Annotated in this window: 49 protein-coding genes (1 of these 49 cut by a window edge); 23 read left to right on the plus strand and 26 right to left on the minus strand. The window is 70.7% G+C overall.

What is annotated here, in order from left to right:
• Positions 1-4: 4 nt before the first annotated feature.
• Complete coding sequence (locus tag ACQEUU_RS01075; RefSeq protein WP_433058959.1) at positions 5-1441, minus strand: amidohydrolase family protein; 1437 nt, start codon at positions 1439-1441, stop codon at positions 5-7.
• A 186-nt stretch (positions 1442-1627) separates the two neighbouring features.
• Here ACQEUU_RS01075 and ACQEUU_RS01080 point away from each other — a divergent pair, with 186 nt between their 5' ends.
• The 6 genes from ACQEUU_RS01080 to ACQEUU_RS01105 are packed head-to-tail and all read left to right on the plus strand — an operon-like array spanning position 1628 to position 6609.
• Complete coding sequence (locus ACQEUU_RS01080) at positions 1628-2782, plus strand: CaiB/BaiF CoA transferase family protein (protein WP_433058962.1); 1155 nt, start codon at positions 1628-1630, stop codon at positions 2780-2782.
• Entirely contained in the window at positions 2775-3581 is an 807-nt protein-coding gene (locus tag ACQEUU_RS01085) for a citryl-CoA lyase (protein WP_433058965.1), read from the plus strand. The genes ACQEUU_RS01080 and ACQEUU_RS01085 overlap by 8 nt, the downstream gene beginning before the upstream one ends.
• Positions 3574-4437 (plus strand): extradiol ring-cleavage dioxygenase, encoded by an 864-nt coding sequence (locus ACQEUU_RS01090; RefSeq protein ID WP_433058968.1) that lies wholly within the window; start codon positions 3574-3576, stop codon positions 4435-4437. The genes ACQEUU_RS01085 and ACQEUU_RS01090 overlap by 8 nt, the downstream gene beginning before the upstream one ends.
• Entirely contained in the window at positions 4434-4793 is a 360-nt protein-coding gene (locus tag ACQEUU_RS01095) for a hypothetical protein (protein ID WP_433058971.1), read from the plus strand. The genes ACQEUU_RS01090 and ACQEUU_RS01095 overlap by 4 nt, the downstream gene beginning before the upstream one ends.
• A gap of 2 nt (positions 4794-4795) precedes the next feature.
• Entirely contained in the window at positions 4796-5752 is a 957-nt protein-coding gene (locus tag ACQEUU_RS01100) for a quinone oxidoreductase family protein (protein WP_433058974.1), read from the plus strand.
• Positions 5753-5799: 47 nt separating this feature from the next.
• Positions 5800-6609, plus strand: a complete 810-nt coding sequence (locus tag ACQEUU_RS01105; protein ID WP_433058977.1) for an SAM-dependent methyltransferase — start codon at positions 5800-5802, stop codon at positions 6607-6609.
• 28 nt (positions 6610-6637) lie between these two features.
• On the opposite strand, the gene ACQEUU_RS01110 is transcribed toward ACQEUU_RS01105, so the two are convergent.
• Both ACQEUU_RS01110 and ACQEUU_RS01115 read right to left on the minus strand, forming a co-directional pair.
• The gene (locus ACQEUU_RS01110) at positions 6638-7306 is read right to left on the minus strand and encodes a hypothetical protein (protein ID WP_433058980.1); all 669 of its coding nucleotides are present in this window, start codon (positions 7304-7306) and stop codon (positions 6638-6640) included.
• Entirely contained in the window at positions 7296-8498 is a 1203-nt protein-coding gene (locus ACQEUU_RS01115; protein ID WP_433058983.1) for a hypothetical protein, read from the minus strand. The genes ACQEUU_RS01110 and ACQEUU_RS01115 overlap by 11 nt, the downstream gene beginning before the upstream one ends.
• Positions 8499-8768: 270 nt before the next feature.
• Here ACQEUU_RS01115 and ACQEUU_RS01120 point away from each other — a divergent pair, with 270 nt between their 5' ends.
• Positions 8769-9347, plus strand: coding sequence for a hemerythrin domain-containing protein (locus ACQEUU_RS01120; RefSeq protein ID WP_433058987.1), 579 nt, complete (start codon positions 8769-8771; stop codon positions 9345-9347).
• 47 nt (positions 9348-9394) lie between these two features.
• On the opposite strand, the gene ACQEUU_RS01125 is transcribed toward ACQEUU_RS01120, so the two are convergent.
• The 7 genes from ACQEUU_RS01125 to ACQEUU_RS01155 all read right to left on the minus strand — a co-directional run bounded on the left by ACQEUU_RS01125 (position 9395) and on the right by ACQEUU_RS01155 (position 18369).
• Positions 9395-9970 (minus strand): HPP family protein, encoded by a 576-nt coding sequence (locus tag ACQEUU_RS01125; protein ID WP_433058990.1) that lies wholly within the window; start codon positions 9968-9970, stop codon positions 9395-9397.
• Positions 9967-10701: a respiratory nitrate reductase subunit gamma gene (narI, locus tag ACQEUU_RS01130; RefSeq protein WP_433058992.1), complete on the minus strand. Its 735-nt coding sequence runs from the start codon at positions 10699-10701 to the stop codon at positions 9967-9969. The genes ACQEUU_RS01125 and narI overlap by 4 nt, the downstream gene beginning before the upstream one ends.
• Positions 10702-10761: 60 nt before the next feature.
• Complete coding sequence (gene narJ, locus ACQEUU_RS01135) at positions 10762-11436, minus strand: nitrate reductase molybdenum cofactor assembly chaperone (protein WP_433058994.1); 675 nt, start codon at positions 11434-11436, stop codon at positions 10762-10764.
• Complete coding sequence (narH, locus tag ACQEUU_RS01140; protein ID WP_433058997.1) at positions 11436-13199, minus strand: nitrate reductase subunit beta; 1764 nt, start codon at positions 13197-13199, stop codon at positions 11436-11438. Before narH ends, narJ begins: the two co-directional genes overlap by 1 nt.
• Positions 13199-16906: a nitrate reductase subunit alpha gene (locus ACQEUU_RS01145; RefSeq protein WP_433059000.1), complete on the minus strand. Its 3708-nt coding sequence runs from the start codon at positions 16904-16906 to the stop codon at positions 13199-13201. The genes narH and ACQEUU_RS01145 overlap by 1 nt, the downstream gene beginning before the upstream one ends.
• A gap of 90 nt (positions 16907-16996) precedes the next feature.
• Positions 16997-17731 carry an SDR family NAD(P)-dependent oxidoreductase gene (locus tag ACQEUU_RS01150; protein WP_433059003.1) on the minus strand — a complete coding sequence of 245 codons (735 nt, stop codon included), beginning with the start codon at positions 17729-17731 and terminating at the stop codon, positions 16997-16999.
• A 59-nt stretch (positions 17732-17790) separates the two neighbouring features.
• The gene (locus ACQEUU_RS01155) at positions 17791-18369 is read right to left on the minus strand and encodes a TetR/AcrR family transcriptional regulator (protein ID WP_433059005.1); all 579 of its coding nucleotides are present in this window, start codon (positions 18367-18369) and stop codon (positions 17791-17793) included.
• A gap of 98 nt (positions 18370-18467) precedes the next feature.
• Between ACQEUU_RS01155 and ACQEUU_RS01160 the strand changes: the two genes are divergently transcribed.
• Complete coding sequence (locus ACQEUU_RS01160) at positions 18468-18911, plus strand: DUF4383 domain-containing protein (protein WP_433059008.1); 444 nt, start codon at positions 18468-18470, stop codon at positions 18909-18911.
• 66 nt (positions 18912-18977) lie between these two features.
• Here the strand turns inward: ACQEUU_RS01160 and ACQEUU_RS01165 are convergent, their stop codons facing one another.
• On the minus strand, positions 18978-19442 hold the full coding sequence (locus ACQEUU_RS01165) for a hypothetical protein (RefSeq protein ID WP_433059011.1): 465 nt from the start codon (positions 19440-19442) through the stop codon (positions 18978-18980).
• Positions 19443-19634: 192 nt separating this feature from the next.
• Here ACQEUU_RS01165 and ACQEUU_RS01170 point away from each other — a divergent pair, with 192 nt between their 5' ends.
• A complete protein-coding gene (locus tag ACQEUU_RS01170) occupies positions 19635-21020 on the plus strand; it encodes a S41 family peptidase (RefSeq protein WP_433059014.1) in 1386 nt (461 codons plus the stop codon).
• Here ACQEUU_RS01170 and ACQEUU_RS01175 read toward each other — a convergent pair.
• The 3 genes from ACQEUU_RS01175 to ACQEUU_RS01185 are packed head-to-tail and all read right to left on the minus strand — an operon-like array spanning position 21017 to position 22907.
• On the minus strand, positions 21017-21499 hold the full coding sequence (locus ACQEUU_RS01175; protein ID WP_433059016.1) for a hypothetical protein: 483 nt from the start codon (positions 21497-21499) through the stop codon (positions 21017-21019). The genes ACQEUU_RS01170 and ACQEUU_RS01175 overlap by 4 nt on opposite strands.
• Positions 21500-21553: 54 nt before the next feature.
• Positions 21554-22216, minus strand: coding sequence for an AIM24 family protein (locus ACQEUU_RS01180; RefSeq protein ID WP_433059018.1), 663 nt, complete (start codon positions 22214-22216; stop codon positions 21554-21556).
• A gap of 16 nt (positions 22217-22232) precedes the next feature.
• Positions 22233-22907, minus strand: a complete 675-nt coding sequence (locus ACQEUU_RS01185) for a sensor domain-containing protein (RefSeq protein WP_433059021.1) — start codon at positions 22905-22907, stop codon at positions 22233-22235.
• Positions 22908-23128: 221 nt separating this feature from the next.
• Between ACQEUU_RS01185 and ACQEUU_RS01190 the strand changes: the two genes are divergently transcribed.
• From ACQEUU_RS01190 to ACQEUU_RS01215, 6 genes are all read left to right on the plus strand, one after another.
• Positions 23129-24199: an endonuclease domain-containing protein gene (locus ACQEUU_RS01190; RefSeq protein ID WP_433059024.1), complete on the plus strand. Its 1071-nt coding sequence runs from the start codon at positions 23129-23131 to the stop codon at positions 24197-24199.
• 3 nt (positions 24200-24202) lie between these two features.
• Positions 24203-24886 (plus strand): hypothetical protein, encoded by a 684-nt coding sequence (locus ACQEUU_RS01195; protein WP_433059027.1) that lies wholly within the window; start codon positions 24203-24205, stop codon positions 24884-24886.
• A complete protein-coding gene (locus ACQEUU_RS01200; protein WP_433059030.1) occupies positions 24883-28032 on the plus strand; it encodes an ATP-binding protein in 3150 nt (1049 codons plus the stop codon). The genes ACQEUU_RS01195 and ACQEUU_RS01200 overlap by 4 nt, the downstream gene beginning before the upstream one ends.
• 119 nt (positions 28033-28151) lie before the next feature.
• Positions 28152-29276 carry a class I SAM-dependent methyltransferase gene (locus tag ACQEUU_RS01205; RefSeq protein WP_433059032.1) on the plus strand — a complete coding sequence of 375 codons (1125 nt, stop codon included), beginning with the start codon at positions 28152-28154 and terminating at the stop codon, positions 29274-29276.
• Positions 29277-29312: 36 nt separating this feature from the next.
• Positions 29313-29918, plus strand: coding sequence for a VOC family protein (locus tag ACQEUU_RS01210; protein WP_433059034.1), 606 nt, complete (start codon positions 29313-29315; stop codon positions 29916-29918).
• Between the two features lie 126 nt (positions 29919-30044).
• Positions 30045-32303 carry a catalase gene (locus ACQEUU_RS01215; protein ID WP_433059037.1) on the plus strand — a complete coding sequence of 753 codons (2259 nt, stop codon included), beginning with the start codon at positions 30045-30047 and terminating at the stop codon, positions 32301-32303.
• A 66-nt stretch (positions 32304-32369) separates the two neighbouring features.
• Here the strand turns inward: ACQEUU_RS01215 and ACQEUU_RS01220 are convergent, their stop codons facing one another.
• Positions 32370-32702, minus strand: a complete 333-nt coding sequence (locus tag ACQEUU_RS01220; RefSeq protein WP_433059039.1) for a hypothetical protein — start codon at positions 32700-32702, stop codon at positions 32370-32372.
• 520 nt (positions 32703-33222) lie between these two features.
• Positions 33223-33654, minus strand: a complete 432-nt coding sequence (locus tag ACQEUU_RS01225; RefSeq protein WP_433059042.1) for an ATP-binding protein — start codon at positions 33652-33654, stop codon at positions 33223-33225.
• A gap of 267 nt (positions 33655-33921) precedes the next feature.
• Here ACQEUU_RS01225 and ACQEUU_RS01230 point away from each other — a divergent pair, with 267 nt between their 5' ends.
• The gene (locus ACQEUU_RS01230; protein WP_433059045.1) at positions 33922-35403 is read left to right on the plus strand and encodes an alpha-N-arabinofuranosidase; all 1482 of its coding nucleotides are present in this window, start codon (positions 33922-33924) and stop codon (positions 35401-35403) included.
• On the opposite strand, the gene ACQEUU_RS01235 is transcribed toward ACQEUU_RS01230, so the two are convergent.
• Positions 35387-38407, minus strand: coding sequence for a BTAD domain-containing putative transcriptional regulator (locus ACQEUU_RS01235; protein WP_433059048.1), 3021 nt, complete (start codon positions 38405-38407; stop codon positions 35387-35389). The genes ACQEUU_RS01230 and ACQEUU_RS01235 overlap by 17 nt on opposite strands.
• Before the next feature lie 433 nt (positions 38408-38840).
• Between ACQEUU_RS01235 and ACQEUU_RS01240 the strand changes: the two genes are divergently transcribed.
• Together ACQEUU_RS01240 and ACQEUU_RS01245 are read left to right on the plus strand one after the other, a co-directional pair.
• Entirely contained in the window at positions 38841-39941 is a 1101-nt protein-coding gene (locus ACQEUU_RS01240) for a TOMM precursor leader peptide-binding protein (RefSeq protein ID WP_433059051.1), read from the plus strand.
• The gene (locus ACQEUU_RS01245) at positions 39938-41194 is read left to right on the plus strand and encodes a hypothetical protein (protein WP_433059054.1); all 1257 of its coding nucleotides are present in this window, start codon (positions 39938-39940) and stop codon (positions 41192-41194) included. The genes ACQEUU_RS01240 and ACQEUU_RS01245 overlap by 4 nt, the downstream gene beginning before the upstream one ends.
• Before the next feature lie 4 nt (positions 41195-41198).
• On the opposite strand, the gene ACQEUU_RS01250 is transcribed toward ACQEUU_RS01245, so the two are convergent.
• A complete protein-coding gene (locus ACQEUU_RS01250; RefSeq protein ID WP_433059057.1) occupies positions 41199-42230 on the minus strand; it encodes a LacI family DNA-binding transcriptional regulator in 1032 nt (343 codons plus the stop codon).
• Between the two features lie 112 nt (positions 42231-42342).
• On the opposite strand from ACQEUU_RS01250, the gene ACQEUU_RS01255 reads away from it, so the two are divergent.
• On the plus strand, positions 42343-43758 hold the full coding sequence (locus ACQEUU_RS01255) for a pyridoxal phosphate-dependent decarboxylase family protein (RefSeq protein WP_433059060.1): 1416 nt from the start codon (positions 42343-42345) through the stop codon (positions 43756-43758).
• 190 nt (positions 43759-43948) lie between these two features.
• Here ACQEUU_RS01255 and ACQEUU_RS01260 read toward each other — a convergent pair whose 3' ends face one another.
• Positions 43949-44203: a hypothetical protein gene (locus ACQEUU_RS01260; RefSeq protein ID WP_433059063.1), complete on the minus strand. Its 255-nt coding sequence runs from the start codon at positions 44201-44203 to the stop codon at positions 43949-43951.
• 17 nt (positions 44204-44220) lie between these two features.
• On the opposite strand from ACQEUU_RS01260, the gene ACQEUU_RS01265 reads away from it, so the two are divergent.
• On the plus strand, positions 44221-44754 hold the full coding sequence (locus tag ACQEUU_RS01265; protein WP_433059065.1) for an RDD family protein: 534 nt from the start codon (positions 44221-44223) through the stop codon (positions 44752-44754).
• Positions 44755-44959: 205 nt separating this feature from the next.
• Positions 44960-45430 carry a hypothetical protein gene (locus ACQEUU_RS01270; RefSeq protein WP_433059068.1) on the plus strand — a complete coding sequence of 157 codons (471 nt, stop codon included), beginning with the start codon at positions 44960-44962 and terminating at the stop codon, positions 45428-45430.
• Between the two features lie 457 nt (positions 45431-45887).
• On the opposite strand, the gene ACQEUU_RS01275 is transcribed toward ACQEUU_RS01270, so the two are convergent.
• From ACQEUU_RS01275 to ACQEUU_RS01285, 3 genes are read right to left on the minus strand one after another with little or no spacing between them, the layout of a single operon-like run.
• Entirely contained in the window at positions 45888-46169 is a 282-nt protein-coding gene (locus ACQEUU_RS01275) for a hypothetical protein (RefSeq protein ID WP_433059070.1), read from the minus strand.
• The gene (locus ACQEUU_RS01280) at positions 46166-46615 is read right to left on the minus strand and encodes an ATP-binding protein (protein WP_433059073.1); all 450 of its coding nucleotides are present in this window, start codon (positions 46613-46615) and stop codon (positions 46166-46168) included. Before ACQEUU_RS01280 ends, ACQEUU_RS01275 begins: the two co-directional genes overlap by 4 nt.
• Positions 46612-46791 (minus strand): hypothetical protein, encoded by a 180-nt coding sequence (locus tag ACQEUU_RS01285; protein WP_433059076.1) that lies wholly within the window; start codon positions 46789-46791, stop codon positions 46612-46614. The genes ACQEUU_RS01280 and ACQEUU_RS01285 overlap by 4 nt, the downstream gene beginning before the upstream one ends.
• A gap of 337 nt (positions 46792-47128) precedes the next feature.
• Here ACQEUU_RS01285 and ACQEUU_RS01290 point away from each other — a divergent pair, with 337 nt between their 5' ends.
• Together ACQEUU_RS01290 and ACQEUU_RS01295 are read left to right on the plus strand one after the other, a co-directional pair.
• Positions 47129-47974 (plus strand): helix-turn-helix domain-containing protein, encoded by an 846-nt coding sequence (locus ACQEUU_RS01290; RefSeq protein ID WP_433059079.1) that lies wholly within the window; start codon positions 47129-47131, stop codon positions 47972-47974.
• Between the two features lie 17 nt (positions 47975-47991).
• Positions 47992-48201 (plus strand): DUF397 domain-containing protein, encoded by a 210-nt coding sequence (locus ACQEUU_RS01295; RefSeq protein ID WP_433059082.1) that lies wholly within the window; start codon positions 47992-47994, stop codon positions 48199-48201.
• A 68-nt stretch (positions 48202-48269) separates the two neighbouring features.
• Here ACQEUU_RS01295 and ACQEUU_RS01300 read toward each other — a convergent pair whose 3' ends face one another.
• The 4 genes from ACQEUU_RS01300 to ACQEUU_RS01315 all read right to left on the minus strand — a co-directional run.
• Positions 48270-51464 (minus strand): type I restriction endonuclease subunit R, encoded by a 3195-nt coding sequence (locus ACQEUU_RS01300; RefSeq protein ID WP_433059085.1) that lies wholly within the window; start codon positions 51462-51464, stop codon positions 48270-48272.
• Positions 51464-52690, minus strand: a complete 1227-nt coding sequence (locus ACQEUU_RS01305) for a hypothetical protein (protein WP_433059087.1) — start codon at positions 52688-52690, stop codon at positions 51464-51466. The genes ACQEUU_RS01300 and ACQEUU_RS01305 overlap by 1 nt, the downstream gene beginning before the upstream one ends.
• Positions 52687-54432: an N-6 DNA methylase gene (locus ACQEUU_RS01310; protein ID WP_433059090.1), complete on the minus strand. Its 1746-nt coding sequence runs from the start codon at positions 54430-54432 to the stop codon at positions 52687-52689. The genes ACQEUU_RS01305 and ACQEUU_RS01310 overlap by 4 nt, the downstream gene beginning before the upstream one ends.
• A 238-nt stretch (positions 54433-54670) precedes the next feature.
• Positions 54671-56784, minus strand: the 3' portion of a protein-coding gene (locus ACQEUU_RS01315) for a glycoside hydrolase family 2 protein (RefSeq protein ID WP_433059093.1). Its footprint extends 241 nt past the window's final position; the window shows 2114 of its 2355 coding nt (coding positions 242-2355); the start codon falls outside the window, past its right edge; it ends in the stop codon at positions 54671-54673.

A 56784-nucleotide genomic window follows, 5' to 3' on the forward strand; every position in this document is an offset into this window, starting at 1 on the left:
GACTTTAACGGTCGCGCGTGGCGGAGCTTCGGTAGTCGGTGTACGTATACGGGTTGTCGAGGATCTTGGTCTCCGGGATGTCGGGGTTCATGCCCTTCAGCCAGGTTTCCTCTCCCATGGTGGAGCGCAGGTACTCGACGGTCGACTCCACCTGGCGGCGGGCGGCGGCCAGGTCCACGCCGACCAGCTCGTGCTCGTGCTTGACCACCCGGCCGTTGACGATCACCGTGTGCACGTCGCCGCGCTGCGCCTGGAACGCGACGTGCCCGTACGGGTTGAGCAGCGGGAACGACACCGGCGACCGGTCGTTCTTGATCAGTACCAGGTCGGCCTTCTTGCCGGGCTCCAGGCTGCCGAGGTCGTCGCGGCCGAGCGCGTGCGCGCCGCCCCTGGTGGCCCACTCGACGACCTGGTCGGCGCGGAGCGCGCAGTGCGTGACGGTCTCGCCCTTGGCGTGCGCCTCCAGGTGGGCGCGGGAGCGGTCGGCGCCGAGCGTGGCGCGCATGGCGGAGAACAGGTCGCCGCTCCACCAGACGCTGGTGTCCATGGAGAGCGAGACCGGGATGCCGTGCAGGCGGATCGCCCAGGTGGGCGGGTAGCCCTGGCCGGCGCTCTGCTCGCTCTCGGTGGAGACCGAGATGGAGCCGCCGGTGGCGGCGATGCGGTGGTAGGAGTCGGCCTCCAGGGTGGCGGCGTGCACGTAGACGGTGCCGGGGGTCATGAACCCGTGCTCGTACATGAGCCGGATGCCCTCGTCGCTGGTGGCGCCCCACACGCCGGCGTGGGTGGTGACCGCGACGCCGAGGTCGCGGGCCGCCTCGAAGGCGGGCTTCTCGGGGAAGGACGGGTCGCCGAGCACGTCGAAGGCGAGCTGGAAGCCGAGCATGTCGTCGCCGGTGATGCGCCGGGTGACGAAGTCACGGAACTCCGGCGCGGCGGTCCACTCGGCGGGCGGGGCCTGGATGTTGCCGTACGCGAGCACGAACCGGCCGGGCACGGCCTGGAGCGCGTCCACGGCGGCGTCGGCGTGGTCGACGGTCCGCAGGCCGTGCGACCAGTCGACGACCGTGGTGACCCCGGCGTCGATCGCCTCGATGGCGGCCAGCGTGTTGCCCGCGTGCACGTCCTCGGGGCGGAACAGCTTGCCGTGCTCCAGGTAGTACCAGACGAAGTACTGGGTCAGCGTCCAGTCGGCGCCGTAGCCGCGCATCGCGGTCTGCCACATGTGCCGGTGGGTGTCGATCATGCCGGGCATGACGATGCCATCGGCGGCGTCGATCTCGATCGTGCCGTCGGGCACCGCGAGCTCCGGCCCGACGGCGGCGATCCGGTCGCCGTCGACGAGCACGTCGGCGCCGGGGAGCACGCTCCGGCTGTCGTCCATCGGCAGCACCGTGCCGCCCCGCAGCACCACGGGGCGTCCGGTCTCGAATTCCGTCATGGTGGACTCCCTCACTCCCTCACCCCGAATCAGCGTACGACTGTCCGTCATACGGTCACCTGCTGGTTAAGGACACTCTGATGACGCTCCAGCGCCCTGTCAATGGTTGACGCTCCTCCAGATCGATGGTGAGAATGAGCGTCACGGACAAGTGTCCGTTAAACGGATATGGAGGGCGGAGCCGGTATGACAGCAGGACCTCTGTCCGGTGTGCTGGTGGCCGACTTCTCCCGCGTGCTGGCGGGCCCTTACGCCACGATGCTCCTGGCCGACCTCGGGGCCCAGGTGGTCAAGGTCGAAGGGCCCCAGGGGGACGACACCCGGTCGTGGACACCGCCGGCCCGTGGCGAGACGTCCACCTACTACCTGGGCGTCAACCGGGGGAAGCGGTCGATCGCGCTGGACCTGCGCGACGAGGAGGACGCCGGGCTGGCCAGGGAGCTGGCGCGGCGGGCCGACGTGCTGATCGAGAACTTCAAGCCCGGCGGGCTGGACAAGTACGGACTCGGCTTCGACGCCGTGCGGGCCGCCAACCCCGGCATCGTGTACGCGTCCATCAGCGGGTTCGGCTCCGGCCCCGGCGCCAAGGTGCCCGGCTACGACCTGATGGTGCAGGCCATGTCCGGCCTGATGAGCCTCACCGGCGACCCCGAGGGCCCGCCCTACCGCGCCGGGATCTCCGTGTTCGACGTGATGGCCGGCAACCACGCCGTCATCGGCATCCTCGCCGCGCTGCGCCACCGGGACGCCACCGGCCAGGGGCAGCACGTCGAGATCAACCTGCTGTCGTCGGCGCTGACCGCGATGGTCAACCAGAGCTCCGCCTACGTGGCGGGTGACGTGGTGCCGTTCCGGATGGGCAACGCGCATCCGAGCGTGTTCCCGTACGAGCCGCTGCCGGCCGCCGACACCGAGCTGATCGTCGCGACCGGGAACGACGGCCAGTTCCGCAAGCTGTGCGAGGTGCTCGGCATCCCCGATGTGGCCGACGACCCGCGCTTCACCCGCAACGCGGGCCGCACCGCCAACCGCGAGGAGCTGCGGCCGATCCTGGTCGACCGGCTGCGCACCAGGACCGCCCTGGAATGGTTCGACCTGCTGGTCGAGGCCGGGGTGCCGAGCGGGCCGATCAACACCGTCGACGGCGGGTTCGCCATGGCCGAGCGGTTCGGGCTCGACCCGGTCGTGGCGGTCGGCGAGGGCGAGCGGGCGGTGCCGACGACGCGGCACCCGATCCGGTTCTCCGAGAGCGCGCTCACGTACGAGCTGCCGCCGCCCGAGCTGGACGAGCACGGCGCCGAGCTGCGCGCCTGGCTGGCCAAGGAGGACGACCGTGCCTGAGTACCCCACGGCGCTCGGCGCCTCCACGGCTGACAAGATCACCCTGCTCGGCCACGACCTCGCCGAGGACGTGATGGGGCAGGTGGGCTTCGGCGAGCTGGCGTTCTGGCTGGCCACCCAGCGCAGGCCGACGGCCGGCGAGACGCGGGTGTTCGAGGCCGTGCTCGCCGCGCTCGCCGACCACGGGTTCACGCCCACGGCGATCGTCACCCGGCTCACCTACCTGTCGGCGCCCGACTCGGTCCAGGGCGCGCTGGCGGCGGGCCTGCTCGGCGGCGGGTCCCGGTTCCTCGGCGTGACCGAAGACTGCGGCCGGTTCCTGCACGCCGTGCTGGAGTCGGCCGGCGCGCCGCCCGAGGACGACGCCGGCTGGGACGCGCTCGCCCTGGAGACCGTGCGCGCCCGGCGCGAGCAGCGCGCCTTCATCCCCGGGCTGGGCCACCACGTGCACAAGGACGGCGACCCGCGCACCCCCCGGCTGATGCGCATCGCCGCCGAGGAAGGGCTCTACGGGCCCCACCTGTCCCTGTTCGCCGCGATCGGCCGCGTCCACCCCGAGGTGCTGGGCAGGACGCTGCCGCTGAACGGGGCCGGCGCCTGCGGGGCCGCGCTGGCCGACCTGGGGCTGCCGCTCGAACTGCTGCGCGGCTTCGCCCTGCTCGCCAGGACCGCCGGACTGATCGGACAGCTCGCCGAGGAGCTGCGCCGCCCGGTGGCCAACGACGTCTTCCTGTCGGTCGATCTCAACAACCGGTCCGTCGCCCCCGACCCGTACCCCCCTGGAGGCACGCATGGCTGAACTCGTCGCCGTGATCGCGTCCACCCACCACCCGTTCTACCACCGCGCCAGCACGGCCACCGGCGAGGACCGGCCGCCGTTCGCCGACGAATGGGTGCGCAAGGTGGAGGCGTTCCGCGAGACCCTCACCCGGGCCAGGCCCGACGTGCTGGTGATGGTCGGGTCGGACCACTTCCACCAGCTCTGGCTGGACAACATGCCGCAGTTCCTGGTCGGCAAGGCGCCCTACTACGACGCGAACTGGTACAACGAGGAGCGCGAGTTCGGGCTGCCCCGGATGCTCTTCACCGGCCAGGAGGACCTCTCCTCCCACGTGCTGCGCGAGGGCCTCGACGCGGGCTTCGACCTGGCCTTCTCCAACGAGCTGCGGATCGACCACTCCATCACCTGCCCGATCATCACCCTGCGCCCGCAGAACGACCTGCCGATCGTGCCCGTCTACACCAACATCTTCGCGCCGCCGCTGCCCCGGCCGAAACGGTTCGTCGAGCTGGGCCGGACGATCCGGCAGCTCGTCGAGTCGTGGCCGTCGGACCAGCGGGTCGCCGTCATCGGCACCGGCCACCTGTCGCTGGAGCTGGGCGGGCCGCGCCAGTTCGGGCCGCACGGGCCGGACCCGGAGTTCGACGCCAAGGCCGTCGAGTGGATCGCGAGCGGCGACATCGAGGGCTGCCTGGCCGAGGTCACGCTCGACAGCCTGCACGCGCCGGGCAACGCCACCCACGGGTTCATGGACTTCATGCTCATGATGGGCGTGGCGGGCGAGGGCCGGAAGGCCGACTACGTCGACACCTATGACCTGTTCCACACCATGGAGGCGTACTTCACCTGGTACCCGCGCGGAGGCCGGTCGTGAGCAAGTATCTGCTGAACAAGTTCCTGTTCACCGTCGACCGCGACCCCGAGCTGGTCGAGCGCTACCGCGAGGACCCGCGCGGCACGGTCGAGTGGTGGGAGTCCACCCAGGCCAACCTGGTGCTCAACTGCCACGGCGGCGAGGCGTCCACCTGGCTGCGCTTCGACGACGTCGAACGGGAGGCGCTGGCCTCGCACGACCACGTGCGGCTGTTCGAGCTGGGCGCGCACCCGTTCCTCACGCTCACGCTCTTCATCGCCATGTTCGAGCGCGACTACGAGCCTCTCGGGTTCCAGAAGGAGTACGCCCGTAAGCTGGCCCACATGAGCCTGCCCTACCCGGACATCGCGACCTGACCATGCGCGCCGCCCAGATCCACGCCTGCGGCGAGCCCCCGGTGGTGGCCGAGCGCCCGGCCCCCGTGCCCGGCCCCGGTGAGGTGCTCGTGGAGGTGCTCGCCGCCCCGATCACCCCGCTCGACCTGCTCTGCGCGACCGGCACGTCCTACTTCGGCACCCCGCCCACCCCGTACGTGCCGGGCGTCCAGGGCGTGGGCACCACGGGGGGCCGGACCGTCTGGTTCCCCACCACGGCCGGGATGGCGCCCGGCGACGGCAGCATGGCGGAGCTGGCCGCGGTGCGCGAGAGCGAGCTGGTGGAGCTGCCGCCGGGCGCCGACCCGGTGGCGGTGGCGGCGCTGGGGCTGTCGGCCGTGGCCGCCCACCAGGCGCTCGGCCGGCGCGGCGGGCTGGAGGCGGGCGAGCAGGTGATCGTGCTGGGCGCCGGCGGGACCGTCGGTCAGGCGGCCGTCCAGCTCGCCCGGCTGGCCGGCGCCCGGCGGGTGGTGGCCGCCGCCCGTTCCGCCACCGCCAGGGAGCGGGCCGCGCGGGCCGGGGCCGACGCGGTGGTGCCGCTCGACACCGACGACGTCGGCGAGCTGGCCGCCCGGTTCTCCGCCGTCCTCGACGGGCCGGCCGACCTGGTGCTCGATCCGCTCTTCGGCGTGCCCGCCGCGGCCGCGGCCCGGGTGCTGCGCCCTGGGGGCCGCCTGGTCAACCTCGGCGGCTCGGCCTCCGAGACCAGCCCGATCGACTCCTCGACGCTGCGCGGCAGGTCGCTGAGCCTGCTCGGCTACACCAACAACGAACTGACGCCCGGCCGGCGCGCCGCCGCCATCACCGAGATCGCGGAGCACTCGGCCCACGGCAGGCTGTCGGTCGTTCATGAGACGATTGCCCTCGACGATGCCGGGAGCGCGTGGCGACGTCAGGCGGTGGGCGCTCCTTCGGGGCGGATCGTCCTTTCCGTCCGTTGAGAAGCCGCTACCGTAGTCAGTAGCGCTCCGCGAACAGGAGATCACTCATGAGCGATGCCACTCCGCCGGTCCCGGGCGTGTCGGCCAGCACGCCGAGCGTCGCTCGCATCAACAACTATTTCGCGGGCGGCAAGGACAACTTCGCCATCGACCGCGAGATCGCCGAGAAGGTGCTCGCCCTGGCCCCCGAGGCGAAGGACATCGGCACCCACGTCCAGGAGTTCCGCCAGCGGGTCGTGGCCCATCTGGTGAAGGCGGGCGTGCGGCAGTTCCTCCAGGTCGGCGCGTGGCTTCCGGTCCAGCGCAACGTCCACCAGATCGCGCAGGAGCTCGCGCCCGAGTCGCGGGCCGTCTACGTCGCCGACGACCCCGTCGCGCTCAACCACGCCCGCGCCCTGCTGGCCACCAACGAACGGGTGGGCGTGGCAGAAGGCATGATCCTCCATCCCGACAAGATCGTCGAGCATCCGGTGACGCGGCAGCTCATCGACTTCTCCCAGCCGGTGATGGTGCTGCTCTTCGGCATGCTGCAGTACATCCCCGACGACTTCGGCGCCTACGAGAGCGTGGCGGCCCTGTGCGACCACCTGGCGCCGGGCAGCTACGTCGCGATCACCCACGCGGTCTTCGACACCCGGCCCGACATCGCCGAGGCGGTCGCCGACATCTACCGCGACGCGCTCAAGCGGCCCACGGGCGGGCCGCGCACCATGGCCGAGGCCAAACGCTTCTTCGACGGCCTGGAGCTGATCGAGCCGGGCTTCGTCTACGTCCGGCAGTGGCGCCCCGAGACCCCGGTCTCCGACGCCGAGGCGGCCAAGCACTGGGTCGCCGCCGGCGTCGGCCGCAAGCCCTGACCTTCCCGGCCCTGCCGGCCCTGCCGGTTCACGGCGGGGCGCCGGGGCCGTCGAGTCCGGCGCCGCGTCCCGTGCGCGAGCCCCGGTAGGCGTCGCGCCGCAGCCGGGCGAGGGTTCCCTCCAGGCGCAGCGACCGGTGCCCGTGCCGCACCGGGTCGAAGGACAGGTCCGCGTCCGGCGGCAGCGCCGCGCGCAGGCGCAGCGTCGCCAGCGGGCTGGCGCGCTCCCTCCGCCGCGCGGCCAGCAGGCGGAACAGCAGGGGGCCGCGGCCGAGCGCCTCCGGCAGCAGCGCCGGATCGGCCGGCACGGCCTCCCTTTCGGGGACGGCCACCAGCCAGACCGGTCCCGTGTCGCTCGCGTACGGCACGAGGCTTGAGTACGGGCCGGCGGTGAAGCCGGCCCTGGGCCGCAGCAGCCACGGCGCCGCCCCGCAGGTCGACAGCAGCAGGTCGATCGGGCCGGGCAGGCGGACCGCCAGGCCGAGCACGTCAGGGAGGCGGCCGGGCAGCGAGCCGCCCTTCGACAGCCGGGCGATCACCTCGTACCGGGCGGGCTCGTCCAGGACGGGCACGCCGAGGCCGCCCGCCCCGGTCACCTCCAGCGTGCCGGCCAGCAGGCGGCCCCGCGGGTGCAGGGCCCGGCCGCCGCGCAGCCGGGCCCCGAACGCGGCGAGCGTCCCGGTGAGGTCAGCGGCCAAGCTGGAGACTGCGCACCGGATGGGGACCTTCGGTCTCCAGCCGGTACTCCTCGCCGGACTTGTGCACGTTCTCCTCCATGACCAGCTCGGACGGCGGCCGCTCGCCGCCCATGATCCCCTCCTGCAGCTTCTCGAACCGCTCGTGGGCCTCCTGGACGTAGCCGGTGCCCAGCGTGGTGTAGTCGATCTGGGTGGCGAGCAGCTCGCGGACGTACGCCTTGTTCGGCTCGAACGTGACCGGGGCCGGCAGCTCCGGCGCCAGCACCTGCTCGGGGTCGCGGCCGTCGTGCTTCTTGAACAGCTCGGCGGCCAGCCGCAGGTGCTCCAGCTCCATGTTGAGGTGGAGCTCCCAGATGTTCTTCACCCGGGGGTCGGACTCGGTCTCCATGAACGAGTGGTACAGGTAGCACTCGTTGTACTCGTGGTTGAGCAGCATCTCCCACCAGCTCTCGCCGGGGTCGACGAGTGACTCGTAGTGGGTGACGTGCTCTTCCTCGATCAGCCCGATCTCCTGGTAGAGCTGGCGGGCGATCGGCTCCATGTAGGTCGGGCCGACGTTCATGTAGAAGTTCATGGTCTGCTGCTCGGCCGCCATGATGGTCAGCGCGTGCAGCTTGGAGATCGGCGCGGCGGCGCTCTTGTCGTACGGCTCGCGGACGTTGTCCATCGGGTCGCGGTGGTGCAGGTAGGTCGGCCGGCCGGGCATGATCTCGGTCAGGTTGTCGACGATCTTCTCGGCCTTGCGGTGCTCGATCATCTCGTACAGGTTGGAGTACCGGTAGAGGTGGTCGAAGTCCTCCAGGACGCCGAACTGGTAGGCCTGCTTGAGGTACGGGTCGGGCTCCATGCGGGCGACCCAGGCCGTCAGGTCGACCGCGACCTGCTCGTAGGCGATGGTGGTCTCCAGCACCGAGGCGACGCCGGGAAGCAGCCAGTTGACCGCCTTCTGCTGCTGCGCCTCGATGTAGCGGACGCGGGCGAGCTGCTGCTTGAGCTCGATGTCCGGGCAGTGGCGCGCGAGGTGGTGGCTGAAGAAGATCGCCTCGGTCTCGATGCCGTTCATGGCGATGATCCGGCAGCGGGTGTACGGGTCGGCGTGGTCGGGATCGATCGGCATGACGTTCAGCTCACGCCAGTTGCGCAGCTGCTTGTCCAGCGGGATGCCCCGCTCCTGCAAAGGATTGAAGGTCATGTGTCTGTGCGCTCCTTCGAGCTGCTCGATGCGGCGGGGCTCGCGCCCCGCGCCTGGCTCGGCCGCCCTGACACGCCCGCGGTTCCCCCTCCTCAACCGTGGTGTGCCGGGGGTGGGCGACGTCCGTTACCGGGCCTACCCGAGGGCTTACGGAGCAATCTCCTCAGGTCGCCGCCGAACCGCACGGAAACAGTAAGCAGATGCGTGACCAGGCGGAGCAGGGGTAGGCACCGGCGAGAATCCGAGAGAACCGACGAGGGGAGATGGACCGTGACGAAGACGGCTCCGGAGAAAATGCAGGAGACGGACGTCATCGAACTGCTGATCGCGCAGCACGGCATGATCAGGAATCTGTTCGACGAGGTCGAACAGGCTCCACCCGAGCGACGCGGCGAGGCCTTCACCCGGTTGGTGCGGCTGCTGGCCGTGCACGAGACGGCCGAGGAGGAGATCGTCCACCCCTACGCGCGCGTCAAGCTCGACGGCGGCTCGGGCGTCGTCGACGACCGGCTGGAGGAGGAGCGCGAGGCCAAGGAGCTCCTCCAGGAGATGGACCAGGCCGGCCCGGACGCGCCGGACTTCATCGACAACCTGCTGATGCTGCGCGCCGCCGTGGAGGCGCACGCCCGCGCCGAGGAGCGGTACGAGTTCGCCAAGATCGTCCAGCACACCACCGAGGCGGAGCGGCGCGCCATGGGCCTCGGCGTCAAGGCCGCTGAGGCCATGGCCCCCACCCACCCCCACCCCGGCACCGAGTCGGCGACCAAGAACGTGCTCATGGGCACTCCGGTCGCCATGATGGACCGTGCCAGGGACGTCATCCGCCAGGCCATGGGCAAGAAGGACTGACGCGGGACTCCGGGGCGGTGACCGACGTGCCGCCCCGGACCGTCCTTTCAGTCGTCCGACGGCGCGTTCCCCCCGGGTTTCCGCCACAGCGGATAGGGCAGACCGGCGGCCCGGTTGATGACGAAGCCCTGGATGACGATGACGAGCACCGCCGCCATCATGATCAGCAGATGTTCCGGGGTCCGGATCAGGCCGAGCGAGACGATCAGGGTGGTGGCGCCGGCCGGCGGGTGCGCCGCCTGGAAGATCGGCATCAGCCCGCAGGTCAGCCCGAGCGCGATGGCGCAGGCCAGGATCCGCTGCCAGTCGATCTTCTCCAGGTCGGGCGGCACGGCGAGCAGCCCGGTGACCGCCAGCGAGAACCATCCGGCCAGGATGCCTATCAGGTGCCCGATCAGGCTGTTGTGCGGCGAGGACGAGGCCGCCAGCGGCGTGTAGAACAGCAGGAAGGCCGTGGGGCCCAGGGACGGGAAGACGAACGGGGCGTCGGTGTTGTAGGCGATGATCGCCATCAGGAAGATCGAGACGAAGCTGTTGACGCCCGTGTAGACCGAACGCACCGCCCACCGGGGATACCGGTCCTCCAGCGACTCCAGATAGTACGGCCTGGTCCCGCGGGTCACACGTCGCTCCGCTTCCACCCTGGCCGGAGCGCCGCGGTGCCGAGGTTCCTCGGGTCGCGGGCACGATAGACGATGTACGGCCTGAACAGGTAGTGCACGGGCGCGGCGAACGCGTGGACCAGCCGGGTGAACGGCACGATCGCGAACAGCACCAGCCCGGTGATCGCGTGGATGCGGTACTCGATCGGCGTGCGCGCCATGAGCGCCACCTCGGGCTGGAACACGAAGAGGCTGCGCACCCACGGCGAGAGGTCGATGCGGTAGTTGTAGTGCAGCGTCGAGGCGTTGATCAGCGTGGTGGCCAGTCCCGCCGTCAGCGCCGCGACCAGGAAGATGTACATGATCTTGTCGTTGACGGTCGTGGCCAGGAAGACCGGCCCGGTGGTGCGCCGCCGCCAGACGAGCAGGGCGATGCCGGCGTAGGTGAGCACGCCTGCGGCGATGCCGAGCGTGATCGCCAGGAAGCTGTAGACGGTCTCGCTGATCCCGGCCGCCGCCGTCCAGCTGTCCGGGATGAACAGGCCGAGTATGTGCCCCAAGAGCACGATGAGCAGCCCGAAGTGGAACATCGGGCTGCCCCACCGCAGCAGCCGCGACTCGTACAGCTCGGACGAGCGGGTCGTCCAGCCGAACTTGTCGTAGCGGTAGCGCCAGATGAGGCCGGTGATCAGGATGGCCACGGCGATGTAGGGGAAAGCGCCCCACAGGAAGATGTCAACGGGCGAGGGCATCGGGCACCTTCCCGATCGGAGAGGGCGGGAGCTTCCGGCTCCGGCCCGGCGCGGACGAGATCACTTGAGACCCCCGGTGGTGGCGATGGGATGCGACGAGGGGAGTCCGATGGCGTCCAGCCCGACCAGCTCAGGACCGCCGCCGACCGGGCGGCGGGCCATCCGGGCGGCCTCCTCCGGGGTGCCGGGCGAGGCCCCGGGCAGTGTGCCGCACACCGCTTCGAGCAGCCGGGCGTACGGCGTGGCGGCCTTGATCAGGGCGAACTTCAGCAGTTCGAGCCCGGCCCGGTGCTCCTGGAGCAGCGCCGTCCCGTCGGCGCGCTCCAGGGTCGCGTACTCCAGGATCACCGGCAGGTAGTCGGGCAGCTCGTCGCTGCCCGGCGGCGTCAGGCCGTGCGCCCGGTAGCGCTCCTTGATCGCGGCCAGGGAGAGCCCGCGGCGGCGGGTGTCGCCGTCGATCCACCAGGTCAGGTGCAGCGAGCGGCGGTTGCGCAGGTCGAAGACCGACACGTAGTGCTCCTCGGCCCGCAGCGGCTCCTGGCCCGCCAGGTGCTCGGCGAACGCGGCGACGGCGGCCACCGGCGGATGCGCGCCGGTCTCGGCGAGCGCGGCCCTGATCAGCGGCAGCCGGTCGAACAGCTCCCGGTCGGGGTAGCGCAGGCACAGCCCGGCCGCCCGGCGCACCACGGCCACGCCGTCGGCGGACAGCCGGGATCGCCGCGAAGGCCGTCTCATCACGACTCACCGCGCTCGTGCCGCCCGCTGATCTCGCCCGGCCCGGCGCCCGGCTCCTCGCTCTTGTCCACGCGACCGCCCCGATGGCCGTCGCCGTCTTTCCGCCGCTTCGGGAACAGCCCCGCGGGGAGGCCGCGGCCGTCCCAGTTGAGCAGGTTGATCCGGCCCCGGTGGCCGGAGGTCTCGGCGGCCGACTCCGAGGTCTGGCGTTCGCGCAGACCGTGGAAGGTCTCCACGGACAGCGGCGCCGGCCGGCCGGACGCCTCGCCGAACGGCCCCGACGACTCGGTGCCGCCCATCCCCGGGCCGCCCTCGTAGTCGAGGCTGCACCCGCTCAGCTCCGTCTCCTCCAGCCTGCGCACGTCTCCGGCGGCGGCCGTCGGGATGACGTAGCGCTCCTCGTACTTCGCCAGGGAGAGCAGCCGGAACATGCGGTCCAGCTTGTCGACGTCGAAGCCGACCGAGGCGGCGATCGCCGGGTCGACCGGCTCGCCCAGGTTGATCCGCCGCCGGTGCGAACGCATGGCGGCCAGCCTCCGCAGCGCCAGCTCGACGGGGGCCGGGTCGCCCGCCGTGAACAGCTCGGCCAGGTACGAGACCGGGATGCGGAGCGTGTCGATGGCGCCGAACAGGTTCCGGTAGTCCTCGCCGTCGTGGCCCGAGGCGGTGATGGCCTCCACCACCGGCGACAGCGGCGGCACGTACCAGACCATCGGCAGCGTGCGGTACTCCGGATGCAGCGGCAGCGCCACGCCGTAGGTGGCGATCAGGTCGTAGACGGGCGAGCGGCGGGCCGCCTGGACCCAGTCGTGCGGGATGCCCGCCAGCTCGGCGGCCCGCCGCACCTCCGGGTCGTGCGGGTCGAGGAACAGGCCGAGCTGCGCCGGATAGAGGTCCTGCTCGCGCGGGGTGGCCGCGGCCTCCGGCGCCCGGTCGGCGTCGTACAGCAGCACGCCGATGTAGCGCAGCCGGCCGACGCAGGTCTCGGAGCACACGGTGGGCTGGCCGACCTCGATGCGCGGGAAGCAGAACGTGCACTTCTCGGCCTTGCCGGTGCGGTGGTTGAAGTACATCTTCTTGTACGGACAGCCCGTGACGCACATCCGCCAACCGCGGCAGCGGTCCTGGTCGACCAGCACGATCCCGTCCTCGACGCGCTTGTAGAGCGCGCCGGACGGGCAGGACGCCACGCACGACGGGTTGATGCAGTGCTCGCAGATGCGCGGCAGGTAGAACATGAAGGTCTGTTCGAGCTCCATCCGCACCTTGTCCTGGATCCGCTGCAGGACGACGTCGTCGCTCTCGTGCTCCGGCATGCCGCCCAGGTTGTCGTCCCAGTTGGCCGACCAGGTGATGGTGTTCATCCGTTCGCCGCTGATGAGCGAGCGGGGCGCCGCCACCGGGAAGTCGTCACCGGCCGGGGTGTCGAACAGGGCGTTGTAGTCGTAGGTCCACGGCTCGTAGTAGTCGCGGATGTTGGGCAGCAGCGGGTTGGCGAAGATGCTCGCCAGCCGCCGCGCCCGGCCGCCCGCCCTGGGCACCAGCCGGCCCCGCGAGGTCAGCTTCCAGCCTCCCCGCCAGCGTTCCTGGTCCTCGTAGCGGCGCGGGTAGCCCTGCCCTGGGCGCGTCTCCACGTTGTTGAACCACACGTACTCGACGCCGGGCCGGCTCGTCCACGTCTGCTTGCAGGTGACCGAGCAGGTGTGGCACCCGATGCACTTGTCGAGGTTCATCACCATGCAGATCTGGGCCATGACGCGCATCAGTACTCGACCTTCTGGGTCCGCCGGCGGATCACCGTGATCTCGTCACGCTGGGTGCCGACCGGGCCCATGTAGTTGGGGAAGAACGAGAGCTGGGCGTAACCGCCGATGAAATGGGTGGGTTTGACGAGCACGCGGGTCAGCGAGTTGTGGATGCCGCCCCGCTTTCCCGTGGCCTCGCTCTTCGGGACGGCGATGACGCGGTCCTGGGCGTGATGCATGTAGACCGTCCCGGCCGGCATCCGGTAGGACACGATGGCCCGCGCCACCACCACGCCGTTGCGGTTGACCGCCTCGATCCAGTCGTTGTCGGCGACGCCGATGGCCTCGGCGTCCTGCGGGCTGATCCAGATGACCTGACCGCCGCGCGACAGCGACAGCATGATCAGGTTGTCCTGGTACTCCGAGTGGATGGACCACTTGTTGTGCGGGGTGAGGTAGCGCACGGTCACCTCCCGCGCGCCGTCCGCGCCGAGGACGGGCTCGCCGAACAGCCGGTGCATGTTCAGCGGCGGCCGGTACGTCGGCAGGTTCTCGCCGAGCTCGGTGATCCAGTCGTGGTCGAGGAAGAAGTGCATGCGCCCGGTCAGGGTGTGCCAGGGCTTGTCGTGCTCGGTGTTGATGGTGAAGGCGCTGTACTGGCGTTCCGGGGTCTCGATGCCCGCCCATTCGGGGCTGGTGATGGTGGTCTGCGGATGCGCCTGGGTGGCCGCGTAGGTGATGCGGCGGTCGGCGTCCGAGCGGGCGAGGCCGGCCAGCCCGTCGCCGCCCACCTTCCTGGCCAGGGTGCGGAAACCCTGGTCGGCCAGGCGCCCGTTGGTCGAGCCGGACAGCGCCAGGATCGCCTCGCACGCCTTCTTGCCGGTGTCGATCAACGGCAGGCCGTCGGCGGGGCCGCCGCGCGCGAGGCCGTTGGCCTGGCCCAGCAGCCTGATCTCGTGATCCACCTGGTAGGTGATGCCCTTGCAGGGCACGCCCTTGGACGCGGCGAGCGGGCCGAGGGTGCGCAGCTGGGCGGAGATCGCCGTGTAGTCGCGCTCGACGACGGTCAGGCTCGGCATGGTCCGGCCGGGGACCGGGGTCGACCCGTCGGCCCGCCAGTCCTGCGCCAGGCCCGTGGGGTTGCCCAGTTCGCCGGGCGAGTCGTGCTGGAAGGGCGTGGCCACCAGGTCGTACCGGGTGCCCAGGTGCTCGCCGGCCAGCTCGGACACGCCGTCGGCGATGTCGTTGAAGATCTCGAAGTCGGTGCGGGCCTGCCAGGGCGGCTCCACCGCCGGGTTGAACGAGTGCACGTACGGGTGCATGTCGGTCGAGTTCAGGTCGTGTTTCTCGTACCAGGTCGCGGCCGGCAGCACGATGTCGGACAGCAGGGTCGTGGACGTCATCCGGAAGTCCAGCGAGAGCAGCAGGTCGAGCTTGCCCTCGGGCGCGGGGTCGCGCCAGCGCACGTCGCGCGGCCGGAGGTCCTCGGGCGTCTCGGTGGCCCGCAGGTTGCTGAGTGTGCCCAGCAGGTGGCGCTGGAAGTACTCGGCTCCCTTGGCGGACGAGCCCAGCAGGTTGGCCCGCCACGCGATGAGGACGCGCGGCCAGTTGTCCGGGTGGTCCGGGTCCTCGGCGCAGAACCTCAGCCGGCCCGCCGCCAGTTCCTCCGCCACGTGCTCGCCCGGGTCCCGGCCGGCGGCGCGGGCCTCGTCGGCCAGGTCCAGCGGGTTGCGGTCGAAGGTGGGATAGGAGGGCATCCAGCCCAACCGGGCCGACTGGGCCAGGATGTCGACCGCCGTCATCCCGGCGAAGTGCCCCTTGCCGAGTGGCGAGCTCAGGGCGTCGGCGTGGAAGTGGTCGTAGCGCCACTGGTCGGTGTTGAGGAAGAAGAAGCCGGTGCCGATCATCTGCCGGCTCGGCCGCTTCCAGTCGTTCGCGGTGGCCAGCGTGGTCCAGCCGGTGAGCGGGCGGCACTTCTCCTGGCCGACGTAGTGGGCCCAGCCACCGCCGTTGCGCCCTACGCAGCCGGTGATCAGCAGCAGCGTGATGAAGTTGCGGTACGTGGTCTCCGAATGGAACCAGTGGTTGGTGCCGGCGCCCATGAGGATCATGCAGCGGCCGTCGGTGCTCTCGGCGGTCATGGCGAACTCGCGGGCGATCCGGACGGCCGCCGCCGCCGGCACCGAGGTGATCGTCTCCTGCCAGGCCGGCGTGCCGGGCGAGTCCGCGTCGTCGTACCCGCTCGGCCACTCGCCCGGCAGGCCGTCCCGGCCGACGCCGTAGCGGGCCAGCATCAGGTCGTACACCGTGGTGACCAGCGGCCCGCCGGGCGTCAGCCGGACGGCGGGGACGCCGCGCCTGAGCACCGCCCCCGTCCCGTCGGCGGTGTCGAACCGGGGCAGCAGCACCTCGGCGCCCACGGCGCCGGGCAGGCCGTGCGTGGTGAGCCGGGGCACGACGTCGCCGAGGTCGAGGTTCCAGCGTCCGTCCTCGTCCGACCAGCGGTCGGCGACGGTGCCGGAGGGGGCGACCACGTCGCCGGTGACCTCGTCCACCACCACGGTGCGCCATTCGGCGTTCTCGGTCGCGGCGTACGCCCCGCCGAGGTCGGCGGCGCGCAGGAACCGCCCCGGGACGTACGCGCCGTCCTTCTCCTCCAGCCGGACCAGGAACGGCATGTCGGTGAAACGACGCACATAGCGGAGGAAGTACGGCACCTGCCGCTCGACGAAGAACTCGCGCAGGATCACCTGGCCCATCGCGTGGGCCAGCGCCCCGTCGGTGCCGGGATGGGGGTGCAGCCAGTCGTCGGCGAACTTGCTGTTGTCGGCGTAGTCGGGGGAGACCACGACGACCTTCTGGCCGTTGTAGCGGGCCTCGACCATCCAGTGGGCGTCGGGCGTGCGGGTGACGGGGACGTTCGACCCCCACATCATCAGGTAGGCCGCGTCCCACCAGTCGCCGGACACCGGCACGTCGGTCTGGTCGCCGAACACCTGCGGGGAGGCCACCGGCAGGTCGGCGTACCAGTCGTAGAACGACAGCGCCTGGCCGCCGATCAGCGACAGGAACCGGGTCCCGACCGCGTGGGACAGCATCGACTGGCCGGGGATGGGGGTGAACCCGGCGATCCGGTCGGGACCGTGCTGCTTGATCGTGTGCACATGGGCGGCGGCGATCATCTCCAGCGCCTCGTCCCAGGTCGTGCGCACCAGCCCGCCCTTGCCCCGCGCCTGCTGGTAGCGGCGCCGCCGCTCCGGGTCCCCCACGACGTCCGCCCAGGCCAGGACCGGGTCGCCGAGCCGGGCGCGGGCCTCGCGGTACATCTCCACGAGGACGCCGCGCGCGTACGGGTAACGCACCCGGGTCGGGTGGTAGGTGTACCAGGAGAACGCCGCGCCCCGGGGGCAGCCCCTGGGCTCGTACTCGGGACGGTCGGGGCCGGCCGTCGGATAGTCGGTCTCCTGGGTCTCCCAGGTGATGATCCCGTCCTTGACGTACACCTTCCAGGAGCAGGAGCCCGTGCAGTTCACCCCGTGGGTGGAGCGCACGATCTTGTCGTGCGACCAGCGGTCGCGGTAGAAGACCTCGCCCGCCCGTCCGCCCCGGTAGGACACGTCCCTCAGGTCGCCCGAGTAGACGCCCCGGCTGAAGAAGTCTCCGATCCGCAGGAGGGCCGAGGTGGCTCCCTCCTTGGGTTCCCCGGCCGTTCGCTCGTTGACCATGGCGTGTATCTACCAGCGGCGACCGGAGGCAACCGGGTCGGACCTTATACGTACCGTAATGACTTGATCGCGGCGAGTTCACTCATCTCGTCACGCGCTGGCCGCGCCGTCGACGACCAGATCGTGCCCGGCGACGAAGCTCGACGGGCCGGAGGCGAGCCAGAGGACGGCGGCCGCCACCTCGTCGGGGTCGGCGACGCGGCCCATCGGCATCGTCGACGCGAGCCTGGCGTCGCGCTCGGCGGTGGTCTCACCGGGCCGGTAGGTCATGGCGGTGTCGGTGGCGCCGGGGCTGACGGCGTTGATCCGGATGCCGTCGGCGGCGTACTCCAGCGCGGCCGCCCTCGTCAGCACGCTCACCCCGGCCTTGGAGGCGGCGTAGGCGGCCAGGCCGGGGACGCGGCGGTGCGCGCCGATGTTGGACGCCACGTTCACGATCGCGCCGCCGCCGTGCTCCCTCAGGTACGCGATCTCGTACTTCATGGCGAGGAACACGCCGGTCAGGTTGGCGTCGAGCACGGCCTTCCAGTCGGCGGGGTCCAGGTCCGCGAGCGGGCCGAAGCCGCCCAGCACCCCCGCGTTGTTGACGGCGACGTGCAGGCCGCCGTACCGGTCGGCGGTGGCGGCGACCATGCGCGCGCAGTCGGCGGCGCTGGAGACGTCGCCGGCCGTCCAGCCCGCGCCGAGCCGCCCGGCCGCCTCGGCGAGCCGGCCCTCGTCCCGCCCGGTGATCATCACTGTGGCGCCCGCGGCCGTGAAGGCGCGCGCGGTGGCGTAACCGATGCCGGAGGAACCTCCGGTGATGAGAACGACCTTGCCCTGCATCCGACCACCTCATTTATAGGAACGATCGATCCAAAAACTGGGCAGCACGAAAGGCGACGTCAGCCCAGCAGGGCCAGCGCCTGATCGGCCGCGTCGTCCAGGCGGGCGGCGCCGCCGGGCGTCCGGCCGATCACCCGCATGCCCTGCATGAGCACGAGGAGCATCCGGGCGACGGCCCGCGGATCCTTGCCGGGATCCAGCTCGCCCTGGGCGCGGGCGCGGGTCAGGGCCGAGGTCAGCACCGTCTCCAGGTGGCTCCAGCTCGACTCCACGAGCGCCGCCGCGGCCGGGTCGTGCGGGGCGAGCTCCACCGCGGCGTTGACGACCATGCAGCCGCGCCGGTCCTCGCCGCCGGACTCCGCCGCGTACGCCCTGATCAGCGCCCGCACGGCCGGCAGCACCGGGCCGGGCTGGGACAGCCTCTCCAGCACGCGCGGGTCCGTGCTCCGCAGGTAGCGCTCCAGGGCCTGGAAATAGAGCTCGCGCTTGCCGCCGAACGTGGCGTAGAGGCTGGCCCGCGCGATCCCCAGGCGCGCCACGAGGTCGGCCATGGACGTCGCCTCGTAGCCGCGCTCCCAGAACAGCTCCAGCGCGCGCTGCAACGCCACCTCGGGGTCGAACTCCTTGCTTCGCGCCATGCCGCGGACCCTAATCCTATCGAGAACGATCGGTCAAGTTAGGGCGAGTTCGCGAGGGGTAGACGGCGGGTCAGAAGATCCGTTCCGAGGGAGCTCATATGAACACCCCGCGCACAACCAACCGCACCCCTGTGCAGTTAGCCGCACTGGTCACCGGGGTGGTGTTCCTCCTGGTCGGCGTCCTGGGTTTCGTCCCCGGGATCACCACGAACTTCGACCAGCTCCAGTTCGCCTCGCACGAGTCCGACGCCATGCTCCTGGGCGTGTTCCAGGTGTCGATCCTGCACAACATCGTGCACCTGCTCTTCGGTGTCGCCGGCGTCGTCCTGGCCCGTACCTGGTCGGGCGCCCGTAACTTCCTGATCGGCGGCGGGGTCGTCTACCTGCTGCTGTGGATCTACGGGATGCTCGTCGGCCACGACACCCCGGCGAACTTCGTGCCGGTCAACGACGCGGACAACTGGCTCCACCTGTTCCTGGGTGTCGCCATGGTCGCGCTGGGCGTGCTGCTGACGCGGCGCCGCCCGAGCGCCATCCGCTAAGCGACACCGAGACCCGTGCGCGGCCCGAGAAGAGGCGGCGCACGGGTTTCGCGTGTCCGGCGGGGCTCAGGACTCTTCCCCGCGCACGGCCGGAGGCCGGAGGGCGGGCACCGCCCTGGCCAGCACCCAGCCGACCGCGCCCACGAGCACGCCGACCACGACCCCGGTGAACAGGCTGCTGCCGAACGCGAACGTCCGCATCAGCGCCTCCTCCGCCCCCGGCGCCAGCGCGCCCGCCAGGTTCCCGCCCAGCCGCGGCTGATCGGCGAACGCCGATGACCAGAACAGCTGGTGGGTGACCGCGAGCAGCACCCCGTAGGCGCCGCCGATCGCCAGCAGCGTCAGGAACGCGTTGGGCACCCGCCGCCACAGCACCACGCCCAGCCAGACCAGGACCGGCAGGAACGTGAGCACCCCGTTGACCACCGGGCCGACCAGGCCCAGATCGTGCGCGATCACCCGGGGCACGCCGAGCAGGGCCAGTCCCGCGATCGCGGCCGGGGACATTCCGAGAGAGCTCGTCTTCCTCATCATCCGACCGTAGGAGCACGGCCAGGCGTCCGGCGTCGCCCCGCGGTTGTCTCCCGCGTACCCGCCGGCGCGTACGCGGGCGCCCGGCCCGTAGGCGGAAGGATGTACGCCGACCCCGGCCCGAAGGCGTAAGCGCGGTGTTAACAGGACCGTTCACAGCCCCGCAACCGCCGTCCCGCGACGCTGGCGGGCATGAAGAAGACGACGCGGGTCCTCACCGCGCTCACCCTGACCCTCACCGCACTCGCCTGCGCCCCCCGCGCGCCCCAGGCCGCCGCCGCCACGGCGTGCGAGCCGCTGACCGGCCCCGTCGAGGGCGGGCCGGCCGCGACCACCGTGGCGACGATCGAGCAGGCCTACGACTGCGTCTTCGCCCGCTACTACGGCGCCCCGGCGCTCGATCACCGGACGGTGCTGGCCGCCGGCTTCGCCGCGTTCACCCAGCACCTGCAGCGCCACGGCCTCGACCGGCCGGACGCGACCATGCCCGCGCTCGGCGGCGACAGGGACGCCGACCGGGAGGCGTTCGCGCGGGTCTACGCCCGGGTCGCGGAGAGCCTGCCGGAGCGGGCCAGGCAGGCCGCCGCCGAGGCCACGCTGAAGGGCATGATCGAGGCCCTGCACGACAACCACGCCGCCTGGGTCCGGCCCAGGGAGGACGAGCCGGGCGAGCCGGGCACCGCCTACGGGTCGGGCGTCACCGGCATGTCCGGCCACCGGGGCGGCCGGCCCGACCCGGCCGTGGGCCCGCCGCTGCACATCACGTCCGTGATGCCCGGCAGCCCGGCCGCCGAGGGCGGGATACGGCCGGGCGACGTGGTGGTCTCCGTCGACGGCGCTCCGCCGTACGTCGCCGGGCTCCTGTCCCCCGGCGTGCTGGCGCTGCTGGCGGAGGACAGGCCGCTGCGGCTGGTGATGCGCCGCCCGGCGACGGGCCGCACCTGGCAGCTGACCCTGAAGCCCGCCAGGTTCACGGCCGAACCCCCGGCGATGTCGGCCGGGCGGACCCGCGGCGCCGCCTACGTCAAGCTGCCGGACTTCGGCCCCGGCGCAGCGGACCGGGTGATCAGCGCCGTCGGTGAGCTCCGGAAGAAGGGCGAGCCCAGCGGGGTGGTGCTGGACCTGCGCGGCAACCGCGGCGGCTCGCCCAGGGAGGTCGCCCGCCTGCTCGGGGCGTTCGCGCACGGCAAGGTGACCGGCCACGAGTGCGACGTGCGCGGCTCCTGCACGGCCATCCGCACCGACGACTCCGTCCCGCTGCTGAAGCTGCCACTGGTCGTGCTCACCGACCGGCAGTGCGCGTCGGCCTGCGACGACTTCACCGCCGCCGTCAAGGGCCTGAAGCTGGCCCCGCTGGTCGGCACCCGGACCGCGGGCGCGCTGTCCGGACCGGCGAGCGCGTTCGGGCTCGGCGACGGAAGCATCCTGCTGCTGCCCGCCAAACGCCACGTCGGCCCGAACAAGGAGGTCGTCGACGAGATCGGCGTGGCCCCCGACCACCACGTCCCGCTCACGGCCGAGGACCTGTCGAAGGGCCGCGACCCCGGCCTCGCCAAGGCGATCGAGCTGCTGTCCTAGGAGTACGCGGCGATCATCCCGATGATCGCCACCAGGAGTCCGGCGGCGGTGACGACCACCCCGGGGGCGACCCATCGCCGGCGCGCTCCCGGCCCGCCCCACCAGTACGCGACCACGTACGGGAGGAAGCCCAGCCCGGCCAGCCCCGCGGCCGGGACGGCGGAGACGCTCAGCACGCCCTTGACCCCGTCGGGCAGCGCGCGGGTCCCGTCGGGGGTGAGCCGGGCGTGCGTCACGTCGCCCACGCCGGAGTCGGGAGAGGCCGACACCAGGACGTCCGGCCCGCCGTCGTCAGGGACGAACCGCCCACGGCAGTCGTAGCGGCCCCGGCCCAGCGACTCGCAGGAGATCACGGTGAGCGTCCCGGGCGTGCCGGCGTGGCCGAGCGCGAGCCGGTAGCCGGGCACGGCCACCGGGATGGGCGTCAGGCAGACGGCCAGCCAGAGCAGGATGAGCAGAATCCGGACAGGGTTCCCCATGCGGGACAGGATCGGGGAGGCGACTTGCGGATGGCTTGGCCCCCGCTGCAGCCGCTAGGACGCGCTCACCACCGGCGGGCCCTCGCTGGCCTGCACCAGCACGAACCCCTGGCCCTGGAACGCGAGCTGCATGGCCTCGCCGCTGCCCCGCCCGATCAGCGCGCCGGCCTTGAAGGTGCGGTTGACGCCGACGTGCAGCCCGGCGCTCCAGCAGACGGCCGACTGCCCGTCGGCGAAGGTCGGCATGCGGCCCGCGTCGAGCACGACCGGGGTGCCGTGGGTGGTGACCGCCACCCAGCCGGTGCCGGTGAGCGTGGTGTTGAACAGCCCGCCCGCCGCGACGCCGGCCCCCTGCACCCGCTGGATGTCCCAGCCGATCTGCGGCTGGAAGGCGAGCAGGTTGCGGCCGTTGACCGTCAGGCCCTCGTTCTCCAGATAGAACAGGTGGATGTCGTCGGCGTTGTCGGCGAGGTAGAGCACCCCCTGCCCGCGCACCCGCATGAGCGAGGCGCCCTCGCCGGTCATCGCCTTCTTGAACAGCTTGCCCAAGCCGCCCGAGCCCTCGTAGTCGAAGTCCCAGGCGCCCTGGAAGGCGACCATGGACCCCTGCTTGGCGAGCACCTCGGGCAGCTCGACCCGGAGCATCTTGCCGTTCTGCAGCGCGAAGCCGGGCGGGAGCCGCTGGTCGTCCAGATTTCCGAAGATGGGGCTGCGCACTGGTGACCCTTCGATGTCAGGCGATCCGGGTGACCGCGGGATCCACGATATGCGCGGAGACGGACGGGTGCGCGAACGCCGGCCGGGTGAGCATCAGCTCCGCCAGGCTCGCCCTGACGAGGGCGGCGCCGCGCAGCACCGGCGGCAGCGTGATGGCGAACAGCAGGCCGAGCACCGTGTTCCAGACCACGAACAGCGCCGGGCTGTCGGCGAACCCGAGCGCGCCTGGCAGCCCGGTCTCGATGGCCCCGGGGATGCCCGCGATGATCCACCCGTACAGCGGGAAGGCCAGCCCGGCCAGCGTGCCCAGCCACCAGACGGCGGCCACCACGGACGCGGCGACGACGACAGGGAACGCGATGATCACGTGCAGCAGGTCCATGACGGCCTGGCCGCTGGCCAGCGGGTTCATCATCCGGCGGAACCAGCCGGCCCAGACCGGCGCCTCACGGTAGCGGGGGCGTGCGACGGGGTGGCCGAGCACGCCGGGCAGAGAGGCCCGCTCGGCGTCGGCGACGTTCCTGGCGAGCCAGGCGGTGGCGGCCAGCAACGGCAGCCCGGCGAACACGACGGCGGCGCCCAGCCCGGCTGACACGCCTGCGACGACCAGCGGGAACGAGACGAGGGCGGTGGGGAGGGACAGGAGGAGGTAGCGGGAGTCGGTGGCGACGCGGTTTCGGAGGGTCGTCATACCGGCAACGCTACGGATCGGCGGCGGTGGGATCAGTCCCGCGAGCAGGCGGAAAGAGGGTGGGGACAGCCCTACCCCGCCCGCCGACGGCGACGGCTACCTGGCCGCCGTCGTCTTCGCCGCCGACCCCGGCCAGGACGGGCGATAGCGGATGACAGCCGCGCCGCGACCCCGATAACGTCGCCTGCACTGTCCGATCCGGCGAGGGGGAGCGGCGAGCGTTGCGGTCCTGGGCTGCCTTACCGACCGGCAAGGTCGTGCGCCTGGAGGGCGCCGGCCCGCTGCCGGCCGTCCTCGACTCCCTGCCCGGCGAGGCCCCCGCGATCCTGACCTGCGCCGCCCCCGAGGCACGCTCCCCCAAGGCCCTGGTCGCCGCCGTCCTCGACGAGCTCGACGCGACGGTGCTCGGGCTGTTCCCCGCCTGGCTGCCGGAGGCCGGAGGCATCGACGGTCCCGGCGGGGCGGGCCCGGCCGCCGTACGCGCCCTGGCCCTGCGCACGGCGGCCACCACCGCCCACTTCGGCCCGTTCCTCGCCGAACTCGCGGAACGCGCCCTGCGCGCCAGGCCAGGCCCGTTCCCGGAGCCCCGGACGAGCCGGTCCACGACGTCCCTGCCGAGCTGGTCGCCGGAGGTCCGGCCCAGCCGGTTCCCGCCCGAGGTCCGGGCCGCGGGGCTGACCAGGGCGCTGGCGGCCGGCCGCTCCCGGGCCGGGGCGTCCCTCCTGTTCGAGGTGCCGGACGGGCTGTCCCCCAGGGGCCAGGAGATCCTGGTGGCGGCAGGCGAATGGCTGGCGCACCGGGCGAGACTGAGCGTCTGGCTGGCGGGCCCGCTGCCCGCCGTCGACCACCTGGAGACGGTGCGCGCTCCTGGACCCAACGGGCAGCCGCCCACCCCGAGACGGTCCGGCGGGCCGCCGGTGACCGGCCGTCCGCCGGTCGCCGGCCGGCCGCATCCGGCGAGCGCGGCCGAGCGGGCGCTGGAGTCCGCGCTGAGCGGGTGCGGGTGGGCCGCCGGCCGGGCCTGGAACCAGACGGTCCGGCCGAGCGTCCTGGCCTCTCCGGTACGGGCCGACCTGGTGTGGCAGGACGACCGGTGCGTCGTCGAGGTGGACGGCCCGGAGCACCGCGGGCCGGACGCGTTCGCCGGCGACCGCGCGCGGGACGTGCGCCTGCAGATCGCCGGTTACGCCGTGCTGCGGTTCACCGACGCGCAGGTGCTGACCGATCCCCAGGCCGTGGTCCGCCACATCGAGCTTTTCCTCCGTAACCGTCGTGCCTCTGAAGAAGGATGAAGCATGCCAGAGCAAGGGTTGTCGCTCCCCCAGTTCGCGACACTGGTGGCGCTGGCCGTGGAAGGCGTCGAAGTGTCCAACCCGGAGCTGAGGACGCGCTGGGGTTTCGAGGTCGCGAAGAAGGACCGCGACAGACTGAACGAGCTGAAGCTGGTCGAGAGCTGGAAGGACGGTCGTTCGTACCGGCATGTGCTGACCGACCGGGGGTGGCGGCGGCTGGAGGAGGAACTGCGCGCCGGCGAGCTTCCCGCGATGCAGCGCTCGCCGGGGATCATCGCCCGTGGCCTCCTCAGCCTGCTGCGCAGGTACATGGATCGTTCCGGCCTCCGCCCGGCCGAGGTCTCCATGCCGCGGGAGCCCGCGTCGCCCGCGGAGGCGACGGCGGACCGGCCCTTCGCGCCGGGAGCCGGCGCCACGACGGAGGATGACCCGGAAGCGCGGATCCGGGCCGCCTACGCGCGGCTGGTCCACCGGCCCGGCGCCTACGTGGGGCTGGCCCGGCTGCGTCCGCTCCTCGGCGACGTGCCCCGCGAAGACGTCGACGCCGCCCTCGTACGCATGGAGCGGCTCCCCGACGTGAACCTCGTCCCCGAGTCCAACCAGAAGACCCTCACCGCCCAGGACCGGGAGGCCGGGGTGATCATCGGCGGCCAGGAGAAGCACCTGCTGTGGATCGGGCGAGAATGACGACTCCGGGCGTCGAGGCACTCGCGGCTCTCAGCTTCCACTACACCGAGGGCGCCGACGACGTGTGGCGGCCTTCGCCGTTCCACGTGGAAGGACTGCACGGGCACTCGGCGAAGTTCCTGCTCGACGGCCTCTCCGAGGCCAGGAGCCGGGAGGGCGCGAGCCCGATCGGCGTGGTCGTCCGGGGCCAGCGCGGGACCGGCAAGACCCACCTGCTCGGCTGGCTGCGCGAGGTGACCCAGCGTGAGGGCGGTTACTTCGTGCTGGTCGGGCTGCTGGACGCGAAGGAGTTCTGGGAGAGCGTCATGGTGTCGCTCCTCGACAGCTTCTCCCGTCCGGGCGAGGACGAGCAGACGCAGCTCAGGGTGTTCCTGTCGCGCCTGGCGTCGCGGGCCGACCTGTCGCGGATGGCCCGCCGGGCGGTGACCGGGAAGAAGGCGCTGTCCCGTGCGGAGCTCGACGCGTTCGTGCACGCGCTGCGGCGCATGGACGAGGTGGTCGGGCGCGGCTGCCAGGACACCGCGCGGGCGCTGGTCCTCTACGCCTCCCCCGACCCGGCCCTGCAGGACCTCGGCGAGGCGTTCCTGTACGCGATGCCGGAAGGCGAGCCGGGAGAGCGGGCGCGGTGGGGCATCCGGCCGGTGAACAAGACGCCGCAGGAGATCGTCAGGGACGTCTCCCACCTGCTGGCGCTCACCGGGCCGACGATCATCGCGGTGGACCAGATCGACCCGCTGATCGCCCAGTCCAGGACGTCCACCGACGCGGCCGCCGACGACGGCCACGGCGACAGGCTGCTCCTGGAACGGATCGCGGGCGGCCTGATGGCGCTGCGCGAGGTGACGCGTCGGACGATGACCGTCGTCTCCTGCATCCCCGCCACCTGGACGTTGATCGAAAGGGAGGCGGTCGACACCGTCCGGGACCGGTTCAGGACGGCCGTGCAGCTCATGACCATCCCCGACGCCGAGACCGCCCGGGAGCTGGTCGCCAGGCGGTTCGAGGTGCAGTACCGGGAGGCCGGGGCCGAGCCGCCGTACCCGACCTGGCCGGTACGCCCTGAGGCGTTCGACGGGGCGCCGGGGTTCACCGCGCGCCAGCTCCTCATCACGATCGACGCACACGTACGGGCATGTCTGCTGAGCGGCGAGGTCACCGAGCTGACCAGCCTGACCGCTCCCGCGCCCACCGCCGCCGGAGGAGCGGGGACGGAGCCGGACGCCGCTGGAGAGCGGCGGGAAGCCGCGCCGGACAGCGCGCTGGACGCCCGGTTCGCCACGCTGCTGGAGGTCGGGGAGACGCCCCAGATCGACCAGTCCACCGAGGACGTGCTGCTCCCCCCGCTGCTCGCCGCGGGACTGTCGGCGTGGATCGCCGAGCAGGGCGAGCGGGGCAGGACGTTCAGCGTGGACCCGCCGCCCAGCGCCAAGCCGCCCCTGCACGCCCGGCTGCGGCGCACGCTGGACGAGACCACGGAGGACGAGGAGCACTGGGCGTTCCGGGCGGTCACCGCCGGGCACGCGGTCGCGGCGCTCAACCGGATCCGCAAGGCGTCGGTGGCCGCCGGTCTGGACGCCGAGGTGCCCAAGCGGCGGCTGTTCCTGCTGCGTAACGGGGACTGGTCGAAGGGCGCCAGGACGCGGGAGGTGGTCGCGGCCTTCGAGCGCGCGGGGGGACGGACCCTCACGTTCACCGGCGAGGATCTGCGGGTGCTGGCGGCTCTCAGGCGCCTGCTCGCGGAGAACCCGCCGGGGCTGGCGTCGTGGCTGGCCTCCCGCCGACCCACCCGCACCGTCTCCTTCCTGGTGGAGGCGCTCACGGACCTCCCCGGCCCCGCCACCGAGGCTCCGCGTGAAAGGGCGGCGGCCTCCGAGCCCGTGCCCGGGGAGGCTCTTGGTTCCGATGAGCGGCCGGACGGCTCGTACGTCCCGCTGGGAAGGACCGTCGACGGCGGCCGGCCTGTCGGGGTGGCGCTGGAGGCGCTGCGGAAGCACACGGCGATCTTCGCCGGTTCCGGGTCGGGCAAGACCGTGCTGATCCGGCGGCTGGTCGAGGAGTGCGCGCTGCGCGGCGTGTCCGCCATCGTGCTCGACCCGAACAACGACCTGGCCAGGCTGGGCGACCGGTGGCCGGAGCGGCCCGAGGGCTGGGTGGACGGGGACGAGCGCAGGGCCGCCGACTATCTGGCCGGGACCGAGGTGGTGGTCTGGACGCCGAGGCGCGCGGCGGGCCGGCCGCTCAGTTTCCAGCCGCTGCCGGACTTCGCCGGGGTGACCGGCGACCCGGACGAGTTCACCGAGGCGGTGGAGTCGGCGGTGGCGTCGATCGCGCCCCGGGCGAAGCTCGACGCGCGGACCGACAAGGCACACCTGGGCCGGGCGGTGCTGCGCAAGGCGCTGGAGCACTACGGGCGCGGTGGCGGGGCGACGCTCAAGGGGTTGATCGCGCTGCTGGCCGACCTGCCCGACGGGGTGAGCGAGCTGGCGGGCGCCCCGCGCGTGGCCGCCGATGTGGCACGGTCGCTGCAGGCGGCGATGGACAACGACCCGCTGTTCGGCGGGGGCGGCGAGCCGGTGGACCCCGGCCGGCTGCTGACCCCGTCGCCGGGCCGGCGGGCCCGCGTGTCGGTGATCAGCTTCGTCGGGCTGCCCAACGACGACCAGCGGCAGAGTTTCGTCAGCCAGTTGCAGATGGCGCTGTTCGCCTGGATCAGGAAGAACCCGGCGGGCGACCGGCCGCTCGGCGGGCTGCTCGTGATGGACGAGGCGCAGACGTTCGCCCCGGGCTCCGGGCGGATGACGGCCTGCACGCACAGCACGCTGGCGCTGGCGTCGCAGGCCCGCAAGTACGGTCTGGGCCTGGTGTTCGCCACCCAGGCGCCGAAGGGCCTGCACAACCAGATCCCCGGCAACGCCGCCACGCAGTTCTTCGGCCTGCTGAACGCGCCGGTGCACATCGAGGCGGCAAAGGAGATGGCGCGGGCCAAGGGCGGTTCGGCGCCGGAAATCTCCCGGCTGGGCGCGGGTGAGTTCTACGTGGCGCTGGAGGGGAGCGCGTTCGTGAAGGCGCGGATGCCGATGTGCCTGAGCCACCATCCGCGGGCGCCGCTGACGACGGAGGAGGTGCTGGCCCGCGCGGCCCGCTGAGCCCGGCGCGGGCCGCTTCCGGCTTGGCGGATTGGGGGTGGCTTCCTGACTGCCCGGGTGGAATAGTCAACAACAGACAGGGGCAAAACCCGCGCAAATGGCTGCGTTAGGGGTGTGCGATGGCCTCCGCTCGACGGCTGCTCGGCAGGCTGGTCTACGGCTCGCGGTACGACAAGGTTCCCTGGGGGCAGCGGGTCTACGTCCGCCCCGGTGAACGGCTGATCCGCGAGGCCCAGTGGCGCGGGCTGCTCCGGCGCTCGCCGGTCGTCGAGCCCGAGGACTACCGGGCGGGCATGCCGCTGGGCGAGATCGAGGAGTTCATCGCCTGCACGCTCTGCGGCGAGGAGCGCTCGCAGCCGCTGTTCGAGCCGACGGGAGAGGGCGCCAAGTGGCGCTACCACGTGGTGCGCTGCCCTTCGTGCGGTTTCCTCTACCGCAACCCCAACATCCGCCCGGAGCGGCTCGGCGACCTGTACGCCAAGGGTTACAGCAAGTTCCTGACCGGCAAGTACGCCGCCAACCGGCAGCGCCGCTACCGGCTGACCATGGACGCGTTCTCCCCGGTCTTCGACGACGGCGCGGGACGGCGGCTGCTCGACTTCGGCTGCGGCGCCGGGCTGTTCCTGGAGCTGGCCGAGCAGCGCGGCTTCGAGGCGGTCGGCGTGGACCTGTCGCCCGACTCGGTGGCCCAGGCCAACGAGCGGCTCACCCGGGGGCGGGCGTACCTGGGCGCGCCGGAGGACGTGCCGGAGATCGCCGCGGGCGGCTTCGACGTGATCACGCTCTGGTCGGTGCTGGCGCACCTGCCCAGGCCGCTGGACGACTTCCGCCGGTTCCGCGAGCTGCTCGCGCCGGGCGGGGTGCTCATGATCCTCACGGTCAACGCCAACTCGCTGCTGCTCAAGGCGTACGGGTCGGCGTGGAGCGGCTTCACCAAGAACCATCTGATGTTCTACTCGGCCGACACGCTGCCGGTGCTGCTGCGCCGTACCGGCTTCGCGGGAGCGGGGTTCGCCCCCTTCTACGGCGACACGATCGAGGCCGGCACCACCAAGCTGCCGGATTCCCTGCGGGAGCGGCTGCGGCGCACGGTCGAGGCCACGGACGGCGGCAACATGCTGCGCGCGATGGCCTTCGCCGACGAGGAGGCGATCACCCGCTGGTCCGGCACGCGCGAGGTCCGCCGCCTGCGCGCCGAACCCGCCGCCGCGACGCAGGAGCCGCTGGATCTGACCGGGACGTGAGTACCGATGGGTAGTTGAAACGCATACGGTTGCCGTATGGCCGCTACCCCTGAAACGGTGCACTGGCGGGGCGTGCACCACCTCGCCCTCATCACCTCCGACATGGACGCCACCGTCAGGTTCTGGCACGGCGTCCTGGACGCCCGGCTGGTCGCCACCCTGGCCGTGCCCGCCTTCAAGCACTACTTCTTCGAGATCGGAGCCGGCAGCACCATCGCCTTCTTCGAGTACACCGACCAGGAGCTCGACAGCTTCGCCAAACCGGCCGGCGTCCCGTACGCCAAGGCCGCCCAGTTCGACCACCTCTCCCTCCACCTGCCCGACGAGGACGCGCTGGTACGGATGCGCGACCGGCTCAAGGCGCACGGCTGCGAGGTCACCGACGTCATCGACCACGGCTTCCTGCGTTCCATCTACTTCAGCGACCCCAACGGCATCGCGCTGGAGGCCTCCTGGTGGACGCTCGACGCCACCGGCCGGCCGGCGGACCACACCGACGAACGACTCTTCGCCGACCCCGACCCGGTCCCCGCCGTCCGCGAGCTCCGCGACACCGGCCGCCTGGCCCACACGGTCAGCACCCGGCTGGTGGACGGCGTCATCGAGGACCTCCGGCGCGAGGGCATCACCCTGGACCGCTGAGGCCCGCCCCGGACCAACACGTGATCCCGTTCTCCTGGGGCCGGCGCAAAATCCGTGTGGCGGCCTTGTGCGTGGGTATCTGCGTCGCTCGAACTCAGCGACGCAGCATCACGCCAAGGAGAGAGCATGGAACGGTCCCATCCCGTCAAGTCGGCCGTGGACAAGATCATCGATACGGTCGCCGGCGGACAGCCGGCCGAGATTCCTGGCGTACCGAACAGCGAGCCGCCGTCCCTGGAGGAGCCGACCGAGCCGCGCGAGCCGCTGCCGCCCAAGCCCGACCAGAGCGGGCCGGACACCTACTCCCCCACCGGCCAGCCCACCGACACCCCGCGGGGGAAGATGGCGCAGGGCGGCCCTTACCTGACGACCGCCCAGGGCCTGCGGGTGCGCGACACCGACCACTCGCTCAAGGCGGGCCCGCGCGGCCCGGTCCTGCTGCAGGACCACCACCTGCGCGAGAAGATCATGCACTTCGACCACGAGCGCATCCCCGAGCGGGTCGTGCACGCCCGCGGCGCCGGGGCGCACGGCGTCTTCCGCGGCTACGGCGCCGCCTCGAACGTCACCAGGGCCGCCTTCCTCGGCAAGGACGTGGAGACGCCGGTCTTCGTGCGCTTCTCCACTGTGATCGGCTCGCGCGGCTCGGCGGACACCGTACGCGACACGCGCGGCTTCGCGACCAAGTTCTACACCTCCGAGGGGGTGTTCGACCTGGTCGGCAACAACATCCCGGTGTTCTTCATCCAGGACGCGATCAAGTTCCCCGACGTCATCCACGCCGCCAAGTGGCACCCTGACCGGGAGATCCCCCAGGCCCAGACCGCGCACGACACGTTCTGGGACTTCGCCGGCCTGCACACCGAGGCGACCCACCACACGCTCTGGAACATGTCCGGCCGCGGCATCCCGCGCTCCTACCGGATGATGGAGGGCTTCGGTGTCCACACCTTCCGCCTGGTGAACGAGGAAGGGGCCACCACGCTCGCCAAGTTCCACTGGAAGCCCAAGCTCGGCGTGCACTCCCTGGTCTGGGAGGAGGCGCAGCTGCTCGGCGGCGTGGACCCCGACTTCCACCGGCGCGACCTCTTCGACGCGATCGAGTCGGGCGCATACCCCCAGTGGGAGCTGGGCCTCCAGCTCTTCCCCGACACCCCGGACCAGATGTTCGAGGGCATCGACCTGCTGGACTCGACGAAGATCGTCCCTGAGGAGCTCGCCCCGGTCCAGCCCGTCGGCCTGCTCACCCTCAACGCCAACACCTCCAACTTCTTCGCCGAGACCGAGCAGGTGGCCTTCCACGTCGGCCACCTGGTGCCCGGCATCGACGTCACCGACGACCCGCTGCTGGCCGGGCGGCTGTTCTCGTACCTCGACACGCAGATCACCCGGCTCGCCGGGCCCAACTTCCCGCAGATCCCCATCAACCGCCCGCACGCGCCGGTCAACGACATGCAGCGGGACGGCTTCCACCAGACGGCCGTGCACCGGGGTGTCGCACCGTACCGGCCGAACTCGCTCGACGGCGGCTGCCCCTTCACCGCCGGAGCCGACCAGGGAGCGTTCGTCGAGGTGCCGGTGGAGGTGTCCGGCCGGAAGGTGCGCGAGGCCCCGGCCTCGTACGACGACCACTTCAGCCAGGCGCGCCTGTTCTGGCTGAGCATGTCGCCGGTCGAACGCGAGCACATCGTCGCCGCCTACACCTTCGAGCTGGGCAAGTGCTACGAGCAGGCCGTCAAGGAACGGTACCTGCGGGTGCTCGCCAACATCGACCCCGTCCTGTGCAGGCAGGTCGCCGAAGGACTCGGGCTGCCCGCGCCGGACGCGTCCCAGCCCCTGGCCGACCCCAGCCCCAGCCCGGCGCTGTCCCAGGTCGGGCAGACGTGGCCGACGGACGGCCGGATCATCGGCATCATCGCCGGCGACGACGACGCGGAGGCGGTCGGCGCCGTCCGCCAGGCGGTGCTCGACGCCGGCATGGTTCCCCTGATCATCGCGCCCACCGGCGGCATGCTCGGCGGGACGCTGCCGGTGCAGCGCACCTTCACCACCGCCCGGTCGGTCGAGTTCGACGCACTGCTGGTGGCGAGCGCTCCCGCCCCCGGCAAGGACGCGTACGGCGCCCGCGACGCGAAGGCGGGCGGCGGCGCGGACTCCCCGATCGACCCGCGCGTGCTGCTCCTGATCACCGAGGCGTACCGTCACGCCAAGCCGATCGGCGGCTGGGGGGCGGCATCCCAGGTCCTCTCCCAGGCGGGCATCCCGGCGCAGGCCCCGGGCGTGGTCGTCGCCGACGACGGCCCGTCGGCCCTGGACGGGACGCTCCGGTTCCTGGCCGCGCACCGCGTCTGGGACCGCTTCCCCGCCGCGGCCGCGCTGACCTGACGGCTCCCCAGGCCGGCCCACCCCGCCGGGCGGGCCGGCCCGCCCGGCGGGCGCGGGCCGACCGCCTCAGTCTCCGGCAGGCGCGGGCAGGTCCGGCTCGCCCTCCCGGCAGGCGCACACGGCGATGCCGAGCGCGCCGCGCTCCCGGTCCACGCTCGTCACCGTGCCCGCGCCCAGGCACCTGCGGCACGGGAACGCCGCCGTCACCAGCGGATCACGCCAGCGAGGGTCCTCCCACACCGGTGGAGGACCCTCCGGCGGTCGCGGGGCCCGCTCGGCGGGCTCGTGCGCACCCCCCACCCAGCCGCGGCCGGCACAGAACCGGCAGGCGAGCCGCAGCCCGGCGAGCCGTTCGGTGCCGGATCCCTCGCAGTCCGGGCAGGTGATCGGGTCGGTCATCCAGCGCGCCCGACACCCCCGCAGGCGCCGCACGGCACCCACGTGGACTGCTGCCTGCTGTCGCCGTTACGGTCGACCCATTCGCCGCCGGCACCCATGCACGTGCCGCACACCGGCGGATCGTCATCCCTCTTGGCCATACTCCGCACGGTAGCCGCACCGTCGCCCGCTGTCCCGGGATCAGGTCATGACGACGGCTGACAACCGGTCCCGACCTTCCTCGACGGTCGGCGACAGCGGTGCACCCAGCCGCCGCGTGGCGCGTCCCCACGCCCTCGACTCCAGGAGTCATACATGCGCCGCGTCCTTCCCCGATCCTGGCCATGCTCGTCTCCGCCATCCTCGTCGCGCCTCCCGCCGCCGCCCACACCACGCCCACCACCGGCGTGACCACGTACCGGGGCAGCGGTGACGACGTGGTGCGCATCCCGCTCACGTCGAAGCCGAGCATCGTCAAGGCCACCACCGCGGCGAGTCCAACTTCATGTGTGGGCGCTCGACAACCGCGGGAGGTACAGGGTCAGGCGCCGCGGGGGAGGGCGAACCAGGTGGCCTTGCCGAGGCGGTCGGGCCAGGTGAGGTAGCGCTGCGGGTGGCAGCCGTAGAACCCGTCCGACAGGACGGCCACGATGTGCAGGCCGCGCCCGCGCTCGTCACCGCTGCCGGGCAGCCGCGGTGCGGGCAGGAGCCGGCCGCTGTCCACGACCACGCACAGGATCTCCCTGGGGTCCGCGGTCACGGCCATCTCGTACGGCGGGTCGCCGTACAGCAGCGCGTTGGTGACGATCTCGCTCATCATCAGCACCGCGTCGTCGACCAGGCCGGAGGGCACGCCCAGGGTCTCCAGCGCCTTGCGGGTGGCGGCACGGGCCCCGGCCACCGCGCGGGCGTCGCCGGGCAGCGGCCACGCGTACCGCGTGCGGCTGTGCGGGGCTGGTCGCAGCGGGTTCATGGCGGGCCTTTCCCGTGGGCGCTTTGACAGGCTGTACGGAAACAGGAGCGCCCCGGGTCGAGTCCTCGTATGTCCCCCGAGCGTGACACCTTCGTCACCCCCGGACCGGCAGCGGCCACGAGCAGTCGGTCAGGAGACTCGCTGCAACCGTTTGCCTCCCTACCGCGCGGAACCGTCGCGCCCCCCTTGACCCACCGGATTGATAACGCTAACAATCACAGCAGCCGTAACACCGGTGACATCCCCGACCTCCCGCAAGGAGCCCCCGTGCACGACGCCCGCCTCACGATCGATTCCGCGTTCCGGGTGGCGCCGGTGCGGCGCCGCACCTTCGGCGCCTTCGTCGAACATCTGGGCCGGTGCGTCTACACCGGCGTCTACGAGCCCGGCCACCCGAGCGCCGACGAGGACGGCTTCCGCCGCGACGTCCTCGACCTCACCCGCGAGCTGGGCGTCAGCACCGTCCGCTACCCCGGCGGCAACTTCGTCTCCGGCTACCGCTGGGAGGACGGCATCGGCCCCAAGGAGAACCGCCCCCGCCGGCTCGACCTGGCCTGGCACAGTACCGAGACGAACGAGGTCGGCGTCGACGAGTTCGTCCGCTGGTGCCGCAAGGCCGGAGTGGAACCGATGATGGCGCTGAACCTCGGCACCCGGGGCATCGCCGAGGCCCTCGACCTGCTGGAGTACTGCAACCACCCGTCCGGCACCGCGCTGTCCGACCTGCGTGTCGCCAACGGCGCCGAGGAGCCGCACGACATCCGGATGTGGTGCCTGGGCAACGAGATGGACGGACCCTGGCAGACCGGGCACAAGACCGCTCTGGAGTACGGCCGGCTCGCCGCCGAGACCGCCAGGGCCATGCGCACGCTCGACCCCGGCCTGGAACTGGTCGCCTGCGGCAGCTCCGGCTCGTCCATGCCGACGTTCGGGGCGTGGGAGGCGACCGTGCTGGAGGAGACGTACGACGTCGTCGACCTCATCTCGTGCCACGCCTACTACGAGGAGAAGGACGGCGACCTCGGCAGCTTCCTGGCGTGCTCGACCGACATGGAGTACTTCATCCGCTCGGTCGTCGCCACCGCCGACCACGTGGGGGCCAGGCTGAAGTCACGCAAGCGGATCGACGTCTCGTTCGACGAGTGGAACATCTGGTACCTGTCGCGCTTCCAGGCGGCCGAGCCGCCACGGGACTGGCCGGTCGCGCCGCCGCTGCTGGAGGACCACTACCACCTGGCGGACGCGGTGGCCTTCGGCGGGCTGCTCATCACCCTGCTGCGCAACAGCGACCGGGTGACGGCCGCCTCGCTGGCCCAGCTCGTCAACGTGATCGCGCCCATCATGACCGAGCCGGGCGGGCGGGCCTGGCGGCAGACCACCTTCCACCCGTTCGCCCAGGCCAGCCGGCACGCCGCCGGCGACGTGCTGCGGGTCGAGCCGGTCTCCCCGCTGTACGAGAGCGCGGCGTACGGCGACGTGCCGATGCTGGACGCGGTCGCCACCCGGTCGGACGACGGGGTCACGATCTTCGCCGTCAACCGCGCCACCGACGGGCCGCTCTCGCTGGAGATCGACGCCCGCGGCCTGCGCCTCACCTCGGCCACCACCCTCACCGACCCGGACGTCTACGCCCGCAACACCGCCGACGACCCTGACCGGGTGGCCCCCCGCCCCAACGAGAACGTGGAACAGGACCCGATGCGCGTCCTCCTGCCCCCGGTCAGCTGGAACGTCATCCACCTGTCCTGACGGTTTCGAGCAGCGTCGTGAGCTCCTTCACGCGCGCGTGGTTGTCGAGTCGCGCGAAGAGCTCACGGGCCGCGCGCCAGGCCGTGCGGGCCTGGTCGGGATCGGTGGTCGCGTGCAGGGCGCCGAGGAACTTGAGGGCCTGCGCCTCGTGGAAGGGGCTGGCGAGCTCGCGCCAGATCTCGACGGCGGCGACGGTGTGGGCGACGGCGAGGGCGTGGTGGCCCTCGGTCTGTTCGAGCTCGCCGAGCGCGGCCAGCGACGCGGCCTCCTGGAAGCGCGCCCTCCACTGGCGGGCCAGCCGGATGCTCCTGCCGAGCACGTCCCTGGCCCGATGGTCGCCCAGCTTGACGTAGGTCATGCCGAGGTGCGGCAAGATGGTGATCTCGCTGCTCAGGCTGCGGAGCGAACGGGCCAGCGTCACGCCGCGCGTGAAGTGCGCCTCGGCCCAGACGAGGCTGCCCTGTTCCCGCCGTACGATGCCGAGCAGGCTGTGGATCCGGCACAGCTGCGACGGGAGGGGCGCGTCCTCGGCCAGCCGCAGGCTGGCCTCCAGGTGGACGGTGGCCCGCTGGGGATCTCCCAGGACCCGGTGGCCGTACCCGAGCTGCCACTGGGCCTCGACCTGACCGAGCACGTAGCCCGCGTGCCGCGCCTTCGCCAGCGCCGCCTCGAGATAGGCCACGGCCTTGCCCGGTTCCCCCCGGACCAGGAACGCGGTGCCGGCGAGGATGCGGGCGTCGACCTCGCCGTGGACGTGGCCGGAGCTCTCGAAGAGCGCGACAGCGGAAAGGGCGTGCTCCAGCGCCTCGTCCTCGGCGTGCCGGGGGCCCATGCGCAGGCACTCGGCGAGGTCGCGCAGCATGAAGGCGCGGCCGCGGGCGTTCCCGGCGCGCTCGCAGGCGTCCAGCGCGAGCCGGCTGGTCGACTCCCAGCCGTCGTAGTAGTCGCGCAGTTCGAAGAAGTTGACGGCCGCGTCGGCGAGCTGCCAGCACAGGTCGTCCGCGCCGAGCGCGGCGGCCTGCGCCACCGCGGCCCGCAGCGCGCCTCTTTCGGCCTCGAACCAGGTGAGGGCGTCGGTGATCTCGACGTACGGCTCGTGCGGCGCGCCTTCGGCCGGGAGCGTCGGGAAGACTCTGCCGGGCAGCCGCGCGTCGGCCCGCCGGGCGAGGACCAGCCAGCCGCCGAGCGCGCGGGTCACGGCCGCGTGGATCTCGTCCGGAGCAGCCTGGGCGGCGGCGAGGTCGCGGGCGTGCAGGCGGATCAGGTCATGGAAGCGGTAGCGGGACTGGCCGGCGGCGTCGGTGCCGGAGAAGGTGAGAAGGTTGGCGCTCAGCAGCTCGCCGAGGCTGCGCTCGGCCTCCTCCGGAGACGTGTCGAGCACGGCCGCGGCGACCCAGCCCGCGAAGTCCGGGGTGTGCAGCACGCTGAGCAGGTAGTAGAGGCGCCGGGCCGGGGGCGACAGTGCCGTGTAACTCAGCCCGAGCGAGGCGCGCACGGTGAGGTCCCCGGCCGCGAGCTCGTCGAGGCGGCGTCGCTCGTCGCGCAGGAGCTCGGCGATGCGGGCGAGGGACCAGTCGGGCCGGGAGGCCAGGCGCGCCCCCGCGGTCCGGAGGGCGAGCGGCAGGTGGTCGCAGAGCCGGACGATCTCGCTCGCCACCGAGGGCGCGGCCCGCACCTGCTCCGGCCCCGTGATCCGAGCCAGCAGCTCGATCGCCTGGGCGGGCCGTAAGACGTCCAGGCGCAGGTGCCGGACGCCGGCCAGGCCCGCCAGCCGGGGACGGCCGGTGATCAGCACGCCGCAGGTGCCCGACCCCGGCAGCAGGGGACTGACCTGAGATTCGTCGGCCACGTTGTCGATCACCACGAGCATCCGCTTGTCGGCCAGGAGCGACCGGTAGAGGGCCGTGCGGTCGCCGACCGACTCAGGGATGGCGGCTCCTTCGACGCCGAGGGCGCGCAGCATCGACTCCAGCGCCCTGGCCACGGCGGTGTGGTCGTCGGCGCCGGAGAAGCCGACGTAGAGCTGACCGTCCGGGAATGCTCCCACGAGCTGGTGCGCGACGTGCAGGGCGAGGGTGGTCTTGCCGACCCCGCCCATGCCGGAGATCGCGCAGATCGTCGGCGCCCGGCTCCGGCCGGGGGACAGCGCCTCCCTGAGCGTCGCCACCTCGTCGTCCCGGCCGGTGAAGTCGGCGATCGTCGGCGGCAGCTGGCGCGGGACCACCGCGCCTCCCGCCGGCGGCCACCCGTCTGATCGCGCGGGCAGGTCGATCCGCTCGTCGCCGCGCAGGATCGCCTCGTGCACGCGGCGCAGCACAGGGCTCGGCTCCAGGCCCAGCTCGTCGGCGAGCAGGTCGCGGACGGCGGAGTACGTCTTCAGGGCCTCGGTCTGGCGGCCGGACCGGTAGAGGGCGAGCAGGAGGAGGGCGTGCAGGCTCTCCTGGTAGGGGTGGGCCCTGGCGACCTCGCGCAGCTCGGCCACCACCTCCTCGTGCCGCCCGAGGGCCAGCTCCGTCTCGGCCCACCGCTCGTGGACGGTGAGCCGGAGCTGTTCGAGGGACAGCGCCTCCTCCGCGATCGGCCCGCAGTCGAGGAACTCCGCGTACGCCGGGCCTCGCCACAGATCCAGAGCACGCCGGAGAGTCCGACCGGCGGACTCGTGATCCTGCCTGCCGAGAGCCGCCACCCCCTCCGCCGCGAGCGTCCGGAACTGCGCCGCGTCCACCTCGCCGTGGGTGACGAGCAGGTATCCGTCCGGCTTTGTCACCAGCCGGCCGGGGCCCAGTTTGACGCGGAGCTGGTGCACGTACGATTGGAGGTTGCTGCGTGCCGAGGCCGGCGGCCGGTCGTCCCACAACAGCGTGGTCAGATAGTCACCGGAGACCGGCTGGTCGGCCCGCGCGATCAGGCCGGCGAGCAGGGTGCGGAGCTTCCGGGCGTTGCCGAGAACAAGCTGATCTCCATCACGGACCACCCGGATCGGACCTAGGATCTCGAAACGCATCCAGTGTTTCTCCGCCCTGGACATTCCTCGAGGAGATCTTCGGCAGTGATCGGCCGCACGGTCGTGCGCGACGGGTGGCGTGCCGATCTTAGGTCCTCGCCGCGCCCGGCGCAAAGATCCCCTGCTCACGCCGTAGGCCCTCTGCCTGCGCACTCTCCGTCGGCCCCGTCACTGTCGGCGATGTAGTGCCGCCATAGGAGCGATTCGTAGATTCTGGTCATCCTGAGGGATCACCTCGAGGGCGCAGGAAAACACGGGGAGGTGTGCATGGAGACGCAGAAGAACGAGACCAAGAAGCTTGAGCTCAAGGTTCGCAAGCTCGAGAAGATCGAGACGACCAAGCTCCGCGAGGGCAGCGGCTGACTTGGCACGACGCGCCGGAGTCGATCGAGTCGCGATCGGCTCCGGCGTTCCATGTAACGAAAGAGTGCGCATGCGGAAACCTCGCGTCAAACGTGTTCACCTGCCGATGGTCCTCCCGGACGGCCGGATAAGAATCGGCCTCGGTCAGTACGGCGTGGCCGCCGAACTGGAGGACGACGCCGAGGGGAACATCGCTCGCATTCTCACCCTCATGGACGGCACCCGTGACATCGAGCGGATCTGCTCCGACTTCGTGGCGAACGACCCGGAGGTGGACCCGGAGAACGTCCGCGAGATCGTCGAGGCGCTCATCGGGGAAGGGTTCATCGAGGACGCCGAGGCGGAGCCGCCCGGCAACCTCTCCACCCGGGAGCTGGAGAGGTACGCGCGCGCGGGCCACTTCTACTCCTGGATCGACACCGTCCCGCGGGAGTCCCCCTACACGGTCCAGTCGAAGATCAAGGACGCCAGGGTGGGAATGCTGGGCCTGGGCGGCACCGGATCCGCCGTCGCGGCGGGCCTGGTGGCGAGCGGCGTCGGCGCCCTGCACGTGGCGGACTTCGACGAGGTCCAGGAATCGAACCTGACCCGGCAGCTCCTCTACACCGAGCAGGACATCGGCGCCTCCAAGGTGGAGCGGGCGGTCGCCCGGCTGCGCGCGATGAACAGCCTGGTCACGGTGACGGGCAGCGACGTCAAGGCGACCGGGCCCGACGACCTGGCCGCGCTGATGGCCGGCTGCGACGTGTTCGTGCTCTGCGCCGACGAGCCCCAGCCGGACATCATGCTCTGGACGAACGAGGCCGCGCTGCGTACGGGAACGCCGTGGTTCCTCAGTTTCTACGCCGGGCCGATGGCGGTGGTCGGCTCCTTCCATCCCGGTGAGACGGGATGCTGGCTCTGCGCGCGCCGTGACGAGGACGCGAGGCAGGCCGCCTCGGGGGAGCGGCTGCTCGGGGCCGGGGGCCGCCCGCCGAACGCGGTGGTCGCCGCCAGCGCCAACATCAGCGGTCACATGTGCGCGCTGGAGGTGCTGTACCACCTCGGCGGCCTGCCCACCCAGGCGCGCGGGCGGATCTTCCACTGGAACTTCGCGGTCTGGGACCACTGCTACGCCGTACCCGTGGTGCGTCACGACGACTGCCCCGCCTGTGGCCCGGTGGGCGGATGACCGCGCCCGCCGTCGACTCGACCGGCACGCTCCTGCTGCGCCCGCTCAGCATCCAGGCGGACGACGACCCGGACAGCGTCATCGTCGGACGGCCGGAGCTGGGCGAGTTCGTCAGCCTGCCCGCCCTCTACGGCAAGGCGGTCGAGCTGCTCGGCGACGGCCTCCCGGTCGGCGTGGTCCAGCGCCGGATCGAGGACGAGCACGACGTCGAGCTGGATGTCGTGCAACTCGTGGAGGCGCTCGTCGACCTCGGCTTCGTCGCCCGGCTGAACGACGTGGACCTGCCCGACGCGGCCGACGCGGCCCCGCCGCCCCACCTGCCCTGGCTGGCCGAGAGGCACGTGAGGTGGCTGTTCGGCCGCCCGATGGCGGTGCTGTGCGCGGTCGTGGTCGGCGCGGCCGTCGTGACCCTGTTCGGCCGGCCCGACCTGGTGCCCGTGTACCACGACTTCTTCTGGAGTGACTACATCGGGCTCACGACGCTGGTCAACACCGCGATGTTCTCGGTGGTGATCAGCCTGCACGAGCTGATGCACCTGGCGGCGGCGCGGTCGCTCGGCACCCCCGCGCGCATCGGGTTCGGCACCCGGCTGCACAACCTGGTCGTGCAGACGGACGTCACCGCCATCTGGTCGGTGCCGAGGCGCTCGCGTTACCGCGTCTACCTGTCCGGCACCTACTGCGACCTCTTCCTCCTGGCGATCCTGCTGCTCGTGCTCGCCTACGCGAACCCGCCCGAGGAAGTCGCGGCACTCCTGCGGGCCCTCGCGCTGATCACCATGCTGAGCGTGCCGATACAGGCGCACGTCTACATGCGGACCGACTTCTACTTCGTGCTCGCCGACCTCCTGCGCTGCCGCAACCTGTTCGGCGACGGGCTCGACTACGCCCGCTACCTGCTCCGCCGGGCGGCCGCCGTCGTCAGGCGGGCGCGGCCCCCCGCCGACCCGAGCGCCGAGCTGTCCGCCCGCGAACGACGGGCGGTGCGGATCTACGCGGTGCTGCTCGTCCCCGCCGCGACGATCGCCCTCGGCACGTTCGCGATCTACACCCTGCCGATCATCGTCAGCTCGCTGGTCCAGGCGCTGGTCGCCGTCTGGGGCGGCCTGAACGGCGGCTCCGTGCTGCTGGGCGTCGACGGCGGACTCTTCCTGCTGGTCGAGGGCGGGATCCAGGTCCTCTTCGTGGTCACGTTCATCCGGTCGCACCCCCACTGGTTCCGCCGCCGGTCAGCGGCGGCAGAGGCGGGCTGACGGGTCAGCCGGGGGCGGGGGCGGTGCTCTCGCGTACGACCAGCTGGGGTTCGACCAGGCGGCGGGCCGGCTCCGTGTGACCGGCCATGCGGTCGAGCAGCAGGTGGAAGGCGTGCCTGCCGACCTCGCCGAACTCCTGGCGTACCGTCGTCAGCGGGGGCCAGAAGTAGGCCGCCTCCGGGACGTCGTCGAACCCGACAACGCTCACGTCGTCCGGCACCCGGCGGCCCGCCTCACGCAGCGCCCGCATGAGGCCGAGCGCCATCTGGTCGTTGGCCACGAAGATCGCCGTCACCGACGGGTCGTCGGCGAGCCGCCGGCCCAGCTCGTGGCCGGAACGCGGGCTCCAGTCGCCGCGCAGCGGCTCGACGACCGGGCGGCCCTCGGACTCCAGCACCGCGCGCCAGCCGTCGATCCGGTAGTTGGCGTCCAGCCAGTCGACCGGCCCGCCCAGGTGGTGGACGGTCCGGTGGCCCAGGTCGAGCAGGTGGCGGGTGGCCCTGGCCGCCCCGGCGCGCTGATCGACCGTGACGACCGGGACCGGGATGTCCTCACCGGCGTCGACCGCCACCACGGGCAGGTCGCGCGGCAGGTGGCGCAGGCCGTCGGCGGCGGACTCGTGCGGGGCCAGGATGACGACGCCGTCGACCGCCTGGGCGCGCAGCCGCCGCACCGCCTCCTCGATGGAGCGCCTGCTGAGCTGGCTGAGGCTGGCGATGCTGACGCTGTAGCCGCTCAGCCTGGCCGTCTGCTCGATGCAGTAGAGAGTGGACGCGGGACCGTACAGGGTGGTGTCGATGCTGACCACGCCGAGCACGCCCGAGCGGCCGGTGACGAGCTGGCGCGCGGCCAGATTGGGCCAGTAGTCGAGCTCGCGGACGGCCGCGAGGACCCGCTCGCGGGTCTCCGCGCGCACCCGGTGCGGCGCGTTGAGCACCCGCGAGACCGTCATCGCCGAGACCCCCGCCAGTGCTGCCACGTCCCCCAGCACGGCGGGTTTGCGCGGGGCCTCGGGTTCGTCTCCTGCGCCGGCCATGCGTTCCCCCTCATGATTTCCGCATTAACGCTAACAGGAGGAAATCCCGGCTCGACGCCCGGATGATTGACGGAACCGAAACTGAATGAGGTTCCACCACGGAGGAGGACCGTTGAACCTGCCCGAGACCGGGAGGACCGCCGAGGAGCTGCTCGCGGAGCTGGCCCGGCTCACCGAGCACGACCTGCCCGTGCGCGGCGGTCAAGTGACCTCCTACGTGTACGACACCGGCCGGCCGGAGGTGCACGAGGCGGCGGCTCGCGCGTACGCCGCGATGCTGGAGGTCAACTGCCTGGACCCGACGGCGTTCCCGAGCATCGTCGAGATGGAGAAGCAGGTCGTCGGCGCCGTCGCGGACCTGCTGGGCGGCGGGCACGGCGTCTTCACCAGCGGCGGCACCGAGTCGATCATGCTGGCGGTGAAGGCGGCCCGCGACGCGGCTTCCCGGCCCGGCCCGAACCTGGTGGTGCCCGTCACCGCCCACCCGGCCTTCCACAAGGCGGCCCACTACCTGGGCGTGGAGGTCAGGCCGATCCCGGTGGACCTGGAGACGTTCAAGGCCGACGTGCGGGCGGTCTCGGAGGCGATGGACGAGGACACGGTGCTGGTCGTCGCGTCGGCTCCCTCGTACCCACAGGGGGTGATCGACCCCGTCGGGGAGATCGCCGCGGTCGCGGCGGAGGCGGGCGTGCCCTGCCACGTGGACGCGTGCGTGGGCGGGTGGCTGCTGCCGTGGCTGCGCGAGGCGGGCGCGGACGTGCCGCCGTTCGACCTGTCGGTGCCGGGGGTGACGTCGCTCTCCTGCGACCTGCACAAGTTCGGGTACGCGCCGAAGGGGGCGTCGGTGGTGCTGTTCGCCGACCCGGCGATGCGGCGGCGGGCGTACTTCGCGTCGGCGGCCTGGCCCGGCTACACGATCATCAACGCGACCGTGCAGAGCTCCCGGTCGGCGGGGCCGCTGGGCGGGGCCTGGGCCACCCTCCAAGCCCTCGGCCGGGAAGGGTACGTCGAGCTCGGGCGGGCCACGCTGGAGGCGGCGGACCGGCTGCGCGCGGGGCTGGCCGGGATCGGCGGGCTGCGGGTGCTGGGCTCGGGGTCGACGCTGGTGGCCTTCACCTCCGACGACGTGGACGTGTTCGTGCTCGCCGACGAGGCGCGGGCGCGCGGGTGGTTCCTGCAGCCGCAGCTCTCGTACGCGGGGATCCCGGCGAACCTGCACATCACGGTCACCGGGGTGACGCTGGCCGGGGTGGACGCGATGCTCAAGATGATCGCCGAGTCGGCGGAGGCCGCCCGGCGGCTCGGGCCGCCCGTCGTCCCCGACGGGCTGGTGGAGCTGATCACCGGGCTGGACCTGGACGCGCTGGACGACGCCACCTTCGCCGAGCTGGCCGCGTCGGTGGGGGTGGACCTGCGGCCGGGGGCCGGCCAGCCTCGGATGGCCGTGGTCAACGCCGTGCTGGACGCGCTCCCGGCCGAGCTGCGGGAGGCGATCCTGGTGCGGTTCCTGTCGGTGATCTACAGCTAGTAGCGTTCGCGTTCGTGCCCCCGTTACCGCGCCCCGTCCTCGCCGCCTGGTCAACCGCCGTCGTCGTCGCCCTCGTACCCACGTGGTGGTTGTGGGAGGAGTGGCTGACGCCGGAACCGCTGGATACGCTGGAGTGGGCCGGGCTGGAGGATTTTGAGGACCACGGCTACATCTACGGCATGGTCCGCCTCTACAGCAGTTCGAACCCGACGCCGGTGCTGTCGCCACTGGTCGGCGACCTCGGCGCGGTCGCGAACGTCGCGTACGCTTGCGCGCTCCCGGCGGTGCTGGTGCTGGCCGGGTTCCTGGCCTGCCTGCGGCAGGGCGATCCGGAGGCGGTGGGGCGGCGGGTCGCGTGGGGGCTGGTGGCGGTGGCGGCGGCGGGGCCGGTCACCGCGCCGGATTTCTCGCTGACGGTTCTCAGCCCGGAGTGGTTCGTGGTCATGGCCGACTGCTGGGGGCGTGCCCAGGTCTGCTACCTGCTCGCGGCCTTGCTGGTGCTGGCCGCCTCGCTCGGCATGCCGCCGTCCCGGCCCGGCCGCCGAAGGGACCGGGCTCAGGGCGGCGGCGCTGCTGGCCGACTACGTGATCTTCTGCGCGGCGCTCGGCCTGGTGATGCCGCTGCTCCCCGAGAGCCGCTTCACCGGTCTCGGAGGGCTGCTCTCCCACCTGGAGTCCGGGATGCTGCCGGTGGGCACGGATCTGGCCGTGGTGGCGCTGCTGTTCCTGTACGTGTGGATCCCGCGCGGCACGACCGTGGGCAAACGGCTCCTCGGGCTCCGGGTGGAGGGCGCCGGGCCGGGGAAGGCGGCGCTGCGGGCGCTGCTCTTCCCCGTCGCCGTGCTGTGGCCCGAGTACGGGGTGCTGTGGCTGGCCGCCGACGCGCTCTGGTCGTTCGCGGACCGGGACGGGCGGATGCTGCACGACCGGCTGCTGGGCACTTCAGTCACATTCACCAAGGGGCATCCGGCCACCCTGACGCACCCCATACCGTGAGCCCCCCGTCTCGCCTCGCAGTCAGCGTGGCAGCGATGGTATCGACCTCCGTCGTCGCTCTCGGCGGCACACGACCTGCTCGGCGACGTCGCGGAGTTCGCGCTGCTCCGGGAACAGGGCCGGCTCACCTCGCCGCCCAGACACTGACGATCCGCTGGCCGTGGATATAGGAATTTCAGAACGTGTTCTGATATAGACTCAGCGCGTGAGCGCATGCCATGCCGACGCCGTGACCTTCTCAGAGCTGTCGAGAAATCCCCGATCGGTCGCCGAACGCGCGGCACGCCTCGGACGCGTTCGCGTCACACATCGCGATGCTCCCGACTTCTACCTGACAGCAGCGGACCGTGAAGAGGAGCGCGAACAGACACTGGCCACCGCGTCCCGGCTGTTCCTCGCTCTGATCAAACATGACCCCACAGCGCGGGCGCTGGTCATCGCCATGCCGGAGGTCTTTCCCTGGGTTCGCCACCTGTCCTCGGACGAACTGCGGGCCTTCACCCTGGAACTGGTCGAAGCGCTCTCCGACGCGGCCGAGCTCGACGTCGATGCCACAACCCGGGAGGTCGTCGCGGGCTGGCGAGCCACCGCCAGGATCAAGGCCGACCCTGCACATTACGCCGAGGCCCGCAAGCCCACCAGCGGCGACTTCGGCCCGGTACAGGTTTTCACATGAGTCCGAAACGGGGCGATCGCGTTACGGTACCGCCACCGGATGACGAATGGGATCTCCGGTTCGGCACCGGCGACGCGGTCAAAGGCTGGGAAGAACTGTGTCGCCACGCCTTGGCCAATACGCGCCGATGCTTCGAGATACTGCGAGCCGATCCCCGATCACGCGCAAGTCACGACCGTCAGCATCGCCTGCGCGGTGATCTAGCGACCCATCGTCACAACGGCAAGGACTTGGAGCAGTGGGAGTTCGAGGTGACCAGCGGCGGGCGCGTGCGGTACGTCATCGATGACGCCACTCGTACTGTTTGGGTGATATACGCATCGCCTCGACACCCCAAGGACACCGAATAGGCACGGCCGAAACCTGGCGCACCATAAGTTCTGGCGACACGAGCGGCCCCATAGCCGGAACAGGTCGCGTTCCGGGCACTGCGGAACCGCTTCACCCTTCGATAGAGCTACTCGGCCTCGCCGGAGAGCAGCTTCTCCCACAACTTCGCGACCTCGCCGTACGAGGTCGGACGACTCTCCTCGACGATCACGACGGTTGACGAACGGTCGGTCCGGCGTATCCAGGCGAGCCCGGCCGCAGCGCAGAACTCGTAGACCCGCGCCCGGCACTCACAGGTGTGCCGCAGGACCCGGACCCGGCCGAAGCGCGGCAACGGATCACGCCAATCGATCGACTCAGCATCGAACCCACCAGCAGCGGCGTGAGGACCGTGAAAGTCAGGAGTCACGTGAGAGCCTCTTCCGCGTCCTCGAACTCAGGCGTCGCGAGCACGCCCAGCGTGGAAACCTCGGCCCACACCAGGTTCCACCGTTGCGGCACGGACCGGGTCCCCCACCTGATCGCGGTCTGCTCAACCAGCCACAGACCACGACCACCACACTCGTCGTCACCGGACCGGCGAGAACGCGGGACCGTCGCCGCCCCCTCATCGATCACCTCAACCCTGGCCAGCGCGTCGGTGACCTCGTAAACCTTCACCCTCACCAACCCGCCCGGCCGCCCCGACTCGGTGTGCAGCACGGCGTTCCCGGCCAACTCGCTCGCGACGAGCCGGGCATCGTCCACATCGCGATGCCCCGCCACCATCAGGGCGTCGGCCACCCAGCGGCGAACCAGGCAGACCCAAGCCGCGTTCCCCGGAATCGTCAGGTCCACCAGTGCCTGTTCTTTCACTGGGCCACCTCCCACACTCGCTCGCATGCGCTCTCGTCCCGCGCGTCCACGCACCGGTCGCGCCCTCGTCCCCACGAGAAGACCCACTGCTCGCCCCGCAGAGAAGCCCGTACGAGCAGCGGCCCCGACACCCGCTGCACCGCGACGAACGGCTCGTCACGCCTCGGCAACTGCACCGAAACGGCCAGGCCGCGCCTCGTGAGACCCCACGCGAGTTGCGTCAGGTAGTGAAATTTTTCCTGTTCACGGGTTGGTTTGGATCGTTCCAGCCCATCTTGCCTTCGCTTTCGTCGCATCACTCGCTCCGCCTTCTCTCGGCCGTGCGGTGCCGGTGAATTCAGGACAAAGGGTTCATATACCGTTTTAGGTACTGCGCTCCTTGCTTCTTGGTACGCTCAAGCATGGCCGAGCAATCGCGTACACGCAATTGCGTTCAAGCAAGTGACATAAATTGAATGCGTTTGCGCAACTTGCCGCAGATGGCGAAACTGGGTGCCAAGTACAAGGAGGGCCATGTCCACCAGCCCTACGGCGCGACGACGACGCTTGGGCCACGAGCTACGGCGCTTGAGAGAAGCGGCACAGCTACGCGCAGATGAGGTAGCAGCCCGGCTTCACTGGTCGGCGACCAAAATGTCCCGAATTGAGACGGGTCAGGTCAGTGTCCACCACGGTGACGTCTCCGATCTCCTCGATATATACGAGGTCTCGGACGAGAATCTGCGAGCAGAGCTAGGCGATATGGCACGCCAATCACGCCTAAAGGGGTGGTGGCACCGACACCGCGACACCTTCAAACGCGGCTTCGACTCGTATATTGGCCTGGAGAATGACGCCAGAGGGCTGCGGACATATCAGAGCCAAGTCGTGCCCGGCCTTCTTCAAACCGAGGCTTACGCACGCGCAGTTATCTGCGCTATCGCTGCGGGACAGACACCTGCAGATATCTTGGACAAGAAGATAGCAGTCCGCTTGAGCCGACAAGAGCTGCTCATTCGCACAGACCCCTTGACGCTGCATGTCATTCTTGATGAAGCAGTTCTGCGACGAGACGTGGGAGGGGCGGAGACCATGGCTGAACAGCGCGATGCCCTTATATCCATGGGCAAGCTACCTAACATAACGTTGCAGGTGCTCCCCTTCTCGGCGGGTGCTCATGCGGCGCTTGACGGCGAGTTCAGCATCCTTGAGTTTCCTGACTCCAAAGACCCAGACGTTGTCTATCTTGAGCAGAAGACCAGCGGCCTGGTCCTGGAAGATCCGAGCGAGCTGGATTGCTACTCGATGATGTTCACACGACTGAGCGCACAGGCACTCGATTCAGATCAGTCGGCTGCCTTCATAGCATCTCTTACCTAGTTGGAGCAAGCAGCGAGATGACTGCATTTTCAGAGCAACACATCGCATGGCGCAAGAGTAGTTATAGCACTGACGGCGGAAACTGTGTCGAAGTCGCCCCGCTAGCCAATGGCCGCATCGCAATGCGAGACAGCAAGGACCCTCACGGGCCAGCGTTGGTCTTCAATCCGAGCGAGTGGAGAGCATTCGTTTCCGGAGTCAAGGGCGGCGAGTTCGGCCTGGCCTGACTACCCAGTTCACCGCGATCCCTTACGGCTCGCCGGTCCGATCGGCGAGCCGTCTGCTTGGAGAAGAATCACGACCTGAAAGTCTTTGCCGCATCGGCGCTCGCGGAGGCGGACCCGGAGTAAGGCTGAGCTGCCTCCTTGTCGATCGCGACCTCGTAGAACGCGTCGGCGAGTGCCACGATGATCCCTTTGATCGCAGGCCCGTCGGTGAAGAAGTAGTCAGCCATGGTGTTGTGCGCCTCCTGGTTGTCGGCGACGGCCTCGGTGACGGCGGACTGGAAGTCCTGCGACTCCCTGAACTGCTTCTTCGAGTTCACCCGGGTCTGCTGGACCAGGTCCGGGTGGACGAGCAGTCGCTGCACCAGCCCCTGCACGAACTCCCGGATCTGGGACTCGACGAACGACTCGGCGCCGAAGAGGTCGTTCATCTTGTCGATGACGACCTGGAGCGCGACGTACTTCGGCTCCTTCTTGGTGCCGGTGCCTGCTGCGCTGATCCCCTTCAGCTCGCCGTCTCCGGTGAGCGAGATGTCGATGGCGATTGCCTTGGTGTGCTTCACACCGACCAGGACCACGTCCGAAAGGTCGACCTCCGCGCTCCACGAGGACTCCGCGATGACCTTCTCCAGAAGCCGGAGGAAGATCGAGAGCATCTCCATGTACGGGTCGCCGTAGTCGACGATCTGGCTCATGAAGTCATAGAGCCGCACGTAGGTGGAGACGTCCTTGCGGAAGAGGTCGAGGGTGTTGAGCGTGACCTTGTCCTCGGCCTCGATGGCTGCCGCGTAGCGACGCCGGAAGTCGTGCTGGGCCGGGCTGATCGCCGCCGAGAGCGCGTTGTTGCCCTTGCGGGTGACCCACAGCTCGGCGACCTGGCGGACCTGTTCCTCGGTGTAGATCCCCGCCTGGGCGAGCTTGTTCGCCAGATGTATGACGACGTACGGGTCGGTCTCGGTCTCCAGGGTGGCGTTGGTGAAGTACGGCTCGAAGGCGGCCTTGATGTCGTCGGGCTTGTTGACGAAGTCGATGACGAACGTCTTGGTCTTCTGCTCCCCGCCGGCGGTGCGGTGGGTGCGGTTGAGCCGGGAAAGGGTCTGCACGGCGGTGACCCCGGAGAGCTTCTTGTCGACGTACATCGCCGAGAGCAGCGGCTGGTCGAAGCCGGTTTGGAATTTGTTGGCGACCAGCATGATCTTGTACGTCTCGCCCTTGAACGCCGCGGCCAGATCGGCGCCCGCTCCAGGGTTCATCTTGGCCTCGGTGAACTCGTCGTCCTTCGACGGCGTCGGCCCCCAGTCCTGGCTCCACTCGTCGTTTTCGGTCATCGACACCGACCCGGAGAACGCGACTAAAGTCCGGTAGTTGTACGACGCGTCATTGGCGGCCCGCTTGGCGATGTAGGCGTCGATCGCCTTCTTGTACTTCACCGCGGCCTTGCGCGAGTCGGTGACGACCATCGCCTTCGCCTTGCCCTCCAGCAGGTGGGCCACGTTGGCGTGGAAATGCTCGACGATGATCTGCACCTTCTGACTGATGTTGGTCGGGTGCAGCCGCACCCACCGCATCAGTCCCTTGCGCGCGGCCGACTCCTCGACCTCGCCACCGGCGCCGTTCTCAAGCTTGCCGGCGATCTTCAACGCTGTGTCGTAGGACTGGTAGCCCTTGAGCACGTCGAGGATGTAGCCCTCCTCGATCGCCTGCTTCATCGAGTACAGGTGGAACTCGCGCGGCTTGCCGTCCGCCCCCTTGCGGCCGAACAGCTCCAGGGTCTTGTTCTTCGGGGTCGCGGTGAAGGCGAAGTAGGAGATGTTCTCCGACTCGGCCCGTTCGGTCATCTCCGAGGCCAGAACCGCCTGGACGTCGATCGAGCCGCCGTCCTCGATCTCCTTGATCTCCTCGGCGGTCAGGACCTTTCTCAGCTTCGAGGAGATCTGCCCCGACTGCGAGGAGTGGGCCTCGTCGGCGATGACGGCGAACCGCTTGCCTTTCAGGCCGGAGTCGGCCCGGATCTCATCGAGTGCGTACGGGAAGGTCTGCACCGTCACCGCGATGATCAACTCGCCGTTCTTCAGCGCCTGCGCCAGTAGGCCGGATTTCGACTTCGCACCGGCCTTGCGTACGTCCTCGGGGCTGATCGTCGCGACGATCTTCCCGCTGCCGTCGATCTGCCGGATCGCGTCCTGAAGCTGCCCGTCGAGCACCGTGCGGTCAACGACCACGATGACCGAGTCGAAGACCTTCTTGTCGTTGACGTGCAGGCGGGCGAGTCGGTGGGCCGTCCAGGCGATCGTGTTCGTCTTCCCCGACCCGGCGGAGTGTTCGATCAGGTAACGTCGGCCGACACCCTCCTCAGCCACGGCGGCCACGATGTTCGTGACCGCCTCCCACTGGTGGAACCGGGGGAACAGCATGCTCGTACGGCGCACCGACGTGCCGTTCGCGACGTCCCACTCCTCCTTGGTCTCCACGATCATCAGCCGGCCGATGATGTTGAGCCAGGTGTGCTTCTCCCAGACCCGCTCCCACAGGTATGCCGTCGCCGACCTCCCGTTCGCGCCAGGCGGGTTCCCGGCGCCGTTGTCGAAGCCGGTGTCGAACGGTAGGAAGTGCGTCTTATCGCCCTCCTGCTCCAGCCTGGTCGTCATCGCAGCCCGGTCGTTGGAGACCGCGAAATGGACCAGCGCCCGATGCCCGAACGACAGCAGCGGCTCGCGCCGACCGTTGGTCAGCGGGTTGCGGTGCTTCTGGTACTGCTGGATCGCCTCGTTCAGCGACTGGGTGAAGTCGGTCTTCAGTTCTGCTGTCGCTACCGGGAGCCCGTTGACGAAGAACACCAGGTCGATGCTGCGCTGGTCGGCGGTCGAGAAGTGCACCTGCCGCATCACCCGCACCCGCATCGCCGCATACTCGGCGTTCGTCGTCGCGTTCAGCGTCGTCTCGGGCCGGAACTGCGCCATCTTCAACCGGCCACCGCCGATGTACTGCACTCCGGTACGCAGGATGTTGAGCATCCCGCCGCCGTGCTCCAGTGGCTTGTCGAGCGCCGTGGTCAGCACATCGAGGAACTTCGCCTGCGACCCAGCCGCCTTTAACGCCTTCTCGTACGAAGACTTCTGGGTCGCCTCCAGCCACGTGAACAGGTCCTCGGGGAACAGCGCCCGCTCACGGTCGTAGCCTGTGTCGTTGGCCGAGTACAGCCAGCCATGGGCCGCGAGGTACTCGCAGATTTCGGCCTCGAAGACGACCTCGTTGTGGTCAGCCATCACGCCACCTCACGCACGTCGATCTGACCTGTCACCGCCGCCGTGATCAGCGCGGAGCGGCGCTCACGGGCGAGTTCGATGAACCGCCCTGTCTCCGCGATGAGCTGATCAATCTTGGCGGTCTCACCGTCCAAATGCGCGACGACGCGGCGCTGCTCATCCACAGGAGGCAGCGGCATCGGGAGGTTCACGATGTCGGACTGGCTGATATTGAGCATCGAGTGGCTCGCGCCGGTCGCCTCCAATTCGATCAGATCACGCCACCTGCGGCTTCCGAGCACTGCCGCTACAAACCGCGAATCGGCTCGGCTCTTATCGAGCGAGAAGGCGTAGAGCTTGTCACACAACATGAGCCGTGGGAAGTCGCCCTCGACCACTGCCGCACTCCCGACCAGTTCGCGGGTGTTGGCGCGCGACACGATGAGGTCACCTTGAGTTACGACAATATCCGTGCGCGGGACCTCGTCTTCCGGCAACTCCTTGTTCTCCATCGGACGGAAGCGACCGCCGTTTGCCGCTCCAGCCTTGAGAACGGCCCACGTCTCGACACCATCAGCTGGCCACGAGTAGCACTGCGGGCTCCACCCCTGCCGAACCGATCGAATGATGTGCTTCAGTCGCGCCCCACGGGTAGCGACGATGGATACCGCTTCCTCGACCACCGCTAGGCGACGCTCGCGGAGCATCTCGATCAGGCGCTGCTGCTCCTCGATGAGCGTGTCGATGCGGGCGGTTTCGCGGTCGAGGTAGTCGGCGATGGCGCGCTGTTGTGCGACTGACCCGAAAGGCGCGGTCATTGACAACAGATCATTGATGTTGAGTCGAGGTGTCCTGACGTTTCCGGCCTCGGTTCCACCGATTCCACGAACCAGACTGGACATAGTCGCCACGGTTGCTTCGCTCGTCAGGAAATGGTTCAACCAGCGAGCGTCCACCTCCGGAGCCACCTGCAGCACCGCGTAGTCCGGGCTGACGATCCCATCCTCGCCAGCGATGCCAAGAGCACCCTGGAATGCGCGCATCCGGTTGATGACCAGGTTGCCCGCTCGACAGACCTTGTAGTTGGACAGGTTCTCGGATGCGGCTCTTGTCGTGGTGTCGGACGCCTCCCGACGTCGTACTCCCCAACTGATCGAAACTGATAGAAGGGGAAGTTCCTCCGCCGCCGCTCCAGCGCGAACGTCGGATTCCGAAAGCAACCACTTGAGGCGGACCGCGTCGGTCATCCCTCAACCTCCCGCAGCAGGTCAAGAATCTTGGCAACCTGCTTCTCCAGGTCAGCGTCGATCTCGGCAAGCGGTCGGGGCGGGACGTACTTGTAGAAGTGGCGGGTGAAGGGGATTTCGTAGCCGAGTCTGATCTTGGCCCAGTCGATCCAGGCGTCGGGCACGTGCGGCTTCACCTCGGTGTCAAAGTACGCCTGGATGACCTCGGTCTGGGCCGCGGCGCCGGCGGTCGAGCCGCCGTAGGTGAAGGGCACGTTCTCGGTGTCGCGCTTCTTGGAGTCGGGCTTCGGCTTCCCCTTGCGGTCGACGACCGGCTTGCCGTCCTCCTCCAGCAGGGGACGCTCGACGGTGATGTTCCAGTAGCCGAACTCGTCGTTGCGCAGCACCTTCGAGCAGTCGGGGTCGGCGTCGGTGAAGTCGGCGTACAGCTGGACGACCTTGGCTCGGTCTGCGTCGCTGATCTCGCGGCCCTTGCTGCCGAGGTTCTTGCGCATTTTGGTCCAGAACGACGTGCCGTCGATGAGCTGGACCAGGCCCTTGCGGTCGGGGTGCTTGGTGTTGTCGAGGATCCAGATGTAGGTGGCGATGCCGGTGTTGAAGAACATGTTGGTCGGCAACGCGACGATCGCATCGACCAGATCGTTCTCCAGCAGCCACTTGCGGATGTTGGAGGGGCCGGACTCGGCGGCGCCGTTGAAGAGCGGCGAGCCGTTCATGACGATCCCGGCCCGGCCGCCGCCGTCCTCGGGGGCGCGCATCTTATGCGCCAGGTGCAGCAGGAACAGCATCTGCCCGTCCGAGGTGGCAGGCAGGCCCGGCGCGAACCGACCGTACGGGCCAGCCTCGTCACGCTCCTTGGTGACGGCCTTGGCGTACTGCTTCCAGTCGACGCCGTACGGCGGGTTGGACATACAGAAGTCGAACTTGCGGTCCTTGAAGGCGTCGTCGGTGAGCGTGTTGCCGAAGGCGATGTTGGACGCGTCGTGGCCCTTGGCGAGCAGGTCGGACTTGCAGATCGCGTACGACTGGGGGTTGTACTCCTGGCCGTACAGGCTCAGCCGAGCGTCCGGGTTCTGCGCGAGCAGGTGCTCCTCGGCCATGGCGAGCATGCCGCCGGTGCCGGCGGTGGGATCGTAGAGCGTGCGGACGATGCCCGACTCGGTCAGGGCGGCGTCCTTCTCGGCGAAGAGCAGGTCGACCAGCAGCCGGATCGCGTCACGCGGCGTGTAGTGGTCACCGGAGGTCTCGTTCGCGGCCTCGTTGAACTTGCGGATGATGTACTCGAACGCGTCCCCCATGTCGGCGTTGGACACGACATCGGGGTGCAGATCGACGGCGCCGAAGGACTTCACGACCTCGCGCAGGAGACCGGCCTTCTCCAGCGCGATGATCTCCTTCTTGAAGTCGAAGTACTCGAACACGTCGACATCGGCGGAGAACCGGTCGATGTAGTCGACGAGGTTGTCCGCGAGCCCGTCCGCGTCCTGCAGAAGGTTGGCGAAGCTGTACTCCGAGGTGTTGTAGAACGGCCGGCCAGTCTTCTTCTTGACCTCGACCTGGAGCCGGTTCGGGTTCTCGTATACCGCGGCCAGGTCTCGGACGGTCTCGCGGTCCGGCTCCAGGATGCAGTCGAGACGCCGAAGGATCGTGAACGGGAGGATCACGTTCCCGTACTGGTTGGGGCGGTAGGGACCCCGAAGCTGGTCGGCGATCGACCAGATGAAACTACCGAGCGTGCTCACAAGGCTCCTCACAGGAATCACTCGACGTGCCTGGCTTCTCCGGCCCGCTGGAGTGGTCGCGCCCCCGCGCGGCAACGCACGTCCGCTGACGGAGCGGCATGAAGCCATCTTCGCGCACGCCGGCCTCCTGCGTACGCGGGAAGTCAGGTGGAATCGCAGACCCGCCCGCACTTGCCGCCCGCCACGTCGGGCCCGACATGACCCATGTGCCGACAGCGGACATCTCGCGGGTGCCCGGTCATTCTCGCGGCTCGTTGACGCAGCGCAGCACCGGATAGGTGGTCAGCGCCTCCGGGTCGAGGGGCTGGTCCGTGGTGATGTGGAAGGTGGTTTCCTCGCCTGGCAGCAGGGTCACCAGCATGGCGTCCACCGAGGCCGCCGGGTCCAGCCGGTCCGGGAACAGGGCCAGCTCGCGCAGCAGGGTGCGGGCCGTCACGGTGACGCGGTAGCCGCCCTCGACCGGCTCGGCGCGGGCGTCGTAGTCGGCGGGGGCGAAGGCGACGGCGGTGTCCTCAGCGAAGAAGGAGACCAGGCGCGCATCTCCAAGCTGAACGGTCAGCAGCTCGGCGGTCGGGTCGTCGGGGTCGCCGACGGCGGCGGGCAGCGCCACCCTGACCACCGACCGGGTGGCCGCCTCGACCGGGACGGCCTCCTTGGCCAGCGGTCGACCGCTGAGGCTCTGCCGAGTCAGGACCAGCTCGCCCAGCCACGGCTCGTCGCCGTCGTTGACCACGGCCACCTCGTCGCCCTGCACGGTGAGGAGCCGGTCGGCGTAGAGGCGGCGCAGCGCGTACCACAGGGGTTTGCGCCTGCCGTCGCCGTCGATCGCCGACCAGGAGGTGACCGGCCAGCAGTCGTTGAGCTGCCAGACGATCGTGCCCATGCAGTACGGCATCAGCGCGCGGAACCGCTCGACGCCGAAGGTGATGGCGCGGGCCTGGTTGAGCTGGGTCAGGTAGTGCCAGTCGTCGAACGAAACCGGCGCGGGCAGGTGGTCGCCGAGGCCGCGCAGCAGTTTGCCGTTGCCGTCGTCGGCCTTCTGGTGGTGCAGCACGAGCGGCGCGTCGGCGGCCAGTTCGCCGGAGACGGCGCGGCGGAGCGTGGCGTACGCGGGCGGCCCCTGGAAGCCGAACTCGGCCACGAACCGCGGTGTGTAGGTCGCGTAGTGGCGGTAGTCCTCGCGGTTCCAGACGTCCCAGATGTGGATGGTGCCGGTGGACGGGTCCTGCGGCGGGGCGGCGGGGTCGGCCGAGAACGGGCTGCCCGGGATGTACGGGCGGGTCGGGTCCAGCTCGGCCACGATCGACGGCAGCAGGTGGTGGTAGAAGCCGCCGCCCCAGCTGCGGTTGTCCAGCTCGGCCTGCCAGCCCCAGTCGGCGTGCCCCTCCAGGTTCTCGTTGTTGCCGCACCACAGCACCAGGCTGGGATGGGCGGAGAGCCGGGTCACGTGCTCACGCGCCTCGGCGGCCACCTCCGAACGGAACGGCTCCTCCTCCGGGTAGGCGGCGCAGGCGAACGGGAAGTCCTGCCACACCAGCAGCCCGAGCTCGTCGGCCAGGTCGTAGAAGTCGTCGCTCTCGTACAGCCCTCCGCCCCATACGCGCAGCAGGTTGACGCCCGCGCCGGCGGCCTGGCCGAAGCGGGCGGCGAGCCGGTCGCGGGTGACGCGGGAGGAGAAGCAGTCGTCGGGGATCCAGTTGACGCCGCGGACGAACACCGGCGTGCCGTTGACGGTCAGCCGGAACGCGTCCTCGTCCAGTTCGATAGAACGGAACCCGATCTTCCCGGTCCACGAGGAGTCCCCGAGGCGCACGGCCAGCTCGTAGCGGTGCTGGTCGCCGTACCCGCGGGGCCACCACAGCCGCGGCGAGGGCACGGTCAACGGCACGACGGCCGAACGCTGACCGGCGGCGAGCCGCACCTCCGCCGTCACCCCGGCCACCGAGGCGGTCAGGGTGAGCGGCGCCTCGGTGGCGCGTTCGACCGTAACGTGCACGTCCACCCGGCCGGAGCCGTCGGCGAGCGGGCGGACCGAGGCCAGGCGGGCGCCGCTCCAGCTCTCCAGCCCGATCGGCCGCCAGATGCCGGCGGTGACCAGCGCCGGTCCCCAGTCCCAGCCGAAGTTGCAGGCCATCTTGCGGATGAACGCGTACGGCGCCTCGTACGCGCCGGGGCGGAACCCGAGCGCGGCCCGCCGCTCCTCCGCGTACTCCAGCGCCGGGCCGAAGGTGACGGTGAGCGTGTTCCCGCCCTCGCGCAGCAGGTGCCGCACCGGGAACCGGTAGGAGCGGTGCTGGTTGGCGGTGGCGGCGACGCGCACCCCGTTCAGGGTGATCTCCGCGACCGTGTCCA

This window comes from Nonomuraea sp. CA-218870, from assembly GCF_050936535.1.
GTDB classification, from domain to species: Bacteria; Actinomycetota; Actinomycetes; order Streptosporangiales; family Streptosporangiaceae; genus Nonomuraea; species Nonomuraea corallina.

What these genes read in the sequence shown, in the direction of transcription:
- ACQEUU_RS01090 (WP_433058968.1), top strand. Translation starts at nt 3,574, where the DNA reads ATGGCTGAACTCGTCGCCGTGATCGCGTCCACCCACCACCCGTTCTAC.
- ACQEUU_RS01160 (WP_433059008.1), top strand. Translation starts at nt 18,468, where the DNA reads ATGAACACCCCGCGCACAACCAACCGCACCCCTGTGCAGTTAGCCGCA.
- ACQEUU_RS01300 (WP_433059085.1), bottom strand. Translation starts at nt 51,464, where the DNA reads ATGGCTGACCACAACGAGGTCGTCTTCGAGGCCGAAATCTGCGAGTAC.
- ACQEUU_RS01260 (WP_433059063.1), bottom strand. Translation starts at nt 44,203, where the DNA reads ATGACCACGAACCACTCCGGGCTGAGAACCGTCAGCGAGAAATCCGGC.
- narI (WP_433058992.1), bottom strand. Translation starts at nt 10,701, where the DNA reads ATGCCCTCGCCCGTTGACATCTTCCTGTGGGGCGCTTTCCCCTACATC.
- ACQEUU_RS01195 (WP_433059027.1), top strand. Translation starts at nt 24,203, where the DNA reads ATGCCAGAGCAAGGGTTGTCGCTCCCCCAGTTCGCGACACTGGTGGCG.
- ACQEUU_RS01305 (WP_433059087.1), bottom strand. Translation starts at nt 52,690, where the DNA reads ATGACCGACGCGGTCCGCCTCAAGTGGTTGCTTTCGGAATCCGACGTT.
- ACQEUU_RS01150 (WP_433059003.1), bottom strand. Translation starts at nt 17,731, where the DNA reads ATGCAGGGCAAGGTCGTTCTCATCACCGGAGGTTCCTCCGGCATCGGT.
- ACQEUU_RS01105 (WP_433058977.1), top strand. Translation starts at nt 5,800, where the DNA reads ATGAGCGATGCCACTCCGCCGGTCCCGGGCGTGTCGGCCAGCACGCCG.
- ACQEUU_RS01185 (WP_433059021.1), bottom strand. Translation starts at nt 22,907, where the DNA reads ATGACGACCCTCCGAAACCGCGTCGCCACCGACTCCCGCTACCTCCTC.
- ACQEUU_RS01080 (WP_433058962.1), top strand. Translation starts at nt 1,628, where the DNA reads ATGACAGCAGGACCTCTGTCCGGTGTGCTGGTGGCCGACTTCTCCCGC.
- ACQEUU_RS01170 (WP_433059014.1), top strand. Translation starts at nt 19,635, where the DNA reads ATGAAGAAGACGACGCGGGTCCTCACCGCGCTCACCCTGACCCTCACC.
- ACQEUU_RS01155 (WP_433059005.1), bottom strand. Translation starts at nt 18,369, where the DNA reads ATGGCGCGAAGCAAGGAGTTCGACCCCGAGGTGGCGTTGCAGCGCGCG.
- ACQEUU_RS01210 (WP_433059034.1), top strand. Translation starts at nt 29,313, where the DNA reads ATGGCCGCTACCCCTGAAACGGTGCACTGGCGGGGCGTGCACCACCTC.
- ACQEUU_RS01245 (WP_433059054.1), top strand. Translation starts at nt 39,938, where the DNA reads ATGACCGCGCCCGCCGTCGACTCGACCGGCACGCTCCTGCTGCGCCCG.
- ACQEUU_RS01205 (WP_433059032.1), top strand. Translation starts at nt 28,152, where the DNA reads ATGGCCTCCGCTCGACGGCTGCTCGGCAGGCTGGTCTACGGCTCGCGG.
- ACQEUU_RS01100 (WP_433058974.1), top strand. Translation starts at nt 4,796, where the DNA reads ATGCGCGCCGCCCAGATCCACGCCTGCGGCGAGCCCCCGGTGGTGGCC.
- ACQEUU_RS01250 (WP_433059057.1), bottom strand. Translation starts at nt 42,230, where the DNA reads ATGGCCGGCGCAGGAGACGAACCCGAGGCCCCGCGCAAACCCGCCGTG.
- narH (WP_433058997.1), bottom strand. Translation starts at nt 13,199, where the DNA reads ATGCGCGTCATGGCCCAGATCTGCATGGTGATGAACCTCGACAAGTGC.
- ACQEUU_RS01290 (WP_433059079.1), top strand. Translation starts at nt 47,129, where the DNA reads ATGTCCACCAGCCCTACGGCGCGACGACGACGCTTGGGCCACGAGCTA.
- ACQEUU_RS01295 (WP_433059082.1), top strand. Translation starts at nt 47,992, where the DNA reads ATGACTGCATTTTCAGAGCAACACATCGCATGGCGCAAGAGTAGTTAT.
- ACQEUU_RS01200 (WP_433059030.1), top strand. Translation starts at nt 24,883, where the DNA reads ATGACGACTCCGGGCGTCGAGGCACTCGCGGCTCTCAGCTTCCACTAC.
- ACQEUU_RS01240 (WP_433059051.1), top strand. Translation starts at nt 38,841, where the DNA reads ATGCGGAAACCTCGCGTCAAACGTGTTCACCTGCCGATGGTCCTCCCG.
- ACQEUU_RS01235 (WP_433059048.1), bottom strand. Translation starts at nt 38,407, where the DNA reads ATGCGTTTCGAGATCCTAGGTCCGATCCGGGTGGTCCGTGATGGAGAT.
- ACQEUU_RS01220 (WP_433059039.1), bottom strand. Translation starts at nt 32,702, where the DNA reads ATGACCGACCCGATCACCTGCCCGGACTGCGAGGGATCCGGCACCGAA.
- ACQEUU_RS01175 (WP_433059016.1), bottom strand. Translation starts at nt 21,499, where the DNA reads ATGGGGAACCCTGTCCGGATTCTGCTCATCCTGCTCTGGCTGGCCGTC.
- narJ (WP_433058994.1), bottom strand. Translation starts at nt 11,436, where the DNA reads ATGAGACGGCCTTCGCGGCGATCCCGGCTGTCCGCCGACGGCGTGGCC.
- ACQEUU_RS01215 (WP_433059037.1), top strand. Translation starts at nt 30,045, where the DNA reads ATGGAACGGTCCCATCCCGTCAAGTCGGCCGTGGACAAGATCATCGAT.
- ACQEUU_RS01145 (WP_433059000.1), bottom strand. Translation starts at nt 16,906, where the DNA reads ATGGTCAACGAGCGAACGGCCGGGGAACCCAAGGAGGGAGCCACCTCG.
- ACQEUU_RS01225 (WP_433059042.1), bottom strand. Translation starts at nt 33,654, where the DNA reads ATGAACCCGCTGCGACCAGCCCCGCACAGCCGCACGCGGTACGCGTGG.
- ACQEUU_RS01075 (WP_433058959.1), bottom strand. Translation starts at nt 1,441, where the DNA reads ATGACGGAATTCGAGACCGGACGCCCCGTGGTGCTGCGGGGCGGCACG.
- ACQEUU_RS01115 (WP_433058983.1), bottom strand. Translation starts at nt 8,498, where the DNA reads ATGACCTTCAATCCTTTGCAGGAGCGGGGCATCCCGCTGGACAAGCAG.
- ACQEUU_RS01165 (WP_433059011.1), bottom strand. Translation starts at nt 19,442, where the DNA reads ATGAGGAAGACGAGCTCTCTCGGAATGTCCCCGGCCGCGATCGCGGGA.